The 57,671-nt window shown below is 37.6% G+C and carries 51 protein-coding genes and 1 riboswitch; of the genes, 21 read left to right on the forward strand and 30 right to left on the reverse strand.

What is annotated here, in order from left to right; translation table 11 throughout:
- Positions 1–53: 53 nt before the first annotated feature.
- Genes Q0093_RS09345 through Q0093_RS09355 form a run of 3 tightly spaced genes read right to left on the reverse strand, consistent with a single transcriptional unit; the run spans position 54 to position 1,941 of the window.
- Entirely contained in the window at positions 54–704 is a 651-nt protein-coding gene (locus Q0093_RS09345; RefSeq protein WP_297929877.1) for a hypothetical protein, read from the reverse strand.
- 11 nt (positions 705–715) lie between these two features.
- Complete coding sequence (gene nadC, locus Q0093_RS09350) at positions 716–1,555, reverse strand: carboxylating nicotinate-nucleotide diphosphorylase (protein WP_294177802.1); 840 nt, start codon at positions 1,553–1,555, stop codon at positions 716–718.
- Positions 1,555–1,941 (reverse strand): DUF4783 domain-containing protein, encoded by a 387-nt coding sequence (locus tag Q0093_RS09355; protein WP_297929880.1) that lies wholly within the window; start codon positions 1,939–1,941, stop codon positions 1,555–1,557. Before Q0093_RS09355 ends, nadC begins: the two co-directional genes overlap by 1 nt.
- A gap of 155 nt (positions 1,942–2,096) precedes the next feature.
- Here Q0093_RS09355 and rlmH point away from each other — a divergent pair, with 155 nt between their 5' ends.
- From rlmH to rlmB, 8 genes are all read left to right on the forward strand, one after another.
- Positions 2,097–2,570 (forward strand): 23S rRNA (pseudouridine(1915)-N(3))-methyltransferase RlmH, encoded by a 474-nt coding sequence (gene rlmH, locus Q0093_RS09360; RefSeq protein WP_297929881.1) that lies wholly within the window; start codon positions 2,097–2,099, stop codon positions 2,568–2,570.
- Positions 2,563–3,243 (forward strand): DUF2490 domain-containing protein, encoded by a 681-nt coding sequence (locus tag Q0093_RS09365; RefSeq protein ID WP_297304982.1) that lies wholly within the window; start codon positions 2,563–2,565, stop codon positions 3,241–3,243. Before rlmH ends, Q0093_RS09365 begins: the two co-directional genes overlap by 8 nt.
- Positions 3,244–3,533: 290 nt before the next feature.
- Positions 3,534–4,661 carry a DNA polymerase III subunit beta gene (gene dnaN / locus Q0093_RS09370; protein ID WP_297304984.1) on the forward strand — a complete coding sequence of 376 codons (1,128 nt, stop codon included), beginning with the start codon at positions 3,534–3,536 and terminating at the stop codon, positions 4,659–4,661.
- Positions 4,662–4,677: 16 nt separating this feature from the next.
- Positions 4,678–5,445: a 3'-5' exonuclease gene (locus Q0093_RS09375; protein ID WP_294177797.1), complete on the forward strand. Its 768-nt coding sequence runs from the start codon at positions 4,678–4,680 to the stop codon at positions 5,443–5,445.
- Positions 5,446–5,542: 97 nt separating this feature from the next.
- Complete coding sequence (gene coaBC / locus Q0093_RS09380; protein WP_297929884.1) at positions 5,543–6,739, forward strand: bifunctional phosphopantothenoylcysteine decarboxylase/phosphopantothenate--cysteine ligase CoaBC; 1,197 nt, start codon at positions 5,543–5,545, stop codon at positions 6,737–6,739.
- Between the two features lie 14 nt (positions 6,740–6,753).
- Positions 6,754–7,656 (forward strand): DUF4835 family protein, encoded by a 903-nt coding sequence (locus Q0093_RS09385; protein ID WP_297929885.1) that lies wholly within the window; start codon positions 6,754–6,756, stop codon positions 7,654–7,656.
- Between the two features lie 10 nt (positions 7,657–7,666).
- Entirely contained in the window at positions 7,667–9,325 is a 1,659-nt protein-coding gene (gene recN, locus Q0093_RS09390) for a DNA repair protein RecN (protein WP_297929887.1), read from the forward strand.
- 13 nt (positions 9,326–9,338) lie between these two features.
- Complete coding sequence (gene rlmB, locus Q0093_RS09395; RefSeq protein WP_294177793.1) at positions 9,339–10,082, forward strand: 23S rRNA (guanosine(2251)-2'-O)-methyltransferase RlmB; 744 nt, start codon at positions 9,339–9,341, stop codon at positions 10,080–10,082.
- A gap of 451 nt (positions 10,083–10,533) precedes the next feature.
- On the opposite strand, the gene Q0093_RS09400 is transcribed toward rlmB, so the two are convergent.
- Entirely contained in the window at positions 10,534–11,883 is a 1,350-nt protein-coding gene (locus Q0093_RS09400) for a sigma-54 dependent transcriptional regulator (protein ID WP_297929889.1), read from the reverse strand.
- Positions 11,884–12,124: 241 nt separating this feature from the next.
- Here Q0093_RS09400 and Q0093_RS09405 point away from each other — a divergent pair, with 241 nt between their 5' ends.
- Complete coding sequence (locus Q0093_RS09405; RefSeq protein ID WP_297929891.1) at positions 12,125–14,008, forward strand: ABC-F family ATP-binding cassette domain-containing protein; 1,884 nt, start codon at positions 12,125–12,127, stop codon at positions 14,006–14,008.
- Positions 14,009–14,129: 121 nt separating this feature from the next.
- On the opposite strand, the gene Q0093_RS09410 is transcribed toward Q0093_RS09405, so the two are convergent.
- The 11 genes from Q0093_RS09410 to thiD all read right to left on the reverse strand — a co-directional run bounded on the left by Q0093_RS09410 (position 14,130) and on the right by thiD (position 24,340).
- Positions 14,130–14,777, reverse strand: a complete 648-nt coding sequence (locus Q0093_RS09410) for a DUF1349 domain-containing protein (RefSeq protein ID WP_297929894.1) — start codon at positions 14,775–14,777, stop codon at positions 14,130–14,132.
- Between the two features lie 31 nt (positions 14,778–14,808).
- Positions 14,809–16,974 (reverse strand): S46 family peptidase, encoded by a 2,166-nt coding sequence (locus Q0093_RS09415; RefSeq protein ID WP_297929896.1) that lies wholly within the window; start codon positions 16,972–16,974, stop codon positions 14,809–14,811.
- A 98-nt stretch (positions 16,975–17,072) separates the two neighbouring features.
- Positions 17,073–17,765 carry a HesA/MoeB/ThiF family protein gene (locus Q0093_RS09420; RefSeq protein WP_294177788.1) on the reverse strand — a complete coding sequence of 231 codons (693 nt, stop codon included), beginning with the start codon at positions 17,763–17,765 and terminating at the stop codon, positions 17,073–17,075.
- Between the two features lie 11 nt (positions 17,766–17,776).
- Positions 17,777–18,892, reverse strand: coding sequence for a 2-iminoacetate synthase ThiH (gene thiH / locus Q0093_RS09425; protein WP_294177787.1), 1,116 nt, complete (start codon positions 18,890–18,892; stop codon positions 17,777–17,779).
- Between the two features lie 4 nt (positions 18,893–18,896).
- Positions 18,897–19,442, reverse strand: coding sequence for a hypothetical protein (locus Q0093_RS09430; RefSeq protein ID WP_297929898.1), 546 nt, complete (start codon positions 19,440–19,442; stop codon positions 18,897–18,899).
- A 6-nt stretch (positions 19,443–19,448) separates the two neighbouring features.
- The gene (gene thiC / locus Q0093_RS09435; protein ID WP_297929900.1) at positions 19,449–21,146 is read right to left on the reverse strand and encodes a phosphomethylpyrimidine synthase ThiC; all 1,698 of its coding nucleotides are present in this window, start codon (positions 21,144–21,146) and stop codon (positions 19,449–19,451) included.
- A 25-nt stretch (positions 21,147–21,171) separates the two neighbouring features.
- Positions 21,172–21,939 (reverse strand): thiazole synthase, encoded by a 768-nt coding sequence (locus tag Q0093_RS09440; RefSeq protein WP_297929901.1) that lies wholly within the window; start codon positions 21,937–21,939, stop codon positions 21,172–21,174.
- On the reverse strand, positions 21,932–22,561 hold the full coding sequence (locus Q0093_RS09445; protein ID WP_297929903.1) for a thiamine phosphate synthase: 630 nt from the start codon (positions 22,559–22,561) through the stop codon (positions 21,932–21,934). Before Q0093_RS09445 ends, Q0093_RS09440 begins: the two co-directional genes overlap by 8 nt.
- Positions 22,562–22,572: 11 nt before the next feature.
- A complete protein-coding gene (locus Q0093_RS09450) occupies positions 22,573–23,160 on the reverse strand; it encodes a thiamine phosphate synthase (RefSeq protein WP_297929904.1) in 588 nt (195 codons plus the stop codon).
- A gap of 80 nt (positions 23,161–23,240) precedes the next feature.
- Positions 23,241–23,429 carry a sulfur carrier protein ThiS gene (thiS, locus tag Q0093_RS09455; protein ID WP_294177781.1) on the reverse strand — a complete coding sequence of 63 codons (189 nt, stop codon included), beginning with the start codon at positions 23,427–23,429 and terminating at the stop codon, positions 23,241–23,243.
- Positions 23,430–23,476: 47 nt separating this feature from the next.
- Positions 23,477–24,340 (reverse strand): bifunctional hydroxymethylpyrimidine kinase/phosphomethylpyrimidine kinase, encoded by an 864-nt coding sequence (thiD, locus tag Q0093_RS09460; RefSeq protein ID WP_297929905.1) that lies wholly within the window; start codon positions 24,338–24,340, stop codon positions 23,477–23,479.
- A 71-nt stretch (positions 24,341–24,411) separates the two neighbouring features.
- Positions 24,412–24,501: riboswitch (TPP riboswitch) on the reverse strand.
- Positions 24,502–24,719: 218 nt separating this feature from the next.
- On the opposite strand from thiD, the gene mscL reads away from it, so the two are divergent.
- Positions 24,720–25,160, forward strand: a complete 441-nt coding sequence (gene mscL, locus Q0093_RS09465; protein WP_297929906.1) for a large-conductance mechanosensitive channel protein MscL — start codon at positions 24,720–24,722, stop codon at positions 25,158–25,160.
- A gap of 457 nt (positions 25,161–25,617) precedes the next feature.
- On the opposite strand, the gene Q0093_RS09470 is transcribed toward mscL, so the two are convergent.
- The 7 genes from Q0093_RS09470 to Q0093_RS09500 form a co-directional block, all read right to left on the reverse strand.
- The gene (locus Q0093_RS09470) at positions 25,618–26,379 is read right to left on the reverse strand and encodes a hypothetical protein (protein WP_294177778.1); all 762 of its coding nucleotides are present in this window, start codon (positions 26,377–26,379) and stop codon (positions 25,618–25,620) included.
- Positions 26,380–26,443: 64 nt separating this feature from the next.
- Positions 26,444–27,676, reverse strand: a complete 1,233-nt coding sequence (locus tag Q0093_RS09475) for an outer membrane beta-barrel protein (protein ID WP_297929907.1) — start codon at positions 27,674–27,676, stop codon at positions 26,444–26,446.
- Between the two features lie 63 nt (positions 27,677–27,739).
- The gene (locus Q0093_RS09480) at positions 27,740–28,264 is read right to left on the reverse strand and encodes a sigma-70 family RNA polymerase sigma factor (RefSeq protein WP_009319258.1); all 525 of its coding nucleotides are present in this window, start codon (positions 28,262–28,264) and stop codon (positions 27,740–27,742) included.
- 164 nt (positions 28,265–28,428) lie between these two features.
- A complete protein-coding gene (locus Q0093_RS09485) occupies positions 28,429–29,676 on the reverse strand; it encodes a DUF1015 domain-containing protein (protein WP_297929908.1) in 1,248 nt (415 codons plus the stop codon).
- A gap of 121 nt (positions 29,677–29,797) precedes the next feature.
- Positions 29,798–30,718, reverse strand: a complete 921-nt coding sequence (locus Q0093_RS09490; RefSeq protein ID WP_297929909.1) for an NAD(P)-dependent oxidoreductase — start codon at positions 30,716–30,718, stop codon at positions 29,798–29,800.
- Between the two features lie 16 nt (positions 30,719–30,734).
- On the reverse strand, positions 30,735–31,802 hold the full coding sequence (gene serC / locus Q0093_RS09495) for a 3-phosphoserine/phosphohydroxythreonine transaminase (protein WP_294177774.1): 1,068 nt from the start codon (positions 31,800–31,802) through the stop codon (positions 30,735–30,737).
- A gap of 288 nt (positions 31,803–32,090) precedes the next feature.
- Positions 32,091–33,365: a replication-associated recombination protein A gene (locus tag Q0093_RS09500; RefSeq protein WP_009319262.1), complete on the reverse strand. Its 1,275-nt coding sequence runs from the start codon at positions 33,363–33,365 to the stop codon at positions 32,091–32,093.
- Between the two features lie 242 nt (positions 33,366–33,607).
- On the opposite strand from Q0093_RS09500, the gene Q0093_RS09505 reads away from it, so the two are divergent.
- From Q0093_RS09505 to Q0093_RS09520, 4 genes are all read left to right on the forward strand, one after another.
- Complete coding sequence (locus tag Q0093_RS09505; protein WP_297929912.1) at positions 33,608–35,152, forward strand: arylsulfatase; 1,545 nt, start codon at positions 33,608–33,610, stop codon at positions 35,150–35,152.
- Positions 35,153–35,336: 184 nt separating this feature from the next.
- On the forward strand, positions 35,337–36,917 hold the full coding sequence (locus Q0093_RS09510; RefSeq protein WP_294177771.1) for a sulfatase: 1,581 nt from the start codon (positions 35,337–35,339) through the stop codon (positions 36,915–36,917).
- 227 nt (positions 36,918–37,144) lie between these two features.
- A complete protein-coding gene (locus Q0093_RS09515; RefSeq protein ID WP_294177770.1) occupies positions 37,145–38,578 on the forward strand; it encodes a DHA2 family efflux MFS transporter permease subunit in 1,434 nt (477 codons plus the stop codon).
- A gap of 44 nt (positions 38,579–38,622) precedes the next feature.
- The gene (locus tag Q0093_RS09520) at positions 38,623–39,156 is read left to right on the forward strand and encodes a GNAT family N-acetyltransferase (RefSeq protein WP_297929914.1); all 534 of its coding nucleotides are present in this window, start codon (positions 38,623–38,625) and stop codon (positions 39,154–39,156) included.
- Between the two features lie 31 nt (positions 39,157–39,187).
- Here Q0093_RS09520 and Q0093_RS09525 read toward each other — a convergent pair whose 3' ends face one another.
- From Q0093_RS09525 to Q0093_RS09535, 3 genes are all read right to left on the reverse strand, one after another.
- Positions 39,188–39,970, reverse strand: a complete 783-nt coding sequence (locus Q0093_RS09525) for a formate/nitrite transporter family protein (protein WP_297929916.1) — start codon at positions 39,968–39,970, stop codon at positions 39,188–39,190.
- A gap of 583 nt (positions 39,971–40,553) precedes the next feature.
- Complete coding sequence (locus tag Q0093_RS09530; RefSeq protein WP_009319270.1) at positions 40,554–40,748, reverse strand: hypothetical protein; 195 nt, start codon at positions 40,746–40,748, stop codon at positions 40,554–40,556.
- 51 nt (positions 40,749–40,799) lie between these two features.
- A complete protein-coding gene (locus Q0093_RS09535; protein WP_297929918.1) occupies positions 40,800–42,539 on the reverse strand; it encodes a thiamine pyrophosphate-dependent enzyme in 1,740 nt (579 codons plus the stop codon).
- Positions 42,540–42,790: 251 nt separating this feature from the next.
- On the opposite strand from Q0093_RS09535, the gene Q0093_RS09540 reads away from it, so the two are divergent.
- The 3 genes from Q0093_RS09540 (at position 42,791) to Q0093_RS09550 (ending at position 46,498) form a co-directional block, all read left to right on the forward strand.
- Positions 42,791–44,851, forward strand: a complete 2,061-nt coding sequence (locus Q0093_RS09540; protein ID WP_297929920.1) for an RNA degradosome polyphosphate kinase — start codon at positions 42,791–42,793, stop codon at positions 44,849–44,851.
- On the forward strand, positions 44,848–45,771 hold the full coding sequence (locus Q0093_RS09545) for a Ppx/GppA family phosphatase (protein ID WP_297929922.1): 924 nt from the start codon (positions 44,848–44,850) through the stop codon (positions 45,769–45,771). The genes Q0093_RS09540 and Q0093_RS09545 overlap by 4 nt, the downstream gene beginning before the upstream one ends.
- 100 nt (positions 45,772–45,871) lie before the next feature.
- Complete coding sequence (locus Q0093_RS09550) at positions 45,872–46,498, forward strand: DedA family protein (RefSeq protein ID WP_294177764.1); 627 nt, start codon at positions 45,872–45,874, stop codon at positions 46,496–46,498.
- A gap of 221 nt (positions 46,499–46,719) precedes the next feature.
- Here Q0093_RS09550 and Q0093_RS09555 read toward each other — a convergent pair whose 3' ends face one another.
- The 5 genes from Q0093_RS09555 to Q0093_RS09575 form a co-directional block, all read right to left on the reverse strand.
- The gene (locus Q0093_RS09555) at positions 46,720–47,370 is read right to left on the reverse strand and encodes an HAD-IA family hydrolase (protein ID WP_297929925.1); all 651 of its coding nucleotides are present in this window, start codon (positions 47,368–47,370) and stop codon (positions 46,720–46,722) included.
- Between the two features lie 249 nt (positions 47,371–47,619).
- Entirely contained in the window at positions 47,620–48,189 is a 570-nt protein-coding gene (locus Q0093_RS09560; protein WP_297929927.1) for an NAD(P)H-dependent oxidoreductase, read from the reverse strand.
- Positions 48,190–48,209: 20 nt separating this feature from the next.
- Positions 48,210–49,073 (reverse strand): aldo/keto reductase, encoded by an 864-nt coding sequence (locus Q0093_RS09565; RefSeq protein ID WP_297929929.1) that lies wholly within the window; start codon positions 49,071–49,073, stop codon positions 48,210–48,212.
- Between the two features lie 6 nt (positions 49,074–49,079).
- Positions 49,080–49,640 (reverse strand): flavodoxin, encoded by a 561-nt coding sequence (locus tag Q0093_RS09570; protein ID WP_297929931.1) that lies wholly within the window; start codon positions 49,638–49,640, stop codon positions 49,080–49,082.
- A gap of 75 nt (positions 49,641–49,715) precedes the next feature.
- Positions 49,716–50,897 (reverse strand): iron-containing alcohol dehydrogenase, encoded by a 1,182-nt coding sequence (locus tag Q0093_RS09575; RefSeq protein ID WP_297929933.1) that lies wholly within the window; start codon positions 50,895–50,897, stop codon positions 49,716–49,718.
- A gap of 166 nt (positions 50,898–51,063) precedes the next feature.
- Here Q0093_RS09575 and Q0093_RS09580 point away from each other — a divergent pair, with 166 nt between their 5' ends.
- The 4 genes from Q0093_RS09580 (at position 51,064) to Q0093_RS09595 (ending at position 57,327) form a co-directional block, all read left to right on the forward strand.
- On the forward strand, positions 51,064–51,963 hold the full coding sequence (locus Q0093_RS09580; RefSeq protein ID WP_294177758.1) for an AraC family transcriptional regulator: 900 nt from the start codon (positions 51,064–51,066) through the stop codon (positions 51,961–51,963).
- A 367-nt stretch (positions 51,964–52,330) separates the two neighbouring features.
- Entirely contained in the window at positions 52,331–53,623 is a 1,293-nt protein-coding gene (locus Q0093_RS09585) for a DEAD/DEAH box helicase (protein WP_297929936.1), read from the forward strand.
- Positions 53,624–53,844: 221 nt separating this feature from the next.
- Positions 53,845–54,306, forward strand: a complete 462-nt coding sequence (locus tag Q0093_RS09590) for a DoxX family protein (RefSeq protein WP_297929938.1) — start codon at positions 53,845–53,847, stop codon at positions 54,304–54,306.
- 39 nt (positions 54,307–54,345) lie between these two features.
- Entirely contained in the window at positions 54,346–57,327 is a 2,982-nt protein-coding gene (locus Q0093_RS09595) for an AsmA-like C-terminal region-containing protein (protein WP_297929940.1), read from the forward strand.
- Positions 57,328–57,671 lie beyond the last annotated feature (344 nt).

The following is a 57,671-nucleotide window of genomic DNA, read 5'->3' on the forward strand; positions in this document are numbered from 1 at the left end:
GGATAATAAAAGGGCGGCTTAACAAAAAAAGAAGGTATCCTTTTCAGACACCTTCATTTTGGCTTATTCTGCTCTAATAATGAATCTAATAGAGAATCAATAAAAAAATCGGGCAAATCTTTGGAGTGTTTATCTCGTTTTAATAATTGGGGTTGAAACCAAAATTGTCCGAGTATGTCTTTCTCTTTTCTGGTTTTCTTTTCGTTGAAGAAGTCCAATGCTTCCCGGCTTATATAATAAATTAAGTTAGATGAAAAAGACGAATCACCTTTGTAAACTTTGTAATATTCATCTGTATATTCTACCGTATATGCTAAATTAGACATAAACGAAGGATCTCCTTTATAAATTTTGTATCCTTCGTTTGTATATACTAATGCATAAATGAGATTTGAAGAAAAATCTGTATCTCCTTTATAAATTCTGTAACCTTTATTATCTGCTTCTACTGCATAAATTAAATTTGAAGAGAAAGCAGAACTACCTTTAAATATTTTGTAATTTTTGTCGGAAAACTCAATTGTATAAACCAAATTTGAAGAGAAAGCCGGATTCCCTTTATAGATTTTATACTCGTTATCGGAGCTTTCGATTGTATATCCCGGGTAATGAAAAATAAGTTCTCTTCTTTTCCCGATTTCAGAACAGAATGTATAACCAATTGTACAAATACTAAAAACAAAGGAGATGATCAGTTTTTTCATAAAGTTTATTTTTAGCAGGCTTTAAAGCTCATGTCTAATCCTTTAACAGAATGAGTTAATGCTCCTACTGATATGAAATCTACACCGCATTTTGCATAATCCCGGATTGTTTCGAAAGTAATTCCTCCGGATGATTCTGTTTCGTATTTCCCACCGATTCGCTCTACAGCTTTACGAGTAAGTTCCGGAGTAAAGTTGTCTAACATGATACGATCAATACCGCCGATACGCATAACTTCTTCAAGTTCGTCCATGTTGCGAACTTCAATTTCTATTTTTAGATCTTTTCCTTTTTCTTTCAGGTAATCTTTTGCACGAGTTATTGCTTTTTCTATACCTCCGGCAAAATCGATATGGTTGTCTTTAAGTAAAATCATGTCGAAGAGTCCGATTCTGTGGTTTACTCCACCTCCGATTTTTACAGCCGCTTTTTCGATCATGCGTAGTCCCGGAGTCGTTTTGCGAGTGTCCAATATGCGAGTATGAAGTCCTTCCAACCGCTTTACATATTTATTTGTAATGGTTGCTATTCCACTCATTCGTTGCATTACATTCAACATCAAACGTTCGGTTTGTAACAGCGATCTGATTTTTCCCTCTACTGTAAAAGCTATGTCTCCCGGTTTAACAGGCGTTCCGTCTTTGATAAAAACTTCCATTTTTAAATTAGGATCGAAGTCTTTAAAGATACGTTGAGCCATTTCTACACCAGCCAAAATTCCTTCCTCTTTAATAAGCAATTTAGATTTACCTGTTGCATTTTCAGGAATACAGCACAATGTTGTATGATCTCCATCGCCTATATCTTCGGCGAATGCCAATTTTATTAAATCATCAATTAATTTGTCCATTAGAAATTTTCTATTCTTAGTTGGTTTATAATATATTTTTTATCTGTTATTTTCATTAAGATATGTACTCTGAATTCATGATTTTTAGAAGAAAGTTTTCCTATCATGTATCCTGAATTGTTTTGTTCGCTTTGGTGAATTGTTTTAAAGTCCATCGGTTTGTTATTAGAAAAAAATACCGATAGTTTTTCTTTAGCTTTTGGGCGAGATAATTGTTGTTTTATGCCAGGTATGATTAGAAAAATTTTATTTTCCATATATTTTTCGAGGAGTTGTGCATCTCCGGTTTTGAAAGCTGTAGGAATGTCATTCGGTATATTTTGGGCTATAATAGTTCCGGTTATGATTAGACCGAAAATCAATAGTGTAATTACTTTTAGTTTCATAACATTACTGTTTTGTGTGTTATCGATCCTTAGAACATTCTGAACTTTCTATAAAATTTTGTTACCTTTGTTCTCCGAAAAAAGGAAAATATCCGAACCGATTCTGTTACTTAAATGCAAATGTAAATAAAAAGCGGGAATATCATATCTATAAGATGAAAATACTCCTTTTAGTTGTTGGAAAAACTACTGAATCTTATTTTTCAGAGGCGATTAAAGAATATAGTGAGCGATTAAAGCACTATGTTTCTTTTGATATGGAAATAATACCGGATTTAAAAAATACGAAAAATTTGAGCTTTGACCAACAGAAAGAGAAAGAGGCCGATCATATTCTTAAATTTTTACAATCGGGAGATTATTTGGTTTTATTGGACGAACGAGGTAATGAATATTCTTCTGTGCAGTTTGCTGCTTATATTGAACGGAAAACACATGTAGTTCCTAAAAGACTTGTTTTTGTTGTAGGTGGGCCATACGGTTTTTCCTCTCGTGTGTATAAGGCTGCTAATGAGAAAATATCACTTTCAAAAATGACTTTCTCGCATCAGATGATCCGGATGATATTTGTAGAACAACTTTATCGGGCTATGACTATATTGAATAATGAACCTTATCATCATGAATAGATTTATTTGTTTTAGAATTACGTTAATTGTATTGTTTATCGTTGTTTTCACCAATCGTATTTACGCTGTAGAGTTTGATAGCGGGATGATGTTTGGCATCACTGTACAAAAGCAATTTACAAAACGGTTTGGTGCGCAAGTGCAACAAAATTTGTGGATAAATCAGAATTTTACTCGTTATGAACGTTACATGCCTATTGTCGGTTTGCATTATTCTATATGGAAAAATTATCTAAAAGCTAATGTATATTATTACTATCTGAACCAGCAGTCCGAAACAGGATCTCGAGTACATCGGCAACGTTATCAATTGGGATTGAGTGGAGGATATGCGTTTGCTCATTTATCGGTGTCTCTTTTGTCACGTTTCGAATCTACTTATACCCGAAATGCTTCCCGAAATCCTAATAATAAATGGCGTAATCGGGCACAATTCAATTGCATAATCAGTAAACAATGCAATTGGAAACCTTTTGTTGCAGCAGAAGTATTTAACACTTTAAATCGTTTAGGAGGGAATGCTACTGAACGCGTATGGTATGAAATCGGGGCTGAGTGCAGTTTAGATAAGTCGATGTCTATAGAATTAAAGTTACGTGAAGAACAAATGCTTTTGACTTCTCCTGAGAAGTTAAATACCTTTTTAAGTATAGCTTATAAAGTAAAATTGTGATATTTATCATCTCTTTGTAGTAAAAAATTATTATGAGAATAGATGAGATTCCGGTGAAAAACCGAAAATATTTCCGATGCTGTTTCATAGTAAAGAATTTATAAAAATTGTCCCCGAATAGATGTAGAGAATAAATCAAATTTCTTTCTTTTTATATGTGTTTTTTCAATTTAAGATAGAGTGATTTTCTAAAAAATGATTACATTTGTTCACTATAAGGAGAACTCCGTATTTGTGGAAAAGTATTTTTCAGGGGTATTGAGAAGAAATAATAAATAAAATATAACATCATGAAATTTATTGTATCAAGCACAGCTTTATTATCTCATTTGCAAGCGATCAGCCGAGTGATAAATACAAAGAACTCTATGGCTATTCTTGATAATTTCTTGTTTCGGCTCGAAGGCAACTCATTAACCATGACAGCGTCAGATCAAGAAACTACTATGACTACTACAATAGAAGTCATGGAAGCTGAGGGACAGGGGTTATTTGCCGTTTCAGCAAAAATATTATTAGAGCCGTTAAAAGAATTGCCTGATCAGCCTTTGACATTTGAAATCAATGATGAGAATTTGGAAATATTTTTGTATTTCCAGAATGGTAAGTATAATTTTATTGGTGTGAATGGTGATGAGTACCCTCAAAAATCTCCGTTGAGTGATACGGCAAAAACATTTTCTATCAGTTCGCAAGTACTGTTAAATGGAATTAATCGTACTATATTCGCTACTGCTGATGATGAATTACGTCCGATAATGAACGGTATCTGTATGGATATTCATCCTGAAGATATTGTTTTTGTAGCTTCAGATAGTCATAAGTTGGTTCGCTGTAAGAATGATTCGGTGCAATCGGGAATTCAAGCATCATTTATTCTTCCCAAAAAGCCGGCAAATCTTTTAAAGAATATTTTACCGAAGGAAGCCGGAGATGTGATGGTTTCTTTTGACGATAAGAATGCATGCTTCACATTGTCGAATTTTGTTTTGAATTGCCGCCTTATTGAAGGACGTTATCCTAATTATGCATCGGTAATACCTCAAAACAATCCTAATAGGTTGATTATCGATAGAGCGTTATTTACAAATGTATTGCGCCGTGTATCCGTATTTTCCAATCAGGCGAGTAATTTGGTAAAACTGCAATTAAGCGAAAATCAGATTGTCGTTTCTGCACAAGATATCGATTTTTCTACTTCGGCAGAAGAAAGTATCTCTTGCAGTTATTCGGGAGATTCTATGGGTATCGGTTTTAAATCGGTATATCTTATCGAGATATTGAATAATATCTCCTCTCAGGAAGTCTCCATAGAACTTTCTGATCCTTCACGTGCCGGGCTTATTCTGCCGATTGAAAATCAGCCTAATGAAGATTTACTGATGTTATTGATGCCTATGATGTTGACCGATTTTTAAATAAATAAGAAATTAAATGCAGTTGAATCTTAAAAATCCGATTGTTTTTTTTGATTTGGAAACGACCGGAGTCAATATTGCTACCGATAGAATTGTTGAGATAAGCTATTTGAAAGTATATCCTAACGGAAAAGAAGAATGTAAAACATTGCGGATTAATCCGGGAATCCCAATCCCTCCTGAATCGACAGCAGTTCATGGGATCAGTGATGCTGATGTTGCAGATTGTCCGAAATTTAAAGAAGTCGCTAAGACGATAGCCCGTGAAATTGAGGGGTGTGATTTGGCCGGATATAATTCGAATCGTTTCGATATACCTCTTTTGGTTGAAGAACTGTTGCGTGCAGGGGTTGATATTGATCTTTCAAAACGAAAGATGATCGATGTACAGACTATTTTTCATAAAATGGAGCAACGAACTTTGTCTGCAGCTTATAAATTCTATTGTGATAAAGATTTAAATGATGCTCACACGGCAGAAGCCGATACACGAGCTACTTATGAAGTTTTGAAATCGCAGCTTGACCGTTATGAAAGTTTACCTAACGATGTGGCTGCACTTGCTGAATTTTCAACTCATAATAAGAATGTCGATTTTGCCGGTCGTATAGTATATAATGATAAAGGTGAAGAGGTTTTTAATTTCGGAAAATATAAAGGACGTTCTGTTGCCGAAGTTTTTAAAACAGATATCGGATATTATGGCTGGATGATGCAAGGTGATTTTACATTGAATACTAAAAATGTGATTACTAACATCAAGCTGAGAGCTTTTAATAAATAAAGTTTTAGTCCCGGTATTTTCTTTCTAATAGTTAGAATAAGGAAGATATCCGGGTTTTTTATGTAAGGCTTTTTCTGCTAAAGATTATTTTAGAAGGATGGAAGGGAAAAAAATCATATTGGGTATCACCGGAAGTATTGCAGCGTATAAAGCTGCATATTTGGTGCGTGCATTTATAAAAAAAGGAGCGGAAGTTCAGGTTGTGGTGACTCCGGCGGGAAAAGAGTTTATTACACCGGTTACATTATCGGCATTGACAGGTAAACCGGTAGTAAGTGAATTTTTTACGGCAAATGACGGTACGTGGCATAGCCATGTCGATTTGGGACTATGGGCGGATGCAATGGTCATTGCACCGGCAACGGCGAGTACGATCGGAAAAATGGCAAATGGGATTGCCGACAATATGCTGATAACGACTTATCTTTCGGCAAAAGCACCTGTTTTTATCGCTCCGGCTATGGATCTTGATATGTTTGCTCATCCGTCCACCCAGCATAATCTTGATTTGCTGCGTTCGTACGGTAATTATATAATAGAACCCGGAATTGGAGAGCTGGCAAGTCATCTGGAGGGAAAAGGACGAATGGAAGAACCGGATAAGATTGTCTCGATTATTGAAAACTTTTTTGCTGTTCGGCAAGAGTTAGAAGGGAAAAAAATTATAATAACTGCCGGTCCGACATATGAAAAGATCGATCCTGTACGTTTTATAGGAAACTACTCTTCCGGAAAGATGGGTTTTGCTTTAGCGGAGGAGTGTGCGGCAAGAGGAGCAAATGTTACTTTGATAGCAGGTCCGGTTTCTCTGAAAGCATACCATTCTTCGATCCATAGGATTGATGTTGAATCTGCTCGGGAAATGTATGATGTCGCATTAAGAGAATATCCTGATGCTGATGCTGCGATAATGTGTGCAGCCGTTGCCGATTATGCTCCGGATCATTGCAGCGATATAAAAATAAAGCGTTCGGGAGATGATATGGTTTTACGTTTACAGCCGAATCCGGATATTGCAGCAGCTTTAGGAAGGATAAAGCGTCAGAATCAGGTATTAGCAGGTTTTGCGTTGGAGACCGATAATGGAGAAGAACATGCGCGATTGAAAATGAAGCGGAAGAATTTAGATTTTATTGTACTGAATTCATTGCAGGATGCAGGGGCGGGATTTCGGTGTGATACAAATAAAGTTACGATATTGACTACGGAAGGAAAGAAAATTCCATTTGAGATTAAGCCGAAAAAAGAAGTAGCATCTGATGTTGTATCGATTTTATCTGGATATATGAAATAATAGGAGAACTGGGAATGAAACGAGTATCTTTTTTTATCATCTGTTTTTTACTATTGTCGTCTTTTTTGCCGGCACAAGAATTGAATTGTCGGGTACAAGTCAACAGCGATAAAATACAAGGTACTAATAAGCAGGTTTTTACTACGTTAGAACAAGCTATCTCAGAATATATTAATAACCGAAAATGGAGTAATGCTCAGATATCTAACAATGAGCGCATTGAATGTACTTTTTTGCTTACGGTGAAGGAAGTAGAAGATAACCGATATAAATGCGATTTGCAAGTACAGTCGAGGCGACCGGTTTATAATGCGTCCTATTCGACGGCAATGCTTAATTTCAGAGATACGGAATTTGAATTTAATTATCAAGAGTATGAACCCTTGATATATAATGAAAATACATTAGAGAGTAATCTTACCGCAGTAATAGATTTTTATGTATATATGATTTTGGGGTTAGACTTTGACAGTTTTTCTCCCGAAGGCGGAACGGTATTTTTTCAAAAGGCAGAAAAGATTGTGGCGATGGGGCAATCTTCTATGGAAGCCGGATGGAAAGCTTTTGAGAGTAATCGTAATCGCCATGCTTTAATGACTGCTTTTATCGAACCTCGAACCGCATTGTTCCGACAATTGTGGTATACATATCATCGGAAAGGTTTGGACGAAATGACAGTCAGTGCAGATAAGGGGCGGGCTAAAATAACGGAGGCAATCAACCAATTGAAAGAGGTTCGTTCTGAATCTTCTACTTCAGTGGTATTGCCTATATTCAGCGACAGCAAGTTGGATGAAGTGATTAATATATATTCTAAAGCTCCACAGCAGGAAAAAGAAGATATTTATAAAATCTTGATTGGTATATATCCCACCGAAAACAGTCGTTTGAAAGCAATTCGCGAGGAAAGTCGCTAATAGAATAACTATGATTCGAAAATTGTCTATTCGCAATTATGCACTAATCGATACATTAGATATTGATTTTTATTCCGGTTTTTCAGTTGTTACAGGAGAGACAGGGGCTGGTAAATCAATTATTTTAGGGGCTCTTTCTCTTTTATTGGGACAAAGAGCTGATAGCAAAGCTGTAAAATCCGGAGCGTCAAAAGCGGTTATCGAAGGTTTTTTTGATATTTCGGCTTATTCGTTACGGTCATTTTTTGAATATAATGATTTAGAATATGATCCTGAGAATTGTATTTTAAGACGTGAGATACAGGCTTCAGGGAAATCGAGGGCATTTATCAATGATACACCGGTATCTTTGGTTCAGCTTAAAGAATTGGGAGATCAGTTGGTCGATATTCATTCTCAACATCAAAATTTGCTTTTGGGAGATGGCCGTTTTCAGATGAGAGTAATCGACGTATTGGCTCATAATGGACAGTTACTGAACGATTACCGTAAAGAATATAAAAAATATAAGTTACTTGTTGAGGACCTTGAACGATTAAAGGTGGAGAATGAAAATAACCGACAGGAAGAGGATTATATTCGTTTTCAGTTAGAACAGTTCCAAGAAATTGCTTTAGTTGACGGAGAACAGGAGACTTTGGAGCAGGAGCAGGAGATGCTTACGCATGCAGAAGAAATAAAAAGAGAATTATATGCTTTGTCTGGATATTTCGAATCGGAAGACATTGGCGGCATTTCTCTAATGAAGAATATTCTTTCAGGTGTACGTTCTCTGCGTCGGATTTATCCGGGTGTTGAGCCTCTTCAAAATCGTTTGGAAACACTTTATATAGAGTTTAAGGATATTGCCGAAGATATAGAAACCCGATTAGAGTCTGTTTCCGTAGATCCGGAAAGATTAGCACAGGTGGAGGAGAGGTTAGATACTATTTATCGTTTACAACAAAAGCATCGTGTTCGGAGTGTTGCGGAACTATTGGAAGTTCAACAAAAACTGACGACTAAACTTGAAATGATCGATACTTCTGATGAGGCGATAAGTTTGTTGGAACAAAAGATTGGCGGTCAAAAAGATATTTTATATCGTATGGCAGGTGAATTGTCTCAAAGGCGGGCTGATGAAGCTTTACGTTTTTCTAAGATGTTGGTTTCAGCGGCAATTCCTCTCGGAATGCCGAACCTTCGTTTTGAGGTTTGCCTTAGAATTAAGGATGATTTAGACGAAAATGGGGCAGAACAAGTGCAATTTTTATTTTCTGCTAATAAAAATCAATCTTTACAGCCTGTTGCTGAAGTTGCTTCAGGAGGTGAAATCTCGCGATTGATGTTGTGTATAAAGTCATTGATTGCAGGAGCAGTAGCGCTACCTACTATTATATTCGATGAAGTAGATACCGGTGTGTCTGGAGAAATTGCCGATAAAATGGGCGTTATTATGAAAAATATGGCGTGTTATATGCAAGTAATCAGTATAACGCATTTACCGCAAGTTGCGTCTAAAGGGTCATTTCATTATCGGGTATATAAATCGGATACCGATTCGGATACGGTGACCCGAATAGATTATTTGTCAGAAAACGAGCGAGTTGAGGAAATTGCCCGTATGTTGAGTGGTGTTAAATTGACTGATGCCGCTTTGTCTAATGCTCGTGAATTGTTACGTAAATAAAAAGAATTGAGAAATGGAAAAAAATGAAATGATTTTTGGCATTCGAGCGGTAATCGAGGCCGTCGAGTCTGGAAAGGATATAGATAAGATATTAATTAAAAAAGATTTGCAGAGTGATTTAGCTCAAGAACTTTTTGCTGCTGTCAGAGGACGTAATATAGTAGTGCAAAAAGTTCCGATCGAGAAAATTAACCGGATGAGCCGCAAAAATCATCAAGGTGTTCTTGCTTTTATTGCTGCCGTAGCGTATCAGCGTCTCGATGATATTGTTCCGGGATTGTATGAAGATGGGAAAAATCCTTTTATTATTTTACTTGATGGTGTTACAGATGTTCGTAATTTCGGTGCTATTGCCCGAACTTGTGAATGTGCGGGAGTGAATGCGATAGTAATACCGGAAAGAGGAAGTGTTTCTGTCAATGCCGATGCAGTGAAAACTTCAGCCGGAGCATTACTCCATCTACCGGTTTGTCGTGAATCATCCGTTTTTGAAGCAGTACGATTTTTAAAAAACAGTGGATTTAGAATTATTGCAGCTTCTGAAAAGGCCGTAGTCAATTATACTAATATCGATTATACTGTACCGGTAGCTATTGTAATGGGTGCGGAAGATACAGGCGTTTCTAAAGAAGTGTTGCGGTTATGTGACGATATGGTTGCTCTTCCTCAAATGGGAGTTATAGGTTCGTTAAATGTTTCGGTTGCTGCTGGAGTCATGATGTATGAAGTCGTACGTCAACGAATGAGAGAATTATAAATAGATATTCGTGAAGAAAATAAGCACAGCGCGGCATTCATTTTGAGTGCCGCGCTGTGCTTATTCTTTACTTAGGTAAAGATCCTGTCTTTTTTATATAATAAAATATATGGTGAAAGAGAGGGGTGAGAGTTCTTACTCTCGGCAAGACTATACATTCCCGACCGAATGTTTAGAAGCCTTGCAATCGTAACGGATAGTGTCGGCGTTTTTTGTGTGTTTTAGGTATTTAGAAGGATAACAAGATTGGTAAGAAGGTAACTCATGACCTTCTACTTATATTCCATCTTTGCAAAGGTAGGCTTTTTCTTTAAACTTCCTCCTTGAAAGAGAGAAAAGTTTTATCCAAATGGTTGATTTATATATAATATATGTTAAATTCATAATAAAACGATAGATAAGTGTAAAATATACACACCGATTTGTAATTAAAAATATTGTAAAATAGAGGCTAATCGAGTCCGTATAATTTCAGTTTGTTATATAAAGTTTTTCTGTCTATCCGAAGTAGTCGAGCAGCTTTAGATTTATTATTTCCTGTTTTTTCCAATGCTTCTTTTATCAAAATTTTTTCAGTAGTTTCATTTCGTAATGGCATTGCTGCTTTAGTTTCCGAATGTTCATATATTTCCGGTGGAAGTTCAGATAAAGAGATATAGTTCGTTGATGCAAGTAAAGCTGCTCGTTTTACGATGTTTTTCATCTGGCGTAAATTTCCCGGCCAACTGTATTGTAAAAAAGCGGCAGAACATTCGGGAGTAAATCCTGTCACATGTTTTCCCAATTCTTGATTTGCCTGATCTAAAAATAGATCTGCAAATAAAAGAATATCATCTTGACGTTCTTTCAATGTCGGGATACGCAAAGTAAATTCGTTGATCCTATGATATAGATCTTCTCTGAAGTTTCCCTTGTTAATAGCCTCTTCCAAGTTTTCATTCGTTGCTGTAACCAAACGTATATCGACTGTTATTTCTTGATTGCTACCGATCGGTTTTATTTTTCTTTCTTGTAAAGCCCGCAGAAGTTGTACTTGTACTTCATAACTAAGATTTCCTATTTCATCTAAAAACAGAGTACCGCCTTGTGCAGCTACAAAAGCTCCGGTCTTATCTGTTAAAGCTCCGGTAAAAGAACCTTTGACATGTCCGAAAAATTCAGATGCGGCCAATTCTCGAGGTATAGCTCCACAATCGATCGCAATAAATGGTTTGTTCTTGCGTTTACTGAGTTGATGTATTTCCTGTGCGATATGTTCTTTCCCTGTGCCACTTGCTCCGTTTATAAGAACGGACATATCTGTCGGAGCTACCAGACGGATATATTCGTATAATTGGCGAGCCTGTTCGCTTTTTCCTTCCATAAATCGCGGAGGAGTAGGAGTTTTGATTGAAGATTCATTTTGATGGTTATTGACCGGAGAGAATTCTGTTTTTTGTTGTAACAGTTCATTTATTTTGATTAGTAATGCTTCTGGATTAAAAGGTTTGGCAATATAATCAGATGCTCCTGATTTCATTGCCAGCACCGCCGATTGTATATCCGCATAACTCGTCATTATGATAAAAGGGGGTACGGGAAAATTTTGCTTTTTCAGCCATGCTAATAATGTTATCCCTTCTTGATCCGGTAATCGGAGGTCTGACAATATTAGATTGAACTCTCCTTTGGATAATTGTTTCTGAGCATCAGAGACATTTCCGGTATGAGTTACATCGAAACCTTTGCGAGAAAGCCATGTTTTCAGCATTAGAGCAAATGTTATGTCATCCTCGATAATTAATATTTTCCTTTTATCCATGAAATCTATTAGTAAGTCTGTTACAAAAATAAAGGATTTTAGGAAATTTGTTTTGTTCGATCATACTTTTTTTACCTATATTATATATTGAGAACCTGTCAGGATTTTCCGATAAAGTGATCTGGTCAGATCTTCTTTGATATTTTCTTCCGACCTGTTGTTCTAAATATAACCTCGAACGAATCTCCAGAATATGTCGAATAATGATTACCTTTATCCCCTTAAAAGAAGATTAAGAAGAATGATAAGTTTTTTACAGGTAGAAGGGTTGACCAAGTCTTTTGGAGATTTGGTATTGTTCGAAAATCTCACTTTCGGGATTTTTGAGGGGGATCGTATCGGTTTGATTGCAAAAAATGGAACGGGAAAGACGACGTTATTAAATATCATTACGGGAAAAGAAGATTATGACTCCGGTAATGTCGTTTATCGTAGGGATTTGCGTATCGGTTACTTATCTCAAGATCCTCGTTATCCCGAAGGCATAACTGTTCTCGAAGCCTGTTTCCATAGTGATAGTGAAATTGTAGGTGTTATATCGGCATACGAAGAGGCTTCGATATCGGGAGATTCCGACCGTATAGAGGAATTGGTAGAACAGATGGATCGTCTGAAAGCGTGGGACTATGAACAAAGAGCAAAACAAATTCTTTCGCAACTGAAGATTAATAATTTTGATCAGAAGATAGAACATCTGTCAGGAGGACAGCTGAAAAGAGTAGCCTTGGCAAATGTACTTATTTCAGAACCTCAGTTGTTAATTTTGGATGAACCGACCAATCATCTCGACCTGGAAATGACAGAATGGCTCGAAGAATATTTGAAGCGCAATAACATTACTCTGTTGATGGTTACTCACGACCGTTATTTTTTAGATAGGGTTTGTAGTTCGATTATGGAGATTGATAAACGGACTCTATACTCATATAATGGTAATTATAGTTATTATTTGGAGAAAAGGCAAGAACGTATCGATGCGCAGAATGCTGAGGTTGCCCGTGCGAATAATCTGTTGCGAACCGAACTTGACTGGATGCGTCGTCAACCTCAAGCTCGGGGTTCTAAAGCCAAATATCGTATAGATGCTTTTTATGAACTTGAAAAGAAAGCCAAACAGGAGCGTGATACGGGAAATGTCAAACTCGATGTAAAATCATCTTATATCGGGTCGAAGATATTTGAAGCGAAGCATCTTTCAAAACGATTTGGAGATGTGAAAATCTTGGAAGATTTCAGTTATATCTTTGCCCGTTATGAAAAAATGGGTATTATCGGAAATAACGGAACGGGAAAGTCTTCGTTTATTAAAATGCTAATGGGGCAGTTGCAACCTGATAGTGGAGAAATAGAAATTGGGGAGACTGTGCGTTTCGGTTATTACAGTCAAGACGGGTTGCAATTCGATGAGCAGATGAAAGTAATAGATGCCGTGCGTAATATCGCGGAAGAAATATCATTGGGAGACGGGCGACGCTTATCAGCATCTCAATTTTTGCAATATTTTCTTTTTACGCCCGAAACGCAGTACAACTATATCTATAAATTGAGTGGGGGAGAGAAAAGGAGACTTTATCTCTGTACGGTGTTGATCAACAATCCCAATTTTTTAGTTTTGGACGAGCCTACGAATGATCTTGATATTGTTACCTTGAACATTCTTGAGGAATATCTCAGATCGTTTAAAGGATGCGTTATTGTAGTTTCTCATGATCGCTATTTTATGGATAAGGTTGTCGATCATCTAATGGTTTTTAAGGGTAATGGAGAACTAAAGGATTTTCCCGGAAATTATAGTGATTATAGAGAATGGAAGAACTTGATGGAGGAACAAAAAAAACTGGAACTTTCCGAGAAAAATAAAAAAACGAAGAATGAAACGAAGCAAATCCGTGAAGTAACGACATCAAAGCGTCGTTTATCTTTTAAGGAAAAACGAGAATTCGAGGAACTGGAAATATCGATTTCCCGATTGGAAGAAGAAAAATCGAATCTTGAAATAGAACTTAGTTCCGGGACTCTTTCTAATGATGAATTGTTAGAAAAATCGAAAAGGATTAGTGTGCTTATCGATGAGATCGATGAAAAAACGATGCGTTGGCTTGAGTTGAGTGAGATAGAAAGTTAAGCAAATATTAAAATGACAGCCGTTATTATTATAGGAATAATAGCGGTTGTTATTTTAATATTTACTTTCTGTTTGAATTTTCCGGAAAAGAAATTTAAACAGGCTTATGTCATAGATGGTTTTATTTGTTATTTTCCAACCATTTTAGACGACGTTGGTCGGGAAGATGTTTTACTTTGAAATATTCGAATTTTGCATCGAAACCGTTTCCGTCCGGACTGGCAGCCATTAATCCGACCATGACAGGAGTATTATCTTGTAAATGAGCGTTTCTCATCATCGTATAAGTTTTATCGTCATACGAATAGAATATTTCTACGGCATCGAGACGTCTGACGGCTTTTATCCACACAAAATCCGGTATTTTGTCTAATGTAATCACACTCCAATCACTTGTTTTATGCGTTACTACGGTACTTAAATTGAATTTTCCATCGACAAATTCAACTCCGGCTTTGATGTAATTTTCAGGATCGATGCGAAGCATAAGCCCCATTTGATCGAACCTGTTTTTATAGTCACCTGTAATTTTTACTTTTACCTCGAATTCTCCGCCATAAGTTGCATAATAAAAGGGCGCATCATCGACTGTGAAACCGTAATGAGAAATTCTCCAATAGTCGCATTGCGGTGTGACGAACATGGTGAGGGCATTATCTTTTATTTCCCATTTTTCAGGTTCGTTGAACCATTGCATTTTTTCTAAACTTTGAGCGTGTATGCTTTGGAATATTCCTAAAGCCAAAATTCCTAAAAATAATTTTTTCATCTTTCTATTATTAATTTTGTTTTAGGTGTTTTTATCTTATTATGTTCAGTTCTTCTATCAAATGGGACGCATTTGCATATTTATCGATGATGAATAATATATATCGTATATCTGTGCAAATGGTGCGTTGATAAGTTTTTTGATATTGAATATCTCCGGTTATACCCTCCCAATTCCGGTCGAATCCGATACCGACAAGCTCTCCTTTTGAATTCATTACAGGACTTCCCGAGTTTCCGCCTGTCGTATGAGTGTTTGCAATAAAATTTACAGGCATAGAACCGTCTGTCCGGCTATAATCCCCAAAATCTTTTTTCTTGTATAATTCTTTTAGACGAGGCGATACCACAAATTCCCAGTTGTCGGGATCTTCCTTTTCCATAACTCCGTCTAAAGTCGTATAATAACGACAAGAAATTCCGTCTGCCGGATTTAACGGAGATACGTTTCCGTAGGTTAACCGGATAGTGAAATTTGCATCCGGATAATTGGGTTTATCCTCGTTCATTTCTAAAATACCTTTGATGTAGGTCCGTTGAGCATTAGCTATTTTTATCTCATCTTGCTTTAGTGCTTTTGAAATATTTTTTGCTTCATCCCGTATTGATCGGGCAAAAGCGATCATGACGTCCTGTTCTAAAACCTTAACGGATGGATGTTTTTTGAATTTTTCATATTGAGAGGGATTCCCATATATCGATTTTTCAAACAATGCATCGACATACATATCGATATTTCCGTTATATTTTTTATCTATTGTTTTAAAGAATGCCGGACGCTCTTCCGGAGATATTTTTTCAGCATATAATTTCAATAATGCTTTTGCGATTTTCTTGTCTACTTCAGGTGCATAATCTTTATTTCGGAAATTGAAGTATCCTTTATTTATGGTCTGCATAGCCGAGTCCGGAAAAATTTTCTTTCCGGATTTTTTCATTTTTTCAATTAGACTTTGATGCGTAGGAACTCGACTGAATTCGATACCGATAAATAGAGCTTCATTGAGATATTGCATGCGTTTTTTTAGATTAGATCTGTTATTGACAATCGTTGCTATATCTTCTGCAGCCTGTTTATATTCGGGTTTGTCGTTTTGTTTACTCCATTCCAACAACTGTTGTTGCTCTTTCTCCTTAAGAGTTACAAGTTGTTGTTGGTTTATCATTTTGTTCATTCCTTTGCTGCTTTTATAACTATTGGTAGAACTGGCGTATTTCCCGGAATATTGAATGCGTATTTTCGGATCTTTCAACATTTCTTCCAGCATTAACTGTTGGCGAAGATCTCGTACCTCGACTCGAATACTATTTTCGATATCTCGTCGTTCGATGACTTCGGCCGGAGTGTAATAATGATTAGTACGTCCCGGAAAGCCCATAAGCATGACAAAGTCGTTTGCTTGGATACCTTGTGTCGAAAGATTGAAATATTTTTTAGGTCTTAAGGGGATGTTTTTTTCAGAATACGGGGCAGGATTACCTGTACTGTCGGCATATACCCTGAATATAGAAAAATCCCCCGTATGACGAGGCCACATCCAATTGTCCGTATCTGCACCGAATTTACCTATAGAAGAAGGTGGTGCTGCTACCATTCGTACATCCGGATAGACTTTTTGAGTGAACATGTAGTATTGATTTCCGCCATAGAACGGTTTTATCGTAACTTCGATTCCCGGATGTTTTTTTAAAAAATCTTTGCCGATTCTCTTTTCAGCGAGATTGTTCAAATATGATGCAGACAAATAATTCAGTTCTTGTTTTGACGTATCTTTTTTTATTTCGTTTTGGACATAAGCCGTTACGTCTTCTATTTTGTCGATAAATGTTACGGTCAGTCCGGGATTGGGGAGTTCTTCTTCTCTGTTTTTAGCCCAGAACCCGTTGGTCAATAGATCGTTGTCAACAGAACTATGTTGTTGTATGTAACTATATCCGCAATGATGGTTGGTCAAAATCAATCCGTTGGGAGATATGACTTCCCCGGTACAACCTCTTCCGAAAATCACAACAGCATCTTTCAGAGAAGTGGAGTCCGGATGGTAAATGTCTTCGGCACAGATGTCTAATCCGAGACCTTTCATCTGTGATATGTTTTGTTGGTTTAAGAGAGGGAGTACCCACATTCCTTCATCTGCCTTTATGGAAAAAGAGAAAGAAGAAAAAAGCAATAGAATAAAAAGAAAATTTTTTTTCATAGAGGAGAAAATCTAATTTGTATATTCGAGACGAAGATAAAAATAAAATCATCCCGTTCCAAATAGCGGAGCAGGATGATTTTTTATATGAAAGAATGTCAAAATTCCAGTATCTCGGATTGCATAGAAAGGACATCTATTGTAAACAGCCGGTTACGTAACGGTTTTCCGCATCCGGTGATCACTTTAATGGTTTCCGAAGCCTCTATACAACCGATAATACCCGGAACTACACCTATGACACCATTTATTGTACGGGGTTTAGAGATCAGTTCTTGTTCGTCGGGGTAAAGATCTCGGTAAGTCATGCCGCCTTGATAATTGAATACGGATGCTTGACCGAAAAATTCACCGATTGTTCCGTATATATAAGGTTTTCCTGCTGTAACACAACAGTCGTTTATCAAATAACGTGTAGCGAAGTTGTCGCATCCATCTATAACCAGATCATATTCCTCGACTAAACTCATGGCATTTTTTTCTGAAAAAAATGCTTGGTATGTATCGATTTGTGTGTTCCCTGATAAAGCCAGAAGGCGACGTTTCGCACATTCTACTTTCGCTAATCCTATCTCTTGTTCGGTGTACAGGACTTGTCGTTGTAAATTACTTTCTGAAACAACATCTGCATCGACTAATCCGATACGTCCTATTCCTGCACCTGTAAGATAGAGAGATATAGGAGACCCCAATCCTCCTACGCCTACTAATAGTACTGATGCTTCAGAGAGTTTCTTTTGTCCTTCGTTCCCGATTTCGGGAAGCATAATTTGACGGTTATAGCGTTCCATACTCGTTTAATTTATCGATCGAATACCTCATCCCAATCTTTCCATACAACTTCATATCCTTGTTCTTTGATGGCTTTTCCAACCTCTTCGGGAGATCTTTCGTCACTGACTGCGAATTGTTCCAAAGCTTGAGGATAAGTAAAATATCCGCCCGGTTCGGTTTTTGATCCTGCACTCATCGATGTGACACCAAGAGTCGTAATATTGTTCCTGAAGTTGGGACTTTCTCGTGTAGAAATCGATATATCGACATCATGATCGAAGATGCGATACGCAAAAATCAACTGTGCCAGTTGTCTGTCGGTCATTACTACATTCGGCTGGAAATGTCCTTCAGACGGACGCATACGTGGAAAATTTACGCTATATTTCGTTTTCCAGTAGTGTTTTCTCAGATATTGTAAATGTATGGCCATCATAGTCGTGTCGGTACGCCAATCTTCCAACCCGATCAATACGCCCATTCCGATTTTATGAACTCCAGCCTGTCCCATGCGATCGAACCCGTTTACTCTCCATTCGAACTTCGATTTCATTCCTTTGGGATGATATACCTTATAACGATCTTTGTTGTAAGTTTCTTGAAAACATACTACACCATTTAGTCCCGATCGAGTCAGCCGATAGTATTCTTCGCTTTTCAGAGGCATTACTTCTATTGTCAAATTCGAAAAATAAGGGCGGGCGAGTCGTAAAGCATTTTCAAGATAATCGACGCCTGCGTCACGAGGATTCTCCCCTGTTACGATTAATAAGTTCTCGAACGGACCTATTCTGCGTATAGCCTTACATTCGTTGACAATTTCTTCGTCTTTCAGTATGACCCGTTTTATCGGATTGTCATGCTGAAACCCGCAGTACACACAATGATTTGTGCAGGAATTCGTAATGTATAAAGGTACATACATCTGTATCGTTTTTCCGAAACGTTGTTGGGTGTACATGCGGCTTAAAAATGCCATTTTTTCAAGATATTTATCTGCTGCCGGAGAAATTAGTGCCATAAAATCGTCTATTTGCAAATGCTTTTTATTTAAAGCTCTTTCTACATCAGCATCTGTTTTGGCATAGATCTGTTGGGTGATCTCATCCCATGAATATTTTTCTAATTCTTCAGAAAATAACATATTCTTATTTTTCTTTTTTATGCAATGAATTGATTCTTTTGAGAATGTTTTTTCGGGTACATCGCACACCGACGGAATAATATTCCGGTTCGACATTCTCCAGATAAACTTTCAATTCACATAATAACTCTCGTTCTTGCATGCATAATTTATAGGCTAATTTCATACAAAGAGCCTGTACGGCGATGCTTTCACCGGGAGATAGCATATGATTGATACAATAATCGAAAAGGGTAACAGGAAATGTTTCTGTTACCGGTAATTGATATAATATAGATAATCGTAATCGTTTTATTCCGTCGTGAGAAGAAGCCAATAGCTCCTGTATCAGTTGTTCATAATAAGGGGCAAACCATTCCGGATGTATTTTACATAATTTTTCACAGGCCCAAATTGCTCGCCATGCAATTTTTATTTCGTTGTCTTTAGTTAATTGCAATAACGGAATAAAATCTTGGGGATGGTTCGAAGCGGAAATAACAATCCGGTCGATAACCTTACGTGACAAAGACTCGGACAACAATCGACGAAAATCGGTTACTTTTTCCATTTATATTTATTTTGTACAGTCATTTAAGTTTTGACTGATGCGCATAGCACAGAAGTTCGGACCGCACATCGTGCAATATTCCCCGTCGTTTTTCGAGCCTTCTTTATAGTACTCCAGCGCTCTTTCCGGGTCTAAAGAAAGATTGAATTGATCTTTCCAGCGGAATTCGAAACGAGCTTTGCTCAATGCGTTGTCTCGTATCTGAGCGCCCGGATGGCCTTTGGCTATATCTGCTGCGTGAGCTGCGATCTTATATGCGATAACGCCGTTGCGTACATCCTCGCGATTGGGGAGACCTAAATGTTCCTTAGGTGTTACATAGCAGATCATTGCTGTACCGTACCATGCGATCATCGCAGCTCCGATAGCGGACGTTATATGATCATATCCCGGGGCGATATCGGTAGTCAACGGTCCTAAAGTGTAAAAAGGTGCTTCATGGCATGATGTCAGTTGTCTGTCCATATTTTCTTTGATTTTTTGCATGGGAACATGCCCCGGACCTTCGATAATGACTTGTACATTATGAGCCCATGCTTTCTGGGTTAATTCTCCGAGTACATCTAATTCGAGGAATTGCGACCTGTCGTTGGCATCATGTATCGATCCGGGACGCATGCCGTCACCTAAGGACAAAGCAACATCATATTGTTTCACGATTTCACAGATTTCGTCGAAATGAGTATATAAGAAATTTTCTTGGTTGTGGCTTATACACCATTTTGTCATGATAGAGCCTCCACGAGATACAATTCCGGTAAGTCGTTCTCCAATGAGTTCGGCATGAGCTTTTAATACACCGGCATGAATAGTAAAATAATCTACCCCTTGTTCGCATTGTTCGATCAAAGTGTCCTTGTAAATTTCCCATGTAAGGTCTTCGGCCTTTCCGTTTACTTTTTCGAGAGCCTGATAAATAGGTACAGTACCCATTGGAACAGGACAATTGCGGATAATCCATTCCCGTGTCTCGTGAATGTTGTCTCCGGTAGATAAATCCATTAAAGTATCTCCTCCCCAGCGGCAACTCCATAGTGCTTTATCAACCTCTTCTTCGATTCCTGAGGAAAGGGCCGAATTACCGATATTCGTATTTAGCTTTACTAAAAAATTTCTACCGATAATCATCGGTTCGGCTTCAGGATGATTGATATTTGCAGGGATAATAGCTCGTCCGGCAGCAACTTCGTCTCTGACGAATTCCGGAGTAATATGGCTTTTTATACCGAGCATCTCGTTTTGCAGATTTTCTCGGATGGCTACATATTCCATTTCCGGGGTAATGATTCCTTTTTTAGCGTAGTACATCTGGGTAATTTCTTTCCCTTTTTGGGCACGATAGGGTAGTTGTACATTTTTGAAACGAATCGTATCTAAAGACCTGTCAGCCATACGAGAACGCCCGTATTGGGATGTAATTTCAGAAAGGCGTTCGACATCATTGCGCTCAGTAATCCATGATTCTCGCAAGCGGGGCAGCCCTTTTTCCAAATCTATTTCTATTTTCGGGTCTGTGTAAACTCCGCTGGTGTCGTAAACATATACAGGATCATTGCGTCTTACAATTCGTTTTCCGTCAATGATTTTTACGGTATCGGTCAGGTTTACCTTTCGCATACCTACCCGAATGTCATATAATTTGCCGGAAACATAGATTTTTTCAGATCCCGGATAACTATTTTTCATATCGTTTTTAGGTTTCATATCGTATATTTATTTTTCAAGTAAATTAATCCAGAAAAGAGGTAAGGGGACTGCTTGCTTCGGCATGCCGTCTTTGTGCTCCGAGTCCTGATTCATAGGCTAATCTTCCGGCCTCTACTGCTTGTTTGAACGCCAGTGCCATTTGTTCCGGGTTTCCGGCAATAGCGATTGCCGTATTGACGAGTACGGCATCAGCACCCATTTCCATAGCTTCTGCGGCATGTGACGGTGCTCCGATACCGGCATCTATGACGACAGGGACATTACTTTGCTCTATGATAATTTCGATGAGATCCCGGGTGATGATTCCTTTATTTGTTCCGATAGGAGCACCCAAAGGCATTACGGTAGCAGCGCCTGCTTCCTCCAATCGTTTACATAATACCGGATCGGCTTGAATATAAGGTAATACGATGAATCCCATTTTAGCTAATACTTCAGTAGCTTTCAGAGTTTCTATAGGATCAGGTAGTAAATATTTCGGATCGGGATGTATTTCTAATTTTATAAAGTTAGTTCCGAATGCTTCTCTTGCTAATTGTGCTGCAAGTATTGCCTCTTCTGCATCGCGGACTCCCGATGTATTCGGAAGTAATTGTATGTGATCTCGGTTGATATGCACTAAGATGTCGTCTTCCGGATTTTGCATATCGACACGTTTCATGGCAACAGTCACCATCTCTGATCCTGAAGCGATAATAGCCTTTTCCATCAATGGATTAGAACTGAATTTGCCTGTACCTACAAAAAGGCGGGAGTTGAATTCCCTGTCTCCGATTACTAATTTATTCATTGTTATATTTGTTTATAAGATTTATGATCGATTGAGTTTCGGCTTGAGGACTTTTTGCTCGGAGGATGCTTCCGGATAGAGCAATGCCCGTGACTCCGGTTGACATGATTTCAGGTATATCGTTTTTGGTAATTCCGCCTATCGCAACGATAGGTACTGTATATCCTTTTTCCTTACAAGCCGTAAGTATTTTTTTATAGCCGTCGATTCCTAAAATAGGACTCAAATTTTTTTTTGTTTCTGTATAGCGAAAAGGTCCTAACCCGATATAATCTACTCCTTCTTTTATCAGTCGTTCGATATCATCGAACGTATTGGCCGTTCCTCCGATAATGTATCCGTTTCCTAATATTTTTCGGGCTTCAGAGGGAGGCATATCGTTTTTTCCTAAATGTACTCCGTCCGCTCCGGTTTCCAATGTCACTTGTACATGATCATCGAGAATCAGTTTGGCATTATGTTTCCGACAATGTTCTTTTAATTGCAATGCTGTTGCTATAACGGTTTGTTCCGGAATATTTTTCATTCGGAGTTGTATCCAGCGGCATCCTCCTTCTAATGCTTCGATTGCAGATGTCAGGTAATCGTATTTTTCGTTGCTATGAGTAATAAATTGTAACATAGGTAGATTTGTTAGCGGATTGAATTTTTTAAAACGGTTATTCGGTATTGTAAAGTCTGGAGAGTTGCATTTTTCCATAAGTAACCGAGTACGGCAGCGCCTCCGAAACCTAACTTTTGCAATAGGGGAATGTTTTTGGGGGTTACTCCTCCTAAAGCATAAACTTTTGAATTGATAATTCCTTTGCATGATGCATCGACGAGTTCTTCTTTGGAAAAAGCGGAAGAGTATCCTTCTTTGGAAATACTGTCGAATATAGGACTGAGGAAACAATAATCTATATTTTTGATATGACTGAGTTCTTCTATTGAATGGCATGAACGGCTTACCGATCCTTCACATATTAATGGACGTATAGGATTGCGCCTGTTCAAATGAATACCTTTTAAGGGGAATGAATCAATTAAATCGAAATGATCATGAATAACGATTTGTGGATACAAATAGGAGGGTATATCTAATAGTAGAGATGCTATATCTTCGGACAAAGAACCCGGTTTACGTATATGTAATAGATCGAGTCCCCCCTCTAACAAAAGAGTTATGGCGTCTGCTTCTCCTTTAAAAAAAGTCGGTTGGGTAATTCCTACCAGTCTCATGCGGTATGTTTTTTTGAAAGTCCGGTCCTTGAATTAGAACCGGACTTCAGGTTAATCGTATTTTAAAGAACTGAACCGAATCAGCCTCCACACGTAGCCCGAATTACAGTTACCTTGTCACCGTTGGCTAAGAAGGTCTCAGGCCAGTCTTCCTTACTAATAATCCGGTTATTGACAGCTACTGCTACTCCGTCCGACGTGATACTTTGACCAGCGAGCAGATCTCGTAGTGTAACTCTGCTTCCTACACAGATTTCTTGGTGATTCAAAAATACTTTCATACACTGTTTTGTTTAATTTCAAGTCTAGGTTGTTACTATTGTTTTTGTTGTTGTGAGTTCGGTGGAATGTCATCTTCCTTTTTCAAAATAAGCAAAGAGTGAGGAGCAAAAAAATGGTTTAGCGGACCATGTCCTTTGCCTGTTGTAACTTTACTGCCGGTTTTTATAGCCGAAGTAACAAACTGTTTTGCTCGTTTTACCGAATCGGGTAGAGAATAACCTAATGCCAGATAAGAGGCTATAGCCGAAGACAGAGTACATCCTGTGCCATGAGTATTGGGAGTTGTTATATTTTCAGCTTTAAATATATATTCTTCTCCGTCTGCTGTGAGTAACAAATCTGTCATTATTTTGCTTTTTAGATGGCCGCCTTTCATTAAAACAGCCCGACAGCCTTTTGCCAATAATTTCTTACCTGCTTTATACATATCTTTCTCTTCCGAAATCGGGATGGCACTCAATAGCGTGGCTTCATCAAGATTCGGAGTGATGATTGTCGATCGGGAAAACATTGTCTCCCGAATGATGTCGATAGTATCATCTTCGATCAATTTATGCCCGCTTGTCGATACCATTACCGGATCAAGGACGACATAACGAGGGGTATATTTGTCCAGAATTTCAATGACCGCTTTTACGATACCGACGGAGTGTAACATGCCTATTTTTATAGAATCTGTTCCTATATCGCTCAAGACTGCATCTAATTGTGCTGTTACAATATCAGCATCAATGGGTTGTATCGCTTTTACACCGCAGGTATTTTGCGCAGTAATAGCTGTAATGACAGACATCCCATACACTCCAATTGCCGACATAGTTTTTAAATCGGCTTGTATCCCGGCTCCGCCACCGCTGTCAGATCCTGCAATAGTTAGACATTTCGGATAATAAATCATCTTTGCTCAACTAATTAGATTTGAGTTTTGTTTTAACTCAAAAGAGGCAGGACCCTGTGCAGTTGTAATAATATATGCTATGAACAAATTCCTACGCCGGCATTATCCGTCAGGTTCATAGGGTATAATCTCAGCCTTTTGGGGCACCCCTTTTGTTTTGTACAAAAGTAGAAAAAAGGTTTGGTTTTATTGCTATAATTTGATTAAAATCGGAAAATAAATTGAAAATGAACTTTAATTTAATATAAGTGATTTATACACAATATTATAAATAATCTTTATATTTGTTTTAGAAATAACTTTCGGGGTTTTTATTTTATTGATACTTCTGGAGTTTTAAAAGTTTTGAAAGATTGTCGTAGTATTAAATTGATAGAATATGAAAATGAAATTTGTAAATGATTTTAAGCAGTTCGCTATGCGTGGTAATGTGGTCGATATGGCCGTCGGTATCATTATTGGAGGGGCATTTGGAAAGATTGTATCGTCTGCGGTTTCTGATGTAATTATGCCGGTAGTCGGTTTATTGATCGGAGGCATTAACTTTACGGATTTGAAGTTGACATTGCATAGTGCTGAGGTCAATGCTGCAGGGGAGGTAGTGACACCGGCTGTAGAGTTGAATTATGGAAATTTTATTCAGGCAAGCGTTGATTTTCTGATTATAGCATTTGCTATTTTTTGTATGATTAAATTGATGGCGAAATTTACTTCTCGGCAAAAAGAAGAAGAAAAACCGGCTGCACCTCCAGTTCCTTCAGAAGAAGTTCAGGTCTTAACACAGATCAGAGACCTTTTGCAAAAACAAAAAACAGAATGATTATTCTTGTCTAAAAAATATAATCATTCTGACTCTAAGAGCCTGTCTGAATTTTGCTCGGGTCAGGTTTGAGAGTTTTTTTCGAGGATATTTTATCGTTTTTACGAGGATGATAGCAGGCTATCTGATGAGAGAAAACGGAAAACAGACCGGAAGGAAATGCAAAAATGTTCGGATAATACTTCTTTGTTGGGAAATTGAGACATGCCCTAAGAGCCTGTCTGAATTTTGCTCGGGTCGGATTTGAGAGTTTCTTTCGAGGATATTTTTCTGTTTTTAGGAGGATGATAGCGGGCTATCTGACGAGTGAAAACAGGAAAACAGACCGGAAGAAAACGCAAAGATGACCTGATAGTATTTTTTTTATTGGAAAATTGAGACAGGCTCTTAATAAGTAACCCTACAAAATCAAAATTTTGCAGGGTTACTTTACGGAAGTTATGTAAATTGTGTACTTTTATTCTGTGGTTGTTGATTCCGTACTCGTACCTGTGGAATAAGATAATTCTGTATAATAGGCATTCTCAATCACTTTACCTTCATCGTCTTTTACAGAAAATACGCCGTTGGGTTTCTGCGAGCTTTTGAATTGGAAAACGAGTTTGGTTATTCCGGCCTCTTTGGGAAGATAGAATGATCTCCATGTCGCTTCAGTTGCATCTTGATTTACAGTTCCTTCATCATAGATGAGCATGACAGTTTTAGTTTTAGCATCGGTTTCCTCTCCTTCAGTTGGCAATTTTTCTACCAGTTTTAAAGAAGACGCTGTTCCTCCTTCTGCTGTTTTATACGTTAAAGTTCTGAATGTAATAATGTTGTCTCCATAATCATTAACTTCCATCGTGATAGAAAGATTCGCGATATTATTCAAAGGATCGCTGTCTTGAATGGTTATTTCCGAAGATGAGGTGTAATCCTCTATATTCCACATAGAAATATCACTTAACTCGGCTTGTATTATAGGAGAATCCGGTTGATTATCCCAATCTATCAGATAACCGCAATAGATACGTTTACCTCGATCTTCTGCACTGATACCGTTTCCCGTAATTTTTGCGTTTAGATTATCTAAATTGATACAAGGAATTCCGTTTGAAATCTGTATGGTCCCTATTCCTGAAGATTGTGTCGTATTGCCATTATCACCGATGCATCCGGTCAACAATATCAGAGATAAAACTGTAAATGTAAATCCGGCTGTTTTTAAGAATTTATTCATATTTATTTTGTCGTTTATTTTGTGTGTATAAGATCTTTTTTATTGAAAACTCAAAAAATTCCTGTTAAAAGTTTGTTCTTAAACCTACTTGAAAAATGAAATTCAAAGGTTTATCTTTCCACAAATCGGGAATATCGCTTTTATTATTGATGTAATATGCCATTGATGGTTCTGCATATAATTCTAACTGAGGAATAAATGCATAAGCCGCTCCGGCTCTGAGTTGCAATGACCATTGCGGTTTTTTATCCCGAATATCTTCCGTACCATTGCTGGATGCAATGCCGTTTCTGGCAGTTTCGGTTCTGCGTCCGCTGACATTGAAGTCTATTTTAGGTCCTGCAGCAGCATAGAATGAGAAATTTCCGGCACGGGCAAAGCGATATATTGCTTGTAAAGGTATACCTATATAATGTAATTCTTGTTTTCCTTCTTGACTTAATGATTGAGTTTTATAGTCTGAACGCAGTAGTGTGTAAACTATACCACTTTCGACTCCCCAATGTTTGCTGAGATGTTTTTCAATAGTCAAGCCGACAGATATAGGGGTCTTGTGTGTGAACTTTAACGGTTCGGGAGTCGAGAATAAACTAAGCTCATCTCCCATAATAGAAGCGCTTCTTGTCAGAGGTTGGTTATTCGTATTTTTTGATCCCGGAAGAGCATTCGCCGCCAATAATCCGAGAGAAAAACTGTTCCTTTTTTTTGATTGATAACTGGTTTCTGTCAAAACCTCTTTTTGACCGGCTTGTTCAAATTCTTTTAGTTTACGATTATATTCATCTTCGGAAATGTTATTCGGAAGTTTTTTCTGTTCTTTATTCGTTTCTTTCGTAACAGAAGGAGAAGTCTTGCTCAGGTTTTCCTCTTTTTTCTGATTATTCGGTTGTTGGGTAATAATCTCATTTATAACCATATCTTCCGATAATTCTTTCTGAACATTTTTTTCTCTTTCAGCAGTTGTTTTAGCCTGAGTAATCAACGGTTTGTGTGGTAGAGAAACCGCTGTTTCTTGTATATTCGGTTCTTCCGTTTTCGGATGTTGTTGTTGAGGAATGGCAGAATGTTGATCTTGTGCGATTTGTATCCTATCCGATTGTTCCAAAAATAGGTACGTGGTAACAGAGCATACGGCAACAATGATACATGCTGCTGCGTATCTGATAAATACAGGTAAAGAAAAGACGTTTTTACGAGGCAGTTCTTTTTCGATAGATTCCCATAAACCGACAGGAACTTCTGCTTCGTGGTCTTTTAATTTTTCCTGTATAAGATGTTCAAAATCTTTATTGTTCATCTTTCTCTGTTTTTGAAAGGTATAAACCTTTTTGTTTTTAGAAATTATACTTTTAATTATCTACTATAATTCTTCTAATTTTTTTTGTAACAGTCGTTTGGCACGGGTCAACTGGGAACGAGATGTACTTTCTGTGATGCCTAAGGCATCTCCTATTTCTTTATGGGAGTAGCCTTCTATGACAAACATATTGAAAACCGTCCGAAATCCCGGAGGAAGCTCTGCTATCAATTCCATTAACTCGTCTGCCGATATTCGTTCTATCGCCGAATAATCTACCTCTTGTAAAACTTCCGTATTGTCGATTTCAACCGACTCTTTCAGAATATCGTTTTTACGGAGATATTCTAATGCCGTATTTACAAAAATACGTCTCATCCAACCTTCAAAAGAACCGCTTCCCTCAAAAGATCCGATTGCAGAAAAAACCTTGATAAAACCCTCTTGCAACAGATCCTCTGCCGTTTCCCGATTACTTCCGTAACGCAGGCATACCGACATCATTTTCCGTGCATAGGTATCATATAAAGCTTTTTGAGCTTTCGGATTATGCTGTTTACAACCTTCTATAAGTTGCGTTTCATTCATTCGGTTCGCGTAATTTATTGCGAACAACTATCAAATAGATGTTTTTTCCTATTTGATAGCTGCATCGCATACGTATTTTTTGTCTTTTTTTAGGAATCTGGAACTTTAATAATCGTTTTAATATCAAAAGTTCCAGATTGCTTCTATATATTTCGGAATAAGAATTAATCTAACTTGTGGATTATAAGTCCTGATCGGAGCTTGGGCTCAAACCATGTCGTTTTGGGAGGCATGATATTTCCGGAATCGGCAATGTCCATTAATTGTTTCATCGATACAGGATAAAGGGCTAAAGCCACCTGCATTTCTCCGCTATCTACTCGTTTTTTCAGTTCACCTAATCCGCGTATTCCTCCTACAAAATCGATACGTTTATCAGATCGGAGATCTTTGATTCCTAAAATTTCATCTAATATGAGATTGGACGAAATCGTTACGTCAAGAACTCCGATCGGATCATTATCGTCATAAGTTCCCGGCTTTGCCGTAAGACTATACCATTTCCCGGCAAGATACAAAGAAAAATTGTGTAAAGCTGCGGGTTTATAGATTTCTGATCCCTTTTCTTCCACAGAGAAATTCTGATGTAATGCAGATAAGAATTGTTCCGGTGTTAACCCGTTAAGATCTTTTACAACACGGTTATAATCGATGATCGTAAGTTGGCTGGCAGGGAAACATACGGCCATAAAATAGTTGTATTCTTCGTCTCCTTTATGATTTGGATTTTGTTTTGCCTTTTCCGCGCCGACTAATGCTGCTGCTGCCGAACGATGATGTCCGTCTGCAATATATAGTGCCGGCATTTTTGCAAATTCTGCCGTAATAGCAGCGATGTCGTTTTCATCGTCGACTATCCAGAATGTATGCCCGAATCCGTCGTCCGGTGCTATGAAATCATATACAGGTTTTAGGTCTGTATATTTCTTTATGATCGTGTCTAATATTTTATTGTCCGGATAAGCAAAAAATACGGGTTCGATATTGGCGTTATTGATGCGAACATGTTTCATCCGATCTTCTTCTTTATCCCGGCGGGTCAGTTCGTGTTTTTTTATAATACCGTTCATATAATCCGGAACGTAAGCTCCTACGACGAGACCGTATTGAGTCTTTCCGTTCATGGTTTGTGCATAGATATAGTAATTTTCTTTTTCGTCCTGTATCAGCCAGCCTTTGTCCTGAAATTTTCGGAAATTCTCGGCTGCTTTTGCATATACACGCTCATCATGTTCGTCTGTTCCGGAAGGAAAATTTATTTCGGGTTTAATAATGTGATAGAGTGATTTTTCATTTCCCGCAGCTTCGGTTCGAGCTTCTTCCGAATTCAATACGTCATAGGGGCGGGATGCTACCTCTTCTACCAATTTCTGGGGTGGTCTTATTCCTTTAAACGGTTTTATTTGAGCCATATTATAGATTTTGTTAAAATATATGCGAAAATAATACTTAAAACGGATAAAGCGTTAAGAGAACAGAGAAATTTAGATTTCTTTGTCATCTTAACGCTTTGTTATAAACGTAAAAATATATTTATTTGTTTACTTTAAACTTGTCTATGCCCTCTTTCAAAAATCCTACCGATTGTTTTGCAGCGGCGATTCCTGCGTTGATGTTAGCTTCGGCTGTTTGAGCACCCATTTTCTTAGGAGTGAAGAAATAGCGTCCTGTAAATTTTTCTGCGAATACAGATGCATTATCCGGTGTAATGTCCGATACGTAACGGAAATCCGGACGTTCATCCATTATTTTCACTAATTCTTCTTCATTTATGACTTCTTTACGTGCTGTGTTAATGAGCATAGCACCTTTGGGCATTTGTTTCAGAAGATTATAGTCGATCGATTTTTTAGTTTCATTGGTTGCCGGAATATGCAATGATACATATTGACAGGTTGAGTAAAGTTCATTAATGTCTGTAATCGGTTTTACCCCTTCTGCTTCCATTACTGATGCAGGGCAATAAGGGTCAAAGGCGAAAACTTCCATTCCGAAACCTTTCGCAATACGTGCAACGTTGCGGCCTACCTGACCAAATGCGTGAATACCCAATTTTTTACCTTTTAGCTCTGTTCCTGATGTTCCGTTATACAGATTCCGAGCCATCATAACAGCCATTCCGAATACCAATTCGGCTACTGCGTTTGAATTTTGTCCGGGAGTGTTCATTACGCATACTCCGTTGGCAGTTGCCGTTGCAAGGTCAATATTATCATATCCAGCTCCGGCACGAACAACGACTTTCAATTGTTTAGCGGCATTGAGAACTTCTGCATCGATAATATCGCTACGAACAATCAAGCCGTCAATATCTTTAACAGCATCCAGTAACTTACTCTTTTCTCCGTATTTTTCGAGTAAAGCTAATTCAATGCCGGCACTTTCTACTACCTCTTTGATTCCGTTTACAGCAACAGCTGCAAATGGTTTATCTGTTGCAACTAATATTTTCATGATCGTCCTTCCCTTATTAATGAGTCTTTTCAAATTCTTTCATTGTATCGATCAATGCTTCGACGCTTGATTTTGGCATTGCATTGTAAATAGATGCTCTGAAACCTCCTACGGAACGGTGACCTTTAATGCCGACCATACCTTTGCTCGTTGCGAATTTGATAAATTCTTCTTCCAAATCTTTGTATTCATCATTCATTACAAAACAAACGTTCATGATCGAGCGATCTTCTACGTTAGCTGTTCCTTTAAACAGTTTGTTGCGATCTATTTCATCGTAAAGAATAGCCGCTTTTTCGATATTCATTTTTTCGAGCACCTTAACACCACCCAATTGCTTGTAGTATTTTAATGTTTGCAATGCTGAGAATACCGGTAAACAAGGAGGGGTGTTGAACATAGAGCCTTTTTTGATGTGAGTTCGGTAATCGAGCATGGTAGGAATAGCACGATCCACATGTCCGAGGGCTTCTTCCCGAACAATTGCGATTGTAACACCGGCAGGAGCTAAGTTCTTTTGTGCTCCGGCATAAATAATGTTATATTTGGCAACATCGATCGGACGTGAGAAAATATCGGAAGACATATCTGCTACCAACGGTACTTTTACGTCCGGATCATAGCGCATCTCAGTACCGAAAATGGTATTGTTGGTAGTGATATGAAAATAATCGGCATCTTCGGGCACTGTATATCCTTTAGGGATGTAAGTAAAGTTAGCTTCTTTTGAAGAAGCAACGACATCGACTTCACCGAATAGCTTGGCTTCTTTAATAGCGTTTACAGCCCAAGTTCCGGTTTCAAGATAAGCGGCTTTCTTTTTCAACAAATTGAATGGAACCATACAGAATTGCAGACTGGCGCCACCTCCAAGGAATACGACCTCGTACCCGGACGGAACATCCAATAACTCTTTTACAAGAGCTTGTGCTTCATCCATTACAGCGACGAATTCTTTGCTGCGGTGCGATATTTCCAACAAGGATAATCCTGTCCCTGCAAAATCCAATACGGCGTCAGCCGTGTTTTTGATGGTGTATTCACTAAGAATAGAAGGACCTGCGTAAAAATTGTGCTTCTTCATTTGTTCAATATTTATAGTTTATATACTGTTCTATTAATATTTAGGAAATTGTTTTCCGGCATGCAATTAAGGTTTCTGTGAATATGTAATATTCGGAGAATTCCGGATCGGATTGAAAACAATTTCTGTTGCATATCGATGCTGCGAAATTAATACAAATTTTATGTATAACAAAAAAAATATCCGATCAATTTGAATATAAATAGACAAATAAAAAAACTATTTGTTATTTTACTCTCCGTTTGGTTTACAATATTATAGTTGTAATCCCGTTTTTAAGGAGTTTGTCTATTTATAACGGTCTTTCCATAAATAAGATAAATGGTCTTTTAATTTATTTTCTGCCGGATTGGGCTGAGGTTTCCATATAGAGTCGTTTTTTAATTCGTCCGGAAGAAATTGTTGTTTGACGAAATGATTTTCATAATCATGTGCATATTTATAGTTTTTACCGTATTCCAGTTCTTTCATCAAAGATGTCGGCGCGTTTCGCAAATGTAACGGAACAGGTAGATTTCCGGTACGTTCTACTATTCCTAAAGCATCATTTATCGCCATATAGGCCGAATTGCTTTTAGGACTGCTTGCCAGATAAATCGTTGCTTCGGCCAGGATGATCCGTCCTTCAGGCCATCCGATATTCTGAAGCGCGTCGAAACAAGCATTGGCGATTAACAAGGCGTTCGGATTAGCGAGTCCGATATCTTCTGCTGCCGATATGACAAGACGTCGGGCGATAAAGGCCGGATCTTCTCCTCCGGCTACCATTCGGGCTAACCAGTAAATAGCTCCGTCTGGGTCGCTTCCCCGAATCGACTTGATAAATGCCGATATGATGTCATAATGCATTTCTCCGCCTTTATCGTATGCTGACGGATTTTGTTGCAGTCGTTCTGTTACTGTCGCATCATCGATAATTATTGTTTTTTCAGTTTCATTCGAGCTGGTAATCAGGTCTAAAATATTGAGAAGTTTGCGAGCATCGCCTCCTGAGTAACGAAACAGTGCATTCGTTTCTTGTATTTTTATTTTTAAGTTTTTCAGTACTTTGTCGCAATGAATCGCTCGATCGAGAAGTGCTTGTAAGTTTTTTACTTCAAGAGATTTGAGAACATATACTTGGCAGCGCGATAAAAGGGGACGTATTACTTCAAAAGAGGGATTTTCTGTCGTTGCACCGATCAAGGTAACAGTCCCGTTTTCTACAGCGCCTAATAAAGAGTCTTGTTGAGATTTATTGAATCGGTGTATTTCATCAATAAAAAGTATCGGTCTGCCCGTTTGGAACATCCGGTTGTTTTTGCATTTTTCTATAACATCGCGTACATCTTTTACTCCCGAATGAATGGCACTTAGAGTATAGAACGGAACGTCTAATTGATTGGATATGATTTTGGCTAAGGTCGTTTTACCGACTCCCGGAGGTCCCCATAAAATAAAGGAAGAAATTTGTCCGGCATCGATCATTCGCCGTAAAATAGCACCTTTCCCTACCAGATGTTCTTGTCCTATGTACTCGTCTAAATTTTGGGGACGTAATCTTTCTGCCAGAGGTTGTAACATAATATCGCTTTTTGATTTGATATTACAAATGTACAAAAAAATAGATCGGAGAGATTCTTGTCGAAAGAATAATTTGATGTGTGTGTAAAGGGTGAGGGAAGATTAACAACCAATTTATTGTTTTAACTCAAAAAGTATCTTATTTTTGTAAAAATACTTCGGATGTATAGAATCGAAACTATGAAATAGGCTGTCCTTTTAATTAATACTTGTATATGGTGAACTTTTAAAATACTATCAGAATGAAACATCCTCATTTATTATGGAGTCTGCTACCCGGATTTTCTTTGTTTACCGGATGTACGGTTTCTCCTAAAAAAGAAGTTGTAAAATCAGGAGATCGGTTACCGAATGTAATTTATATTTTTTCGGATGATCTGGGGTTTGGAGATTTGAGTTGTTATGGTGCGACGAAGATACAAACTCCCCATATCGATTCGTTGGCAGCGCAGGGAGTACAGTTTATGAATGCTTATGCATCATCGGCGACAAGTACCCCTTCTCGGTTTTGCCTGTTGACAGGAGCATATCCGTGGCGTTATGAGAATACTGAGATCGCTACGGGGAATGCCGGCATGATTATCGATACGGCATGTGTTACTATGGCTGATCTGTTTAAGAACGCCGGTTACGTTACCGGTGCGATCGGTAAATGGCATTTAGGGTTGGGAGGACCGAATGGACCTGATTGGAATGGAGAGATAACTCCGAGCCCTCGGAATATAGGTTTTGATTATGATTTTGTTATTCCGGCTACGGTAGATCGTGTTCCGTGTGTATATGTTGAAAATGACAGGGTAGTAAATCTTGATCCGGCTGATCCTATTTTTGTAGATTATAATAAAAAAGTAGGTAATTGGCCTACTGGGAAAGAGAATCCTGAGTTATTGAAATTGAAATCGAGTCATGGTCATGATAATACGATTATCAATGGTATAGGGCGTATCGGATATATGACGGGAGGTAAAGCCGCTTTATGGGTAGATGAGGATATTGCCGACACGATAGTTTCTAAAGCTAAAGCCTTTATAGACAAAAACAAAGAAAATCCGTTTTTTCTATATTTAGGGACTCAGGATGTGCATGTTCCTCGTATTCCACATCCTCGTTTTGCCGGAAAAAGCGGTTTGGGTGTGAGAGGCGATGTCATATTGCAACTGGATTGGACTATCGGGCAATTGATGCATACGCTTGACAGTTTGGGCATAGCGAATAATACTCTATTTATTTTTACAAGTGATAACGGACCTGTGATTGATGACGGATATATAGATGGAGCTTTGGAAAATCTGAACGGGCATACGCCTATGGGAATTTATAGAGGAGGTAAATATAGTGCTTATGAAGCCGGAACACGTGTGCCGTTTATTGTCCGATGGCCGGATAGAATCAAACCTGTAAAGCAACATGCGTTGTTTTCGCAAGTCGATGTATTTGCTTCTATGGCTGAACTGTTAGGCAAGAAATTACCGGAAGGGGTCGCTCCGGATAGTCGAGGCAATCTTTCTGTCTTTTTAGGTGACGAATCGAAAGACCGGGAATATGTCGTTCAGCAAAATCTGAATAATACACTTTCGATTATTCAGGGAAAATGGAAGTATATAGAGCCGAGTGAATTGCCTAATACCGTGTCATGGGTAGAAATGGATTTGGGAAACAATCCTAAAGCTCAATTGTACGATCTGTCTTCCGATCCGGCAGAGAAGCAGAATGTTGCAACGCAATATCCGGAAGTAGTGAAACGTCTTTCGGTTCTGTTGAATGAGGTAAAGTCTCGAAAAAAATAATGGAATAATAATCGTAAACCTTAAAGATCTGTTTTTAGAGCCTGTCTTGATTTTGTATAGACCGAAAAAAGATTCAAAAAGTCTGAATATTTAGACAGGTTCTTAAATTCTATTCGAAAATTATCTTATTGTACTTAAAACGAATAGTATAAAATTAAACAGGTTATAAAATTTAACTGATACAATGAAATATTCTGGTCAAGTTTTATATTCGTTATCGGGAGTCGCAGTTCTGTTTTCTGCATTGTCTTGTTCAGGGAAAAAAGAGAAATCGGCGAAACCCTATAATATTGTATACATTATGACGGATGATCATACAGCTCAAATGATGAGTTGTTATGATACCCGTTATATGAATACTCCGAATTTGGATCGTATTGCTGCAGATGGTGTTCGTTTTACGAACAGCTTTGTTGCCAATTCGTTAAGCGGGCCGAGCAGGGCTTGTATGATTACAGGAAAACATAGTCATGCAAATGGATTTACCGATAATACCACTTGTGTTTTTGACTCTTCTCAGCAAACAATGCCTAAACTTCTCAGAAGAGCCGGATACCAAACTGCGTTGGTGGGTAAATGGCATCTTGAAAGTCTGCCTTCAGGATTTGATTATTGGGAGATTCTTCCCGGTCAGGGCGATTATTATAATCCGGATTTTATCCGTATGAATAATGATACGGTACAAAGACAAGGATATGTTACGAACCTGATTACCGACATAGGAATAAATTGGCTGGAGAATGAGAGAGATGAGACCAAACCTTTTGCTATATTCTTGCATCATAAGGCCGTACATCGAGACTGGTTACCTGAGATAAAGAATCTTCCTTTGTATGAAGATAAAACTTTCCCGTTACCGGATAATTTTTTCGATGATTATAACGGGCGTCTTGCTGCCGCAGTACAGGAGATGAGTATTGCCGAAGATATGGATATTATTTATGATTTGAAAATGCTGGCAGTTGGGAAAGAGAGCCGTTTAAAATCGGTATATGAACAATTTATAGGTCGGATGACTCCGGAAGAACGTAAGGCTTGGGATCATTTTTATGATCCGATAATACAAGATTTTTATTCTCGGAAATTCAGCGGAAAAGAATTGGCTGAATGGAAATTTCAGCGTTATATGAGGGATTATATGAAAGTAGTAAAATCATTAGATGATAATGTCGGACGGGTTCTTGATTATCTTGAAGAAAAAGGGTTGTCGGATAATACATTGGTTGTTTATACCTCTGATCAGGGATTTTATATGGGAGAACACGGATGGTTCGATAAACGTTTCATGTACGAAGAGTCTATGCGTACCCCTTTGATTATGCGTTTGCCGAAAGATTTTGATAAAAAAGGAGATATTCCTCAATTAGTTCAAAATATAGATTATGCACCTACATTTTTAGATTTGGCAGGAGTACCTATCCCTGAAGATATGCAGGGTATCTCTTTACTCCCTTTATTGAAAGGGGAGAATCCGAAAAATTGGAGAAGGTCTCTTTATTATCATTTTTATGAATATCCGGCAGAACATGCCGTAAAACGCCATTATGGAGTTCGTACGGATAAATATAAGTTAATACATTTTTATAATGATATAGATGCTTGGGAACTGTATGATCTCGAAAAAGATCCGACAGAGATGCATAATGTGTTTGATGATCCGAAATACGGGAAAGTCGTTGATTTTATGAATCGGGAACTGGTGCGTTTACAAAAACAGTATAATGATACGTTTGCATTATCCTTGAACAGGTTTATGATAGAATGATGTCCCGAAGGAAATAATAATTTGATATAAATCGAGTATCTTTGTGCTGTTTTTTAGAGACTGCCTAAATTTGTTGAGAGTATTTTTTATCGGAAAATTTAGGCAGTCTCTTAGGGAAAATATTTGAGAGCCTGATAATTTTCCCGATCTGAATGAAAATGCGGAGTTTAAATTTTTTCATGAAGTTTGAGAAAAGATTGTGTGATTTCGGTGGAAAATAGAGATGAATGAAGTGGAGAGAGAAATTACCGTTTAAATTTAACAGATCTGTTACAGTGTCATTGATAGTCGCTATTGCATTTTTTATGCAGTTTTTAGATACGACGGCTGTAAATACGGCAATACCTGCAATGGCACGTTCTTTTGGAGTTGATGTTATCCATTTGAGTACAGGTGTAACATCTTATTTAATAGCTTTAGCGATATTTATTCCGGTCAGTGGGTGGATTGCCGATCGTTTTGGTACACGTAATGTTTTTTGTACGGCTGTTGCGTTTTTTATATTGGCTTCGATATTGTGCGGGACATCTGTTTCCTTGACTCAATTTGTTTTGTATCGTATTATGCAGGGAATGGCAGGTGCGATGATGTCTCCTGTCGGGCGTTTGGCTGTATTGAAGACTACGCCTAAAGAAGATTTACCGGTTGCAATGAATTATATAACTTTACCTGCATTAGTCGCTCCGATTATCGGTCCTCTTGTGGGAGGATATTTAACGACTTATTGGAATTGGCGGTATATTTTTTATTTGAATGTACCCATCAGCATTATGTGCATTTTTCTGGCATGGAAATATATTCCTTCGGAAGAGTGTAAAGAAAGGCTGAAAGTGCGGTTTGACGCTGTGGGATTTGTATTGAGCGGTTTTTCTTTAGCCGGATTTATGTATGGAGTTGAGATTTTAAGCAAAGACGGTGTTTCTTATTTTTATTCTTTATTGATTGTAGGCTTCAGTTTGCTTTTGTTGTGGTTTAATGTCAGGTATTCGAGGCATGTATCACATCCTTTGATCGATTATTCTGTGATGAAAATCAATTCTTATAAAGTGACGATTCTTACCGGGTCTGTGTCTCGGATGATTATAGGAGTTTTTCCCTATCTTGTGCCATTGATGTTTCAGGAAGGGTTTGGGTTGAATCCTTTTGAGTCGGGACTATTATTTTTGTCAACAATGGTCGGAAATTTATCTATGAAATCATTGACAGTATGGATTATGCACCGTTTCCGATTTCGTACGATATTGATCGTAAATGGTTGTTTTTCGGCTTTGTTTACCTTCTTTACCGCATTGTTGATGCCTACGACTCCGGTTTATGTCATAGTTTTGGTTTTATTCACTGCGGGTCTTTTCCGATCGTTACAATTCAGTTCTTTAACAACTCTGGCTTTTACCGATACGCCAGCTTCCCAGACGACTGCGGCAAATACTTTGTATAGTACCGTACAACAAATGTCGACGGGTATGGGAATCGCTATGGGAGCAGTAGTTTTGCGTTTTTCGAATATTATAAATCATGGAATTGCCGGTCATTATACTGTTCCTGACTTCAGATTAGCATTTATTTTTGTAACGATTCTCGGCTTTATACATCTTTATGGATATACAAAGTTGTCAAAAGATGCCGGTAGTGTGGTAATGCTGAAGAAAAAAATGTTTTGAAGCTGTCTTTTATCGGTCAATAAGTTTGAGTAATTTTATAAATAATGAATATTAAAATTAGACAAGAGCAAATTATTGATTATAGTGTTGTCGATAATTTGATAAAATGCGCTTTTGAAAATGTAGAGGAAAGCGATCATACCGAGCATCAATTAGTCGGTCGTTTGCGCAAATCGGATGCTTTTATTCCGGAACTTTCTTTAGTAGCAGAGGTCGATGAGGAAAAAATCGTGGGACATATTTTACTGACAAAAGTGAAAATAGTATCGGAAAATAAGTCGGTTATTTCGTTGGGAGTAGCTCCGCTTTCGGTCTTACCTGAATTCCAAAAACAGGGTATTGGTGGCATATTGCTTCGGGAAGCGCATAGCCGAGCATCTCGGTTAGGTTATGATTCTGCTGTTTTATTAGGACATAAAGATTACTATACGAGGTTCGGTTATAAAAAAGCCTCTGATTTTAATATCGAGTTTCCTTTCGATGTCCCTGAAGAATGTTGTATGGCAATAGAATTATTTCCCGGTGCTTTGAACGGAGTTCAAGGTATCGTACGTTATTCCGATCCTTTTAGGATATAAAATTTAGATAGGTTTTTAAAAGCAAATGTTTTTATTTTTTTAGATAGGCATACCAGTAAAAACCTCCTACGAGTAGTGCTCCACCAATTATGTTTCCTAATGTTGCCGGAATGAGATTGCTTACCAAGAAATCGTAAACCGATATGTCTGCTCCTTGGAGCATACCTAACGGAATAAAGAACATGTTGGCTATACTGTGTTCATATCCGATCGCGACAAAACCCATGACCGGAAACCACAAACCTATGAATTTCCCGGCAGTATTTGAAGAACTCATTCCTAACCATACGGCAAGGCATACGAGCCAATTAGCCCCGATTCCTTTTAAGAAGACGGTAATCCAAGACATCGATACTTTGGCGACTGCAATATTTTTTATTGCCGAATGCCAAGGATCGGAAGCAACAACTCCTGTCGAATGTACCATAATATAGACGAAAAAGAGAGCTCCGATAAAGTTACTGAAATAAACGATGATCCAGTTTTTCCATACTGCCGTCCATTTATATTTGCCGTTTAATACTCCCGGTATTAAAACCGCATTATTGCCTGTGAATAGTTCTGCTCCGGCGATGACAACTAATATGAGACCTAAAGGGAACATACAGCCGGAAAGAAGTTTTTGTAGTCCGGGATTGCTATTCGTTATTTCAGGAAATCCGCTACCGATTAGAAGAGACAATAATCCCCCCATTGCTATATAAATTCCGGCTAATATACCTAAAGTAACGGTTTTTCGTGTACTGAATCCGATTTTTTGCAAAGCCGCTTTTTCTGCTGATATAACGATTTCCGAAGGAGATAGTGTACTCATGATGTGTTTCTCTTTTTAGTAGGATGCAAATATAGTGGATTTTATTGCACCCGGAACAGATGGTAAAAATAGTTTCATAAAATTTAAGCAGCTCTTTATTGTTAAATAATGTTTATTGTAAAACAATTGAGAGATTTGCAATGTTTTATAGTCAAACAAGCGATACAGGATCGTTTATTAGACGAACAATAGAGATTGTAGTCTGGAATAACGTGGAAAGTTTTAAGTTTTATCTATTTATGATATTCTTGTTTTTTGTGTGTTTCATTGGTATTATTATCCTTGCTTATTCTTGGAATAAGCTATCCTCTTTCTTGTTTTTGATATATTTCAAGTTTGGGAAGGCCGGCTCGGGAGAGACCGGCCTTCTGTTTTTATATTCAATAAAATTTAAACATGTCCTTTGGGAGTTTACCTGAATTTCATACAGGTTGGTTAGGAGCTTCTTTCGAGGATGTTCTGTTGTCTTTACGAGGATGATAGCAGCTATCTAACGAGTAAAAACGGGAAAATAAACCGGAAGAAAGCGCAAAAATGACCTGATGATATTTTCTTATTGGAAAATTTAGATAGGCTCTAAACCTCATGCAGCTTTTTCAAATAAATAAGGCAGGTTTTTGTCGCCTGCCTTAATCCTTTTTCGGTTATATACTTTTTTTGAAACATGGATTCGATTAAATGAAACCGGACGTCCATGTTTTTCGATTTCTTCCTCTCGGCTCGCTTTTCTGTTAGCTTTGAGGTAATCTTCTTGAGTAAATTTCATTTTCTTTTTCATCGCCGAATTAAATTAACGGACTGCAAAGATAGTGAAATTTAGCGGATAACATCATAAAGCTTCTTTCCAATGTTTTATATTGGAATTTATCGTTTCCATGACTTCTTTTGTTCTTCCATTCAAAATTAGTTTGTACATAGATTGTGCAAATCCGAGCATTTGGTCGAACTCTATTTTGGGGGGCATTGCTAAAGCATTGGGATCGGTCATAATATTTACTAATACCGGACCATCTGTTTTCATCGCCGATTCGAGAACAGATTCTACATTATCAGGATGTCGTACGGTAAACCCGGTCATTCCCATAGCCTTGGCCACAAGTTCAAAATCGGGATTCAGCATATTCGTTTGGTTGTCAGGAAGTCCGGCTACTTCCATTTCTAATTTTACCATTCCTAAAGCCCTGTTGTTAAACACTATGATTTTTACAGGGAGTTTGTACTGTACAATTGTTTCCAAATCCCCTAAAAGCATAGATAATCCGCCGTCGCCGCACAAGGCTATAATTTGCCGGTCGGGAGCAGCCAATGCAGCACCGATTGCTTGAGGCATTGCATTTGCCATTGATCCGTGATTAAATGAGCCTAACATCATTCGTTTTCCGGTACTTTCCAAATAACGAGCTCCCCATACGCAGGTCATTCCTGTATCTACGGTGAATATAGCGTTTTCATCAGCTTTCTTATTGATAAGGTACATTACGTATTCGGGATGTATCTTGTTTTCCGCACCTTTGTTTGTGACATAAGTATTGAGATTCTTTTTTACGGTTTCGTATATCTTCAAATGCCGTTTAAGGAACTTGTCATCCTTTTTGGGTTCTATAAGCGGGTTTAGTATTTTGAGGGTATCTTTAACATCTCCGACTATACCCATATTTACTTTCGCTCTTCTTCCTATGCGATTAGCCCGGATATCGACTTGAATGATATAACTGTTTTCAGGCATAAAGGGGGTGTATGGGAAATCTGTGCCTAACAATAATAATATTTCTGCTTCTTGCATACTGTAATATCCTGATGGCAAGCCCAACAGACCGGTCATTCCTACCTCATTCGGATTATTATGTTGAATACTCATTTTCCCTTTAAACGAATATGCGACAGGTGCATTTAAAGATTGTGACAATTCGACTACTTCGTCATGGGCATTTTGTGCGCCTATACCGCAAAAGATGGTGACTTTATTCGCTTTATTCAATAAAGAAGCAATTCTTTTTATTTTTGTAATCTGAGGAGAAACAACGGGTTTTGAGTGATAAGGTATGTTAGAAGAATCTATATCGACAACTTTCTGAGAAGTTAAGTCTCCGGGTAACCCGATGACAGAAACGCCTTTTTTTGAAATAGCTGTCTGAATTGCAGCTTGCATCATTCTCGGCAATTGCTGTGCGGTTGTCGCTATTTCGTTGTAATAGCTGCAATCATCGAATAATTTTATCGTATTTGTTTCTTGAAAATATTTAGTGCCGAATTCATGGGTGGCGATTGTTGAGGCTATTGCTATTACTGGAGCATTGGAACGATGAGCATCATATATTCCGTTTATCAGATGCACATGTCCCGGTCCACTACTTCCGGCACAGCAAGCGATATTACCGGTTATTTGGGCTTCAGCTCCGGCGGCAAAAGCTCCTGTTTCTTCATGACGGACATGTATCCAGTCTATTTTTTCATTTCGTCTTACTGCATCATTGATTTCGTTCAAACTGTCTCCGGTGACAGCGTAAATTCGCTTTACTCCGGTATCGACCAGCATGTCAACGACTTGTTCTGCTACTTTTTGTGCCATAAATATCTCTATAAGTTTATATAATAACGATTTTGCATAGATATAAAACATTTGATAGGGAGGAATGGTTTTCATATATTGTCAGTTAAGAATATGTTTTGGCGTGAAAAATAGTTTTGATAGTAAAAAGAGGTTATATTTTGGAGTTATTGGCTGTGAAAGAAGAACTTGTGTCGAATTTAATTGTATTATTATAAATATGTAATATAATTGTAACGCAAGTATTCTTCTTTTGCAGAAAATACGATGATATGGGAGACAAGAAGTTAAGCCGATATTATTTAGACCGGGATATTAGTTGGATGTATTTTAACCGAAGAATTCTTCAGGAAGCCTGTAAGGAAAATGTACCTTTATTAGAACGTTTAGCTTTTCTGGGAATTTATTCTAATAATTTAGATGAATTTTTTCGGGTACGCGTAGCAACTCAAAATCGGATTGCCGAATGTAATGATCGCTCTGCTTTACGAGAAAGAGAGAATGCTAAGCAGCTTATTAAACGTATAGCTAAATTAAATGGCAGTTATTCTAAGGATTATGAGAAAGCGGTAAAGGATGTGACAGAGAAATTGCGTTGTGAAAATATTTATTTGATTTCTGATAAAGAGGCAGATGAAGAGCAACTCGGTTTTATTCGTTCTTTTTATTGGGAGAAATTGAACGGTTTTATTGTTCCGGTTTGGTTTTCGGCAATAAAGCAACTCGATAGTGAAACGGATGAAGATATATATTTGGCTGTAAAATTGTTGAAAAAGAATGTGAACGTTACTCCGGAATATGCTTTGCTTGAACTTCCTGTTTCTGTCTGTGGGCGTTTTATTCGGTTACCTGATAAAGATGGAAAAAGTTTTTTAATGTATCTCGATGATGTGGTCAGATGTTGTTTATCTCTGATCTTTAAAGGTCTGGATTATATTCATTTTGAGGCGTATTCTTTTAAGTTTACTCGTGATGCTGAGATGGAAATTGATAACGACTTGCGTAACGGAATGCTTCAGAAAATATCTAAAGGAATCAAAAGCCGTAAAAAAGGAGAGCCTTTGCGTGTCGTTTATGACATGGAGATGCCTAAAGATCTTTTGAAAAGGGTATTGAAAAAATTGAATTTAGACAGCCTCGATACTGTTTTGGGAGGTGGGCGTTATCAGAATCATAAAGATTTGATGCACTTTCCGGATTGTGGACGCAAAGATCTGAAATATCCTTTGTGGACTCCTATATTGAAGGAGGATCTTTCTGTTCCCGGAAGTATTTTTGATGAAATTCATAAAAAAGATCGTTTTATACATGTTCCTTATCACAGTTTTGATTCTTTTATCCGGATATTACAGGAAGCAGCGGTAAATAAACAGGTAAAAGGTATCAAAATAACTCTTTATCGTTTAGCTAAAGAGTCGAAAGTGGTAAAAGCTTTAATCGGTGCTGCTCGTAATGGGAAGAAAGTAACTGTTGTTATCGAGTTACTTGCGCGTTTTGATGAGGCATCTAATATCGGATGGTCGAAAAAGATGCAGGATGCAGGAATTAAAGTTATTTTTGGAGTAGAAGGTTTGAAAGTGCATTCGAAAATTGCCCATATTTCAATGAAAACAGGTGCGGATATCGCTTGTATAAGTACGGGAAATTTTCATGAAGGAAATGCACGGTCTTACACTGATTGTATGTTGATGACCTCAGCTCCACGTATTGTGAAAGATGTTAATTCCGTATTCGATTTTATCGAATATCCTTACATACCTGTTCGTTTTAAAGAATTATTGGTTTCACCGAATGAGATGAAGCGAAAGTTTTTATCTCTTATCAATGACGAGATAAAAAATAAAAAAGCGGGAAAACCGGCGTATATTAAGATTAAGATAAATCATGTAACAGATCCTGTTATCGTAAATAAGTTATACGAAGCGTCGCAAAAAGGCGTGTTGATAGATATGCTTGTACGGGGAAATTGTTCTCTTATTACAGGAGTGCGGGGAGTAAGCGATAATATACATATTAACGGTATTGTCGATCGTTATTTGGAGCATTCGCGCATATTTATTTTTGCGGCAGGAGGAAAGGAAAAAGTTTTTCTCGGTTCGGCAGATTGGATGCCGCGTAATTTGGATAACCGTATAGAAGTCATAACACCGGTGTATGATCAAGCTATAAAAGAAGAAATGAAAAAAATTATCGATTATGGATTGAGAGATACTTTGCAAGGACGTGTAGTAGATGGTACTGGGAAAAACAGTTCTTGGACTACGGATGACAATATTCCGTTTCGTTCTCAAAGTGCACTGTATGATTACTATTTAGAAAAAAATCAAGAATGAATAAAGAAAATAAGAGTAGAAATAAGCGATCCGAAAAGAATTATGCCGCTATTGATATAGGTTCTAATGCGGTACGATTACTTATTAAGCATATAAACGAAAATTCCGAAAAGAAATTCTCTAAAGTATTGTTGCTTCGTGTTCCTCTTCGTTTGGGGTTCGATGTTTTTTCTAAAGGACGTATCTCTGAAAAGAAAGAAAAAAATATGATTCGTTTGATGAAATCGTATCGTCATTTAATGAAAATATATGATGTAACAGATTATCGTGCTTGTGCGACTTCTGCAATGCGAGATGCTGTCAATGGGAAAGATATTATTAAAATGATAGAGAGAAAAACCGGAATTAAAATTGAAATTATTACAGGACAAGAAGAAGCCCGTATGGTTTATAATAACCATATAGAGTGTATGGAAGACCGACATGGAAATTATATGTATGTGGATGTTGGCGGCGGAAGTACAGAAGTCAATTTATTGATAAAAGGAGAGTTGGTATGCTCTAAATCTTATAATATAGGAACAGTGCGCATGTTAAATGATGCAGTAGATTTTGAAGAGTGGAAACGTCTTGAAGTCGATATGAGAACATTATCGGAAATCTATTCCGGAACTAATATTATCGGTTCAGGTGGAAATATCAATAAATTGTATCGTTTGGCAGAGAAAACCGATAAGAAACGACAGCGCATATCGGTTGCAGTATTAAAGTCTCTTTATGAGAAACTTAAGTCGCTTTCGTTCGAAGAACGTATGCAGGTTTTTAATTTAAAACCTGACCGGGCTGACGTTATTATTCCTGCATCCGAAATATTTTTGACGATAGCGGAAATTCTTCATACTGAATATATTTATGTTCCTGTGATCGGACTGGCCGATGGCATTATAGATGGGTTGTATGCAGCTAACCGTAATAGGTAATGTGTGTTTTTGTAATAAAAATGTAATATAAATGCATTATGAATGAAACATGAATGGTTAATTCGCTGGTTATCTTTGCAAAATAATTAAAAGATAATATATGGAGTCATTGGCTTTTATACAGTGGTGTTTAGACCATTTGAATTATTGGACTATTACTTTATTAATGGCGATAGAGAGTTCGTTCATACCTTTTCCTTCGGAAATTGTAGTTCCTCCTGCTGCATATAAGGCGGCTGCCGGTGAACTGAATATTTATCTGGTGGTTTTGTTTGCAACGTTAGGAGCAAATATCGGAGCTTTAGTGAATTATTATTTAGCAATGTGGATAGGACGTCCTTTGATATATAAATTTGCATCGAGCCGTATCGGACATATGTGCTTGATTGATGAAGCATCTGTTATGAAAGCAGAAAAATTTTTCGATGATAACGGTCGTATATCGACTTTTGTAGGACGTTTAGTGCCTGCAGTCAGGCAGTTGATTTCTATACCTGCCGGACTTGCTCGGATGAAGTTATCTACATTCTTACTTTATACGACATTAGGGGCAGGTCTTTGGAATATCATATTGGCTGCAATAGGATATTATCTCGAATCGGTTGTCCCTCAAGATCAGTTAATGAGTAAAGTAGCGGAATATAGTAAAGAGCTTTCTTGGGGGTTCATTGCTTTAGGTGTTTTAGTATTAGGGGTGTTGATATATAAAGGAGTAAAAAAGCCTTGATGCATTATGAAAATTTTGGGCAAGGTTCTTTGAGTTTTCACTTTTAGAGCCTGTCGTAAATTTTGCTCGGGTCAGATTTGAGAGTTTCTTACGAGGATATTTTTCTGTTTTTAGGAGGATGATAGCGGGCTATTTGACGAGGGAAAACGGGAAAACAGACCGGAAGAAAGCGCAAAAATGACCTGATAATATTTTTTTTATCGGAAAATTTAGACAGCCTCTTAGATAAGTACTGTTTGCAATTCCCTTAAATCTTTGACTATATAATCGGCTTTTGCCTGTATGAGTTCTTCCTTACTACCGTAGCCGTATAGGACTCCTGCTGAAGAAATGTGATTTGCCTTAGCTCCTTCTATATCGTGTTTCCGGTCTCCGATCATGATGCATTTATCTAATTCGTTTTTGAGTTGGCAGTTTTCTAATACATAATTAATAACGTCCTTTTTGGAAGATCGGCTATCATTAAAAGTCGCGCCTCCTATAAAATCAAAATAAAATGATAATCCAAAATGATCGAGTATCTGTTTGGCTAAAATCTCCGGTTTAGACGTTGCTAATAATATTTGCTTATTTTCCTTTTTTTGTTTCTGTAAGAAATCTTTTATTCCGGGATAAACGGCATTTTCGAATATTCCTTTCGAAGAAAAATATTCATGATATTTTGATGTAGCGAGAATTGCTTGCTCTTCGGTAAAATGATAAAATTCTTTGAAAGAATCTTTGAGGGGAGGACCAATAAACGGTTGTAGCAGTCCTAATTCTTTTACTTCAATTCCGAAATATTTTAATGCATATTGTACCGATCGGGTAATACCTGTCATTGAGTCGGTAACAGTTCCATCCAAATCTAAGAGCAGATAGGAGTATTTCATTCTTTTATTTATATGAGTTGTTTTAACAGCTAATTTTGAGCGTGGCAAATAAATAAATTTTTTTTTAATCTATCAATAGGGTTATGTCGGGAAATCGATTTTAAAGGAGCGGAATCTAATTTCTCAGATGTTATTCTGAAAACATTATAGACAACATTTCGTTGTCTATAATGTCGTATATTTTAAATAAAGAGCCTGTTTCAATTTTGCTCGGGTCTGTGAGAATAATAATTTCTTTAATCGAAAAATTTAAACACTCCTCTCTAAGCTCTTTATTTTTCCAACCAATGAATAAGCGTGATTAATGGCTTTGTCTTTCATTTGTCTCAGAATCTTCTCATCGTGGCGGTTCGCGTAAGAGAGACCTCCGCTATATATATAGCCTTCCCATTGCAATCCGCATAGATTGGCCAGCTGTTTATAGGACGGAAGAAAATCTTCGATAGGATAATTTTGTAATCCGCCGTAACAGTACATTTCCTCTGGAGCACCGGAAGTAAAAGAGAGTATCAACTGTTTACCTTTCAGCTTGTCTCCTGTTCGCCCGTGAGAAAAACCATGTACAAACGTTTGTTCTATCCAACGATGCAGTAGAGAAGGAGCACTATACCAGAATAGAGGAAATTGGAAGACGATAATATCTGCGCGAAGCAGCCGTTTTTGTTCTGTTTCTATATCTATACGGAAATCCGGGTATAGTTTGTCTAAATAAGCAAACTCTGCTTCAGGTAACAGTCTGTTCAGCTCTTCCAATATGTTCTTGTTTGCAAATGAATTATTCAAGTCTGGATGTCCCGATACTATCAATATATTTTTCATATTTCAATGTAACAGGTTATTTATTTGTTTTGGGGATTGAATTGTTTATCATAATTCAGCAAAAAACGTACCAATTCAGGATTACGGTGTGACCATTGGAAATCTGTTTCTTGATCGAGTGGATGAATAGATTCCATCTCTGTATCGGTAAGAGAAAAATCAAATATTTCTAAATTCTGTTTCATTCGTTCTATATGAGTAGATTTGGGAATAGCGATAATATTTCTTTGAATAAGATAACGCAAGGCCACTTGTGTTGCTGTTTTGCCATGATTGTCAGCGATCTTCTTAATGGTAGGGTTGTCAAACAGAGCTTTATTTGTCTGTGTGAGCGGAGCCCATGCCATAATGCGGGTCTCGTATTTGTTCATCTCTATTTCCGCATCCCATTGTTGACTGAATACGTTCGTTCGTAATTGATTTACAGCAGGTTTTATATCGACGTTTTCTGCTAAATCAACAAAACGGTCGGGATAAAAGTTACTCAAACCAATACTTCTTACTTTCCCGGCTTTTACAGCTTTTTCCATAGCTCGGTATGTTCCGTAATAATCTCCGAAAGGTTGGTGAATGAGTAACAGGTCGATATAGTCGGTACGTAATTTTCGTAAAGACTCATCGATGCTGGCCGCAGCTTTTTCTTCTCCTGCATTGCTGATCCAGACTTTAGTAGTAATAAATAATTCATTGCGAGGAACACCACATTTAGTGATAGCTGCACCTACACCTTCTTCATTATAATATGCTTGTGCTGTATCTATGCTGCGGTAACCTATGCTTATGGCGTCGAGTACACAACGTTCACATTCTTCAGGAGTGACCAAATAAACTCCATAACCTAAGATCGGCATTTCTACACCGTTATTTAATTTTACTTTTTGCATGATTTCTTATTTTTTTAGCATTCCTATTTTTTCTAACCATTTCATAACATCTCCTTCAGCTTGTTTTACTTGACTGCCTCGTATGGGAAGACCATTTAAAATTTTCGATTTCGGACAAAGAGTCTTTATATCGTTTTCTGTATGTCCCATACGGCTGCCTTCGTGAGTCATAAACGGAATGATCGTTTTTCCTGAAAGATTATGACTTGACAGAAATGTCGCTACCGGAGGTGCTATTGTCGCCCACCAGCAAGGAGATCCCACAAAAATTACATCATATTTTTCAATATCCTTTACTTTTGTTTTTAATTCAGGTTTATAATTATTATTGATCTCTTTTTTAGCTTGATCGACAACTTCTTGATAATCTTTGGGATAAGATTCGACAGGTTGAATTTCAAATATATCGCCGTCAGTTCCTTTTTGTATCTGTTCGGCAACAATCTTAGTATTTCCGCTATAAGAATAATAAGCTACTAAGATTTTTGAACTGTTATTTTGTGCTGGAGAATTAAAACTGTTCGATATCATAATGATAAATGTAAATAGAGAATACAGGATTTTCATGATTTTTATGTATATGATTAAACATTTTGGGAAAACTTCATTTTTTAAGCTTTTCCACTTTGTTATTGAAGCTATTTATTTGTAGGATGCGGCATAAATATTTATACAATCTTCATTACTTAGCGGAATACGATCACATGAGAAAAGAAAACCCATTGTGTCTTTTGCATTGATGGCGAATTTTTCAAATTCATCGGGAGTGATACCATAATCGGACATTTTAAGATCGGCTACACCGCAATCTTCCTGAAGTTTTGTAAGAGCAATGATAAAGTCCATTGGTTCTGTTGCGTTTCTTATACCCATGACTTTTGCCATCTTTATAAAACGATCATCGCATACATGTTGTTTAATAAGGTGAGTGAAGTAGGCTTTGCTTATCATAATCAGTCCGGCTCCGTGAGGAAGTTCTTGATGATAAGCAGACATGGCATGTTCTAAAGAGTGTTCGCTATTACACCGGCCTACACACATTACAGATCCGGAAAGCGTATTTCCGAATGCAACCTTTGTACGGGCTTCTATGTCATTTCCGTTTTTTATTGTCTTTGGTAAATTAAGAGATACATTTTCTATTGCAGTCAAAGCGTACATATCGCTCATTAAATTTGCTCCGTTCGATACGTATGCTTCTACGCTGTGGAATAATGCATCGAACCCTTGATAGGCACTAAATCGGGGCGGAACAGATAACATCAGTTCGGGATCGACAATTGCGAGAACAGGAAATAAAGAGGGATGAACAAAACCTGTCTTCTCATGAGTTTTTTCATTCGTAATGACGCAGCCCGGATCGGTTTCCGACCCTGTTCCGGCAGTTGTTGTGATGGCGATAATAGGTAGCGGTGCATTCGTTATAATTTTACCTTTTCCGCTTCCGGAAGGTATATAATCCCAATAATCTCCGTCATTGGTAGCCATAATTGCAATAGCTTTTGAGGCATCCATGACGCTACCGCCTCCCAAAGCTACAATAAAATCGCATTCATTTGTCCGGGCAGCATTCCCTCCTGCCATGACCGTGGACTTTAAAGGATTTGCTTCAATTTGGTCAAATACGGTGAATTTTACTCCGGCTTTTTGAAGCTGTTCTTCTGTACGTTTTAGATACCCGTTTGTTTTGGTTGATTTGCCGTTAGATATTACGAGTAAAGCTTTTTGCCCCGGCATTTTTTGAAAATGCAGATTGTTTAACATTCCTGCGCCGAATAAAGTATGTGTCGGGACATACATATCGAAATTCATTTTCGTGTCCATAATTGATTTTGTTTTTTTGTTATCTACACTGCAAAATTATATTGGTTATTTATATTGATTTGTAGATGAATTACGGGTCTTTGTACCATTATTACGGATTTGAAAAAGTATGGATTATAGTATTGATAAAAATGTTAACTTTGCATTAATTCAAAACAGTAAAGTTATGAAAGATAATATTTTAAAGATAGAGACAGTCGATCAGTATAATTCTCGTATGGGAATCGAAACATTGCATCCGTTAGTCAGTGTGATAGATATGTCGAAGGCAAAGCCTGTGCGTCATGCCCGAATGAGTTTTGGCTTTTATACGATCTTTTTGAAGGAAGTGAAGTGCGGAGATTTGATATATGGCAGGCAGCATTACGATTATCAAGAGGGGACTCTTGTTTTCCTTGCTCCGGGCCAGATAATCGGCGTCGAGGACAATGGAGAGATCATTCAGCCTAAAGGGTGGGCTTTGACTTTTCATCCTGATTTAATAAGAGGAACATCTCTTGGTAGAAATATCAAAAATTATACGTTTTTTTCTTATGAAGTGAATGAGGCTCTTCATTTGTCAGATCAAGAAAGACAGATCGTATATGATTGTTTGCATAATATAGAGCATGAACTTCGACATGGTGTAGATAAGCATAGCAAAACTCTAATTTCGAGAAATATCGAGTTGTTATTAGATTATTGCATTCGTTTTTATGAACGTCAGTTTATAACACGGACTAATGTCAATAAAGATGTGCTTGTGAAATTTGAGAATATTCTGAATGATTATTTTCATACAGATAAACCTCGTAGTATAGGATTACCTTCTGTGAAATATTGTGCTGACCGGTTGTGCTTATCACCTAATTATTTCGGTGATTTGATAAAACGGGAAACCGGGAAGACGGCACAAGAATATATTCAGCTCGAGCTAATAAATATGGCAAAAGAACGGATTTTGGATACGGATAAGACAATAAGTGAAATTGCGTACGGTTTAGGTTTTCAGTATCCACAGCATTTCAGTCGTTTATTTAAAAAGTGTGTAGGCTGTACACCGAATGAATACAGACTGCAAGGTTGAGCTATAAAAAAGTTATAGGTAAGGTCGGTTTTGCAAAGGGATAATTTTGAGGCCTTAGAGCCTAAATTTTCCGATAAAAGATATTATCAAGTCATTTTTGAGAGTTGTTTTCGAGGATATTTTTTGTTCTGAGAAAGAGTAGAGCAAGTTACATGATGTGCAAAAATCAGAAATAGGCCGGAAGAAGATGCGAAGAAAAGTAAATAGATTTTCTTTATCGGAGAATTAAACAGCTTCTTAATTTGTTCGATTATCGATCTTTCGTTTTTTATCGCTATCTTTGCTCAAGCTGTTTTACTGATAAAACCGGAGTTGATAGATAAGCTTCGATTGTCACGAATAGCATTTTGAAAAGTAGTAGAATTATATGAGATTTGATGAATTAAATCTGGAATCGGACGTTCTGGAAGGTCTGAGTGCAATGAATTTTAAGGAAACGACTCCGGTACAGGAACTTACCATACCTGTAATTTTAGAAGGAAGGGATTTGATTGCTTGTGCTCAAACGGGAACAGGTAAGACTGCAGCATATATACTTCCGTTGTTGAATTTACTTACTAAGAATAAGAAAGAAGATGATGCTGTAAGAGCCGTGATTATAGCTCCTACAAGAGAACTGGCACAACAAATTGATATGCAGTTTGAGGGTTTTTCTTATTTTTTACCTATTTCGACTTTTGTCGTATCCGGAGGTGGTGATGGGGCGCAATGGGATCAACAGAAACGAGGATTGCTCATGGGGGCTGATGTTGTGATCGCTACTCCGGGACGGCTTATATCTCATCTGGTAAATAGTGGAGTGAAACTACCTTTTGTAGAATATCTTATTCTTGACGAGGCTGACAGAATGTTGGATATGGGATTTTATGACGACATTATGCAGATATGTAATCATCTTCCGGTGAAGCGGCAGACGATTTTATTTTCTGCAACTATGCCTCCTAAAATAAGACAGCTTGCTAAAAATATATTACATAATCCTGTCGAAATTAATATAGCGGTTTCAAAACCTAATGAGGCGATAAAGCAGTCGGCGTATGTTTGTTATGAGAACCAGAAGATGGCGATCATAGAAGCTGTTTTTTCTAAGAAAATTGAGGGTAAGACTATTATATTCTCTTCTTCGAAACAGAAAGTTAAGGAACTTACGACGAAGCTCAGGCGAATGAAGTACAATGTCCGGGCTATGCATTCTGATCTTGAACAGTCTCAACGGGAAGAGGTGATGCTTGACTTTAAAAACGGTAAAGTCGATGTATTGGTTGCAACGGATATTGTAGCCAGAGGTATCGATATTACGGATATCGGTTTGGTTATTAATTTTGATGTACCGCATGACCCTGAGGATTATATTCATCGTATCGGACGTACGGCACGGGCTAGTGCTGAAGGGGAAGCTATTACCTTTGTGTCTGATATAGAACGAGATAAATTTTTCAGGATAGAAAGATTTATTGATAAAGAAGTTCTTAAAAATCCCATTCCTGAGGAGTTAGGCGAAGCTCCGGGATATGATGTGGAACAGCTTTCTCGGGGACTTCGTAGAAGATTCGGGAGGCGTACTAATAATTCTCGTCCGGCTGGAGGAAGAAGTCAGGGAAAGCGGTCATTTTATCGGAAAACCCCGAGAAAGAATGGAAGTAAAGGGAAGGAACAGTAACTATCGTTTCCCGAAATTTATTTCAAGACTATTTTATGTTCTTTGATTAGAGGTTGTCTTAATTTTCCGACAAAAGAGTATTAAACGGGCTTTATTTTTTTATGATAAGGTGAAAAGCCATAACCTTTTTTCAATAGAAAAAACAGTTTCTAAAACTTTTTACTTGAAGAAATGTTATAGAATTATAGTTTTTAATATATCAAACTTAAATAATTTAGGATATGGAAAAGGAATTTTCTTCAAGTGTGAAATCAAATAAATTTATACAAATGACTCTGACTTTTTTATTGTCGGAGTGCTGTTCCAATGCGGCAAGGCTTTTTTTACGGTTGTTTGTCGGGATATTAATGTTGACTCATGGAATTGCTAAAATTGAGAATTTCGATACGTTAGTCGATACATTTCCCGATCCGATAGGTTTGGGGACACTGACTTTACCTTTGATTATTTTGGTCGAAGTAGGAGCTTCTATTTTGCTTATAGTCGGTTTTCTTACTCGAATAGTTTTAATCCCGTTGATTTTTTCGATGATCGTTGCAGCTTTTTTAACATTCCCTACGTTTGCTTTGGCAACGTCAGAACTCCCGTTGATGTATTTGGGAATTTTTATAACACTTTTATTGGCCGGTCCGGGAAAATGTTCGATAGATTATCTCTTGGACAAGGCTTATAACAGAAAATAAAAACCTTATATTTGTACTCAAAAGTATGAAGATAAGGTTATGAGCAGGAATTTGAAGAGGGCATTGAAGATAACACTTATCTCTATGCTCTCATTAATTATTATCGTGTTATCGGCTATTGCGGTAGTCGTGAATTTTGTGTTTACTCCGGAAAAGCTTACTCCGGTTGTTAATCAGGTTGCGAATAGAGCTCTAAACGCTCAAGTTGAAATCGGAAGTGTGGAGTTGACTTTTTTTTCATCGTTTCCTGATTTCGAATTGAAAATATCCGATGGGAGATTGGTCTCTAAAGTCTTCAAAGATACATTATGGCAGAAAAGTGATACTTTGTTGCAATTTAAAAAATGTGCAGTTTCAGTAAATCCGCTTTTATATTTTCAGAATAACCGGATCGAGCTGAGAAAGTTTGTTTTCGATGGTGCTACGATTTATGCATTTATTGACAGTATTGGAAATCCGAATTGGGATATTATGCGAGCTGATACTTCTGTCGTGCAACAAAATACCGATACGGTTTCTTCAGATTTTAATAGTAGTATAAATATCAATCGTGTCAAATTTAAAAATGTATCATTGATTTTTGATGATCGCAGTACGCAAATGTACAGTCGAATAGACAGTCTTAATCTTGATTTAAAAGCGTTCTTGTCTGAAGATATAGCCGATTTGAGAATGAAAACTTCTTGTAAAAATATTCTTTTTTGGCAAGATGGAGAATTGTTGGCGAATCGGATTGCTTTTGAATTTGATACTGATCTTTCTTTGGATCGAAAGACCTTATTTTGTAATATAAAACGTTCGTCGGTCAATTTAAATGGAATATCGTTTGATGTAGGCGGCTCGTTGCATCGAGATACAATTGCGAAAATTATAGATGTTGATTTGTCCTACAAACTTAAAACACCGGATGTCGCTACTGTATTGAATATGCTTCCGGCATCGGTTATTAAAAAGAGTTCCGTTACTGCAGCCGGAGATGTAGAACTGTCGGGTTCGGTTAAGGGTGCGTATGGAGATAAGCAAGTGCCGGTACTGACAATGCTCATGAAGATTCAACAAGCTTCAGCCCGTTATAAGGGAATGCCTTATGGGATCGATAATTTAACGGCCGATCTAAGTTGTTATTTAGATGTGATGAAAAAAAAGCCGTCCTATCTGAATATGAAAATATTTCGTTTTCAAGGAGCGGAAACTGATGTATTGGCGGATGGTCGTATAGATGATTTGATGGGAGATCCGTTGATAACTTTTAATACTCGTGCAAAAGTAAATTTTTCAGCTTTAGCGAAGACTTTTCCGTTGCAGGATGGTGTTGAAATGGGAGGAAAAGTCTCTGCTGATTTAAAATTTAAAGGCAAATTAAGTGCTGTAAAGGAAAAAGATTTGGGACGTTTGCAGATAAAAGGGAATGTAGCAATTGAGGATGTATTATTAAAAGATGCCGATAAAGATTTTAATTTTAAAGGCAATGCAAAATTGGGTTTTATCGGAGATAGTTCTTTGGCCGTAGGGGCAAAGATTTATGATCTCATTTTGAAAAGTCGGATGGGGTCGGCTCAGGTAAAACAGATGTCGGCATCAATATCGACCCCTGTAACCGAAATGGATACTACGAAAGTCATTCCTTTAGATTGTAAATTCGCATTGGAAGAAGCTAAAGTGATAATTGGCGATACGATTCGGGCATACAGTCAAAAGACAGAAGCGTCTGTTGGAGTAAGACCCTCTAAAATGAATGTAAAAAAGCCGGTGTTTGATTTATATCTGCGTACCGATTCTCTTTTTATGAAAGCAAATGAGACCCGTATAGGAATGGATTTAGCAGGCTTTAAAATATCGGCATTTCAAGGTCGTGATTCATTGTGGCATCCGAAAGGTACAATTGGTTTTAATCGTTTGTTTTTGTCTACTCCTGAATTTGGCTTACCTATTCGCATGCAAAAAACGGAAGTTGCGTTTGAAAGGAATACTGTGGCATTAAGACAAGCGAAGGTCCGTATCGGACATTCTGATATAACGGCTACAGGTTCGGTCTCTAATTTGGTAAAAGCAATAATGAAAAATGAATTATTGACTGCCCGGTTAAAAGTTGTTTCAAGACGGATAAATTGTAATCAGCTTATAGAGGCATTGTCCGGCCTTGAGAATATGGACGAAAATGCGGCTGAAACAGATACAATATCTTCTGTATCGACAGATAAAGCCCGTTTGTTTGTTGTTCCTAAAAATGTCGATTTGGAGTTTGAAACGAATGTCGGGAGGGTTCGTTATAATCACATGATTTTTGAGAATGTTCGGGGAAAAGTGCAGATAAAGGATCAAATGGTAAATCTTGAAAATCTGAGTATGAAAGCTTTAGATGCTGTAATGAGAACCTCTTTACTTTATAAAGGAGACTCTTCTATAGATGGATATGCCGGCTTTAATTTTGATATTTATAAAATCAATATAGGGAAATTGGTGACATTTATTCCTGAACTGGATACGATCGTTCCGATGCTGAGATCTTTTAAAGGTCTTGTCGATTTTAATATAGCAGCAGAATCGCGTCTTGATTCTCTGATGAATATACGTATTCCTTCTTTGCGGGCTGCGGTGCATATTAAGGGGGATAGTCTGGTTTTATTGGATGGGGATACTTTCAGGAGACTTGCGAAAATATTGTTGTTTAAAAATAAAAAGGAAAATATGTTCGATAGCATATCCGTAAATATAACAGTTGATAACGGCGAAGTAAAAGTTTATCCTTTTGTTGTAGAAATAGATCGTTATCGGGCAGCAGTAGGAGGTACTCAGAATCTGGATATGTCGTTCAATTATCATGTTTCTATACTTAAATCTCCTTTACCGTTTAAGGCGGGAGTTGATTTATATGGTAATTTAGACAAAGTTAAGTTCCGGATAACGCGTGCAAAATATAAAAATATGGTTTCTCCCGTGCAAATAAGGCAGATAGATAGTACACGCATAAATATGGGAAAAGTGATTACATCCCATTTTAAACGTCTTGTTAATAATTAAGAGCCTGTTTAAATTTTACACGGGTCAGTTTTGAGAATTTCTTCCGAGTATGTTTTTCTGCTTTTACGAGTATGATAGCGGGCTATCTGACGAGTGAAAACAGGGAAAAAGACCGGAAGAGAACGCAAAAATGACCTGATAGTATTTTTATTGGAAAATTTAAATAAGCTCTAAATAGGCTTGTAATTATTTTATGATATGAAACAGTGATAACTTATTCCCAAAAAATACAGCCCGCTCAATTATTCATATATTAAACGGGCTGTTTCTGATTTTGTAAATTCTATATCTCACTCATGCTTTTTATGTTTGCCTTCATGAGACTCTTCTGCTTTTTCAAGTTG

This window comes from uncultured Coprobacter sp. (assembly GCF_947855755.1).
GTDB lineage: Bacteria > Bacteroidota > Bacteroidia > Bacteroidales > Coprobacteraceae > Coprobacter.

Bases quoted from the DNA above. Each gene is read 5' to 3' on its own strand.
- Q0093_RS09530 (WP_009319270.1), bottom strand. From the start codon at position 40,748: ATGAAAAAGAAAATGAAATTTACTCAAGAAGATTACCTCAAAGCTAAC.
- Q0093_RS09405 (WP_297929891.1), top strand. From the start codon at position 12,125: ATGATAAGTTTTTTACAGGTAGAAGGGTTGACCAAGTCTTTTGGAGAT.
- Q0093_RS09540 (WP_297929920.1), top strand. From the start codon at position 42,791: ATGGGAGACAAGAAGTTAAGCCGATATTATTTAGACCGGGATATTAGT.
- Q0093_RS09475 (WP_297929907.1), bottom strand. From the start codon at position 27,676: ATGAACAATAAAGATTTTGAACATCTTATACAGGAAAAATTAAAAGAC.
- Q0093_RS09575 (WP_297929933.1), bottom strand. From the start codon at position 50,897: ATGGACACGAAAATGAATTTCGATATGTATGTCCCGACACATACTTTA.
- thiC (WP_297929900.1), bottom strand. From the start codon at position 21,146: ATGAAACCTAAAAACGATATGAAAAATAGTTATCCGGGATCTGAAAAA.
- Q0093_RS09555 (WP_297929925.1), bottom strand. From the start codon at position 47,370: ATGAAATACTCCTATCTGCTCTTAGATTTGGATGGAACTGTTACCGAC.
- Q0093_RS09355 (WP_297929880.1), bottom strand. From the start codon at position 1,941: ATGAAACTAAAAGTAATTACACTATTGATTTTCGGTCTAATCATAACC.
- Q0093_RS09445 (WP_297929903.1), bottom strand. From the start codon at position 22,561: ATGTTACAATTTATTACTCATAGCAACGAAAAATACGATTACCTGACA.
- Q0093_RS09345 (WP_297929877.1), bottom strand. From the start codon at position 704: ATGAAAAAACTGATCATCTCCTTTGTTTTTAGTATTTGTACAATTGGT.
- nadC (WP_294177802.1), bottom strand. From the start codon at position 1,555: ATGGACAAATTAATTGATGATTTAATAAAATTGGCATTCGCCGAAGAT.
- Q0093_RS09400 (WP_297929889.1), bottom strand. From the start codon at position 11,883: ATGGATAAAAGGAAAATATTAATTATCGAGGATGACATAACATTTGCT.
- Q0093_RS09490 (WP_297929909.1), bottom strand. From the start codon at position 30,718: ATGAAAATATTAGTTGCAACAGATAAACCATTTGCAGCTGTTGCTGTA.
- rlmH (WP_297929881.1), top strand. From the start codon at position 2,097: ATGAAAATACTCCTTTTAGTTGTTGGAAAAACTACTGAATCTTATTTT.
- Q0093_RS09560 (WP_297929927.1), bottom strand. From the start codon at position 48,189: ATGAAAAATATATTGATAGTATCGGGACATCCAGACTTGAATAATTCA.
- Q0093_RS09515 (WP_294177770.1), top strand. From the start codon at position 37,145: ATGAAGTGGAGAGAGAAATTACCGTTTAAATTTAACAGATCTGTTACA.
- Q0093_RS09545 (WP_297929922.1), top strand. From the start codon at position 44,848: ATGAATAAAGAAAATAAGAGTAGAAATAAGCGATCCGAAAAGAATTAT.
- Q0093_RS09385 (WP_297929885.1), top strand. From the start codon at position 6,754: ATGAAACGAGTATCTTTTTTTATCATCTGTTTTTTACTATTGTCGTCT.
- mscL (WP_297929906.1), top strand. From the start codon at position 24,720: ATGAAAATGAAATTTGTAAATGATTTTAAGCAGTTCGCTATGCGTGGT.
- Q0093_RS09470 (WP_294177778.1), bottom strand. From the start codon at position 26,379: ATGAATAAATTCTTAAAAACAGCCGGATTTACATTTACAGTTTTATCT.
- Q0093_RS09595 (WP_297929940.1), top strand. From the start codon at position 54,346: ATGAGCAGGAATTTGAAGAGGGCATTGAAGATAACACTTATCTCTATG.
- Q0093_RS09365 (WP_297304982.1), top strand. From the start codon at position 2,563: ATGAATAGATTTATTTGTTTTAGAATTACGTTAATTGTATTGTTTATC.
- Q0093_RS09500 (WP_009319262.1), bottom strand. From the start codon at position 33,365: ATGTTACAACCTCTGGCAGAAAGATTACGTCCCCAAAATTTAGACGAG.
- Q0093_RS09570 (WP_297929931.1), bottom strand. From the start codon at position 49,640: ATGAAAATCCTGTATTCTCTATTTACATTTATCATTATGATATCGAAC.
- Q0093_RS09440 (WP_297929901.1), bottom strand. From the start codon at position 21,939: ATGAATAAATTAGTAATCGGAGACAGGGAATTCAACTCCCGCCTTTTT.
- Q0093_RS09535 (WP_297929918.1), bottom strand. From the start codon at position 42,539: ATGGCACAAAAAGTAGCAGAACAAGTCGTTGACATGCTGGTCGATACC.
- Q0093_RS09510 (WP_294177771.1), top strand. From the start codon at position 35,337: ATGAAATATTCTGGTCAAGTTTTATATTCGTTATCGGGAGTCGCAGTT.
- Q0093_RS09480 (WP_009319258.1), bottom strand. From the start codon at position 28,264: ATGAATGAAACGCAACTTATAGAAGGTTGTAAACAGCATAATCCGAAA.
- recN (WP_297929887.1), top strand. From the start codon at position 7,667: ATGATTCGAAAATTGTCTATTCGCAATTATGCACTAATCGATACATTA.
- Q0093_RS09525 (WP_297929916.1), bottom strand. From the start codon at position 39,970: ATGAGTACACTATCTCCTTCGGAAATCGTTATATCAGCAGAAAAAGCG.
- Q0093_RS09565 (WP_297929929.1), bottom strand. From the start codon at position 49,073: ATGCAAAAAGTAAAATTAAATAACGGTGTAGAAATGCCGATCTTAGGT.
- Q0093_RS09520 (WP_297929914.1), top strand. From the start codon at position 38,623: ATGAATATTAAAATTAGACAAGAGCAAATTATTGATTATAGTGTTGTC.
- Q0093_RS09410 (WP_297929894.1), bottom strand. From the start codon at position 14,777: ATGAAAAAATTATTTTTAGGAATTTTGGCTTTAGGAATATTCCAAAGC.
- Q0093_RS09485 (WP_297929908.1), bottom strand. From the start codon at position 29,676: ATGGCTCAAATAAAACCGTTTAAAGGAATAAGACCACCCCAGAAATTG.
- thiH (WP_294177787.1), bottom strand. From the start codon at position 18,892: ATGTTATTTTCTGAAGAATTAGAAAAATATTCATGGGATGAGATCACC.
- Q0093_RS09420 (WP_294177788.1), bottom strand. From the start codon at position 17,765: ATGGAACGCTATAACCGTCAAATTATGCTTCCCGAAATCGGGAACGAA.
- Q0093_RS09590 (WP_297929938.1), top strand. From the start codon at position 53,845: ATGGAAAAGGAATTTTCTTCAAGTGTGAAATCAAATAAATTTATACAA.
- coaBC (WP_297929884.1), top strand. From the start codon at position 5,543: ATGGAAGGGAAAAAAATCATATTGGGTATCACCGGAAGTATTGCAGCG.
- Q0093_RS09415 (WP_297929896.1), bottom strand. From the start codon at position 16,974: ATGAAAAAAAATTTTCTTTTTATTCTATTGCTTTTTTCTTCTTTCTCT.
- serC (WP_294177774.1), bottom strand. From the start codon at position 31,802: ATGAAGAAGCACAATTTTTACGCAGGTCCTTCTATTCTTAGTGAATAC.
- Q0093_RS09450 (WP_297929904.1), bottom strand. From the start codon at position 23,160: ATGAGACTGGTAGGAATTACCCAACCGACTTTTTTTAAAGGAGAAGCA.
- Q0093_RS09585 (WP_297929936.1), top strand. From the start codon at position 52,331: ATGAGATTTGATGAATTAAATCTGGAATCGGACGTTCTGGAAGGTCTG.
- Q0093_RS09505 (WP_297929912.1), top strand. From the start codon at position 33,608: ATGAAACATCCTCATTTATTATGGAGTCTGCTACCCGGATTTTCTTTG.
- thiD (WP_297929905.1), bottom strand. From the start codon at position 24,340: ATGATTTATTATCCGAAATGTCTAACTATTGCAGGATCTGACAGCGGT.
- Q0093_RS09580 (WP_294177758.1), top strand. From the start codon at position 51,064: ATGAAAGATAATATTTTAAAGATAGAGACAGTCGATCAGTATAATTCT.
- Q0093_RS09550 (WP_294177764.1), top strand. From the start codon at position 45,872: ATGGAGTCATTGGCTTTTATACAGTGGTGTTTAGACCATTTGAATTAT.
- Q0093_RS09375 (WP_294177797.1), top strand. From the start codon at position 4,678: ATGCAGTTGAATCTTAAAAATCCGATTGTTTTTTTTGATTTGGAAACG.
- dnaN (WP_297304984.1), top strand. From the start codon at position 3,534: ATGAAATTTATTGTATCAAGCACAGCTTTATTATCTCATTTGCAAGCG.
- Q0093_RS09430 (WP_297929898.1), bottom strand. From the start codon at position 19,442: ATGGAAAAAGTAACCGATTTTCGTCGATTGTTGTCCGAGTCTTTGTCA.
- rlmB (WP_294177793.1), top strand. From the start codon at position 9,339: ATGGAAAAAAATGAAATGATTTTTGGCATTCGAGCGGTAATCGAGGCC.